This window comes from Sulfitobacter sediminis, from assembly GCF_040811725.1.
GTDB lineage: Bacteria > Pseudomonadota > Alphaproteobacteria > Rhodobacterales > Rhodobacteraceae > Sulfitobacter > Sulfitobacter sediminis.
This window is the reverse complement of record NZ_JBFNXX010000012.1, coordinates 53,045-107,997: the sequence shown is the minus strand read 5'-3', so window position 1 is coordinate 107,997 and position 54,953 is coordinate 53,045. Positions and strand designations below refer to the sequence as shown.

59 protein-coding genes (1 of these 59 cut by a window edge) are annotated in these 54,953 nt (G+C 63.9%); 34 read left to right on the top strand and 25 right to left on the bottom strand.

Translation table 11 applies throughout. The features are described 5' to 3' along the window. Positions 1 to 72 precede the first annotated feature (72 nt). The 5 genes from AB2B41_RS15815 to AB2B41_RS15795 are packed head-to-tail and all read left to right on the top strand — an operon-like array spanning position 73 to position 5,888. The gene (locus tag AB2B41_RS15815) at positions 73 to 1,080 is read left to right on the top strand and encodes a BMP family protein (protein ID WP_367878781.1); all 1,008 of its coding nucleotides are present in this window, start codon (positions 73 to 75) and stop codon (positions 1,078 to 1,080) included. Further along, positions 1,081 to 2,625: an ABC transporter ATP-binding protein gene (locus AB2B41_RS15810; protein ID WP_367878780.1), complete on the top strand. Its 1,545-nt coding sequence runs from the start codon at positions 1,081 to 1,083 to the stop codon at positions 2,623 to 2,625. Beyond that, a complete protein-coding gene (locus AB2B41_RS15805; protein WP_367878779.1) occupies positions 2,615 to 3,664 on the top strand; it encodes an ABC transporter permease in 1,050 nt (349 codons plus the stop codon). The genes AB2B41_RS15810 and AB2B41_RS15805 overlap by 11 nt, the downstream gene beginning before the upstream one ends. Then, positions 3,664 to 4,608, top strand: a complete 945-nt coding sequence (locus tag AB2B41_RS15800) for an ABC transporter permease (protein ID WP_367878778.1) — start codon at positions 3,664 to 3,666, stop codon at positions 4,606 to 4,608. Before AB2B41_RS15805 ends, AB2B41_RS15800 begins: the two co-directional genes overlap by 1 nt. Next, on the top strand, positions 4,608 to 5,888 hold the full coding sequence (locus AB2B41_RS15795) for an amidohydrolase family protein (protein ID WP_367878777.1): 1,281 nt from the start codon (positions 4,608 to 4,610) through the stop codon (positions 5,886 to 5,888). Before AB2B41_RS15800 ends, AB2B41_RS15795 begins: the two co-directional genes overlap by 1 nt. On the opposite strand, the gene nagA is transcribed toward AB2B41_RS15795, so the two are convergent. The 3 genes from nagA to AB2B41_RS15780 all read right to left on the bottom strand — a co-directional run bounded on the left by nagA (position 5,883) and on the right by AB2B41_RS15780 (position 8,490). Then, complete coding sequence (nagA, locus tag AB2B41_RS15790) at positions 5,883 to 7,016, bottom strand: N-acetylglucosamine-6-phosphate deacetylase (protein ID WP_367878776.1); 1,134 nt, start codon at positions 7,014 to 7,016, stop codon at positions 5,883 to 5,885. The genes AB2B41_RS15795 and nagA overlap by 6 nt on opposite strands. Continuing rightward, complete coding sequence (locus AB2B41_RS15785; protein WP_367878775.1) at positions 7,013 to 7,897, bottom strand: glucosamine kinase nucleotide-binding domain-containing protein; 885 nt, start codon at positions 7,895 to 7,897, stop codon at positions 7,013 to 7,015. The genes nagA and AB2B41_RS15785 overlap by 4 nt, the downstream gene beginning before the upstream one ends. Positions 7,898 to 7,962: 65 nt before the next feature. Then, the gene (locus tag AB2B41_RS15780; RefSeq protein WP_367878774.1) at positions 7,963 to 8,490 is read right to left on the bottom strand and encodes a winged helix DNA-binding protein; all 528 of its coding nucleotides are present in this window, start codon (positions 8,488 to 8,490) and stop codon (positions 7,963 to 7,965) included. A 253-nt stretch (positions 8,491 to 8,743) separates the two neighbouring features. Between AB2B41_RS15780 and AB2B41_RS15775 the strand changes: the two genes are divergently transcribed. After that, positions 8,744 to 9,820 (top strand): Hint domain-containing protein, encoded by a 1,077-nt coding sequence (locus AB2B41_RS15775; RefSeq protein WP_367878773.1) that lies wholly within the window; start codon positions 8,744 to 8,746, stop codon positions 9,818 to 9,820. Positions 9,821 to 9,884: 64 nt separating this feature from the next. On the opposite strand, the gene AB2B41_RS15770 is transcribed toward AB2B41_RS15775, so the two are convergent. Then, positions 9,885 to 10,454: a TlpA disulfide reductase family protein gene (locus AB2B41_RS15770; protein ID WP_367878772.1), complete on the bottom strand. Its 570-nt coding sequence runs from the start codon at positions 10,452 to 10,454 to the stop codon at positions 9,885 to 9,887. A 23-nt stretch (positions 10,455 to 10,477) separates the two neighbouring features. Here AB2B41_RS15770 and argH point away from each other — a divergent pair, with 23 nt between their 5' ends. The 6 genes from argH to AB2B41_RS15740 are packed head-to-tail and all read left to right on the top strand — an operon-like array spanning position 10,478 to position 16,472. Beyond that, positions 10,478 to 11,869 carry an argininosuccinate lyase gene (gene argH / locus AB2B41_RS15765; protein ID WP_367878771.1) on the top strand — a complete coding sequence of 464 codons (1,392 nt, stop codon included), beginning with the start codon at positions 10,478 to 10,480 and terminating at the stop codon, positions 11,867 to 11,869. Further along, positions 11,866 to 12,045, top strand: a complete 180-nt coding sequence (locus tag AB2B41_RS15760; protein WP_367878770.1) for a hypothetical protein — start codon at positions 11,866 to 11,868, stop codon at positions 12,043 to 12,045. Before argH ends, AB2B41_RS15760 begins: the two co-directional genes overlap by 4 nt. Continuing rightward, on the top strand, positions 12,042 to 12,212 hold the full coding sequence (locus AB2B41_RS15755; protein ID WP_367878769.1) for a hypothetical protein: 171 nt from the start codon (positions 12,042 to 12,044) through the stop codon (positions 12,210 to 12,212). Before AB2B41_RS15760 ends, AB2B41_RS15755 begins: the two co-directional genes overlap by 4 nt. A 1-nt stretch (position 12,213) precedes the next feature. Next, entirely contained in the window at positions 12,214 to 12,531 is a 318-nt protein-coding gene (locus AB2B41_RS15750; RefSeq protein ID WP_367878768.1) for a DUF2834 domain-containing protein, read from the top strand. Between the two features lie 32 nt (positions 12,532 to 12,563). Then, entirely contained in the window at positions 12,564 to 13,829 is a 1,266-nt protein-coding gene (gene lysA / locus AB2B41_RS15745; protein ID WP_367878767.1) for a diaminopimelate decarboxylase, read from the top strand. 36 nt (positions 13,830 to 13,865) lie between these two features. Continuing rightward, entirely contained in the window at positions 13,866 to 16,472 is a 2,607-nt protein-coding gene (locus AB2B41_RS15740; protein WP_367878766.1) for a TIGR02302 family protein, read from the top strand. Positions 16,473 to 16,545: 73 nt separating this feature from the next. Here the strand turns inward: AB2B41_RS15740 and AB2B41_RS15735 are convergent, their stop codons facing one another. Then, positions 16,546 to 17,385, bottom strand: a complete 840-nt coding sequence (locus AB2B41_RS15735) for a zinc-ribbon domain-containing protein (RefSeq protein ID WP_367878765.1) — start codon at positions 17,383 to 17,385, stop codon at positions 16,546 to 16,548. 165 nt (positions 17,386 to 17,550) lie between these two features. Here AB2B41_RS15735 and AB2B41_RS15730 point away from each other — a divergent pair, with 165 nt between their 5' ends. From AB2B41_RS15730 to AB2B41_RS15715, 4 genes are read left to right on the top strand one after another with little or no spacing between them, the layout of a single operon-like run. Then, the gene (locus tag AB2B41_RS15730; RefSeq protein WP_367878764.1) at positions 17,551 to 18,228 is read left to right on the top strand and encodes a cell division ATP-binding protein FtsE; all 678 of its coding nucleotides are present in this window, start codon (positions 17,551 to 17,553) and stop codon (positions 18,226 to 18,228) included. Between the two features lie 8 nt (positions 18,229 to 18,236). Continuing rightward, positions 18,237 to 19,130 carry a cell division protein FtsX gene (locus AB2B41_RS15725; protein ID WP_367878763.1) on the top strand — a complete coding sequence of 298 codons (894 nt, stop codon included), beginning with the start codon at positions 18,237 to 18,239 and terminating at the stop codon, positions 19,128 to 19,130. Beyond that, on the top strand, positions 19,130 to 19,855 hold the full coding sequence (locus tag AB2B41_RS15720; protein WP_367878830.1) for a lysophospholipid acyltransferase family protein: 726 nt from the start codon (positions 19,130 to 19,132) through the stop codon (positions 19,853 to 19,855). The genes AB2B41_RS15725 and AB2B41_RS15720 overlap by 1 nt, the downstream gene beginning before the upstream one ends. Continuing rightward, entirely contained in the window at positions 19,848 to 20,453 is a 606-nt protein-coding gene (locus AB2B41_RS15715; RefSeq protein ID WP_367878762.1) for a pyridoxamine 5'-phosphate oxidase family protein, read from the top strand. The genes AB2B41_RS15720 and AB2B41_RS15715 overlap by 8 nt, the downstream gene beginning before the upstream one ends. 166 nt (positions 20,454 to 20,619) lie before the next feature. Here the strand turns inward: AB2B41_RS15715 and lpdA are convergent, their stop codons facing one another. From lpdA to AB2B41_RS15645, 14 genes are all read right to left on the bottom strand, one after another. Continuing rightward, on the bottom strand, positions 20,620 to 22,008 hold the full coding sequence (gene lpdA / locus AB2B41_RS15710; RefSeq protein ID WP_367878761.1) for a dihydrolipoyl dehydrogenase: 1,389 nt from the start codon (positions 22,006 to 22,008) through the stop codon (positions 20,620 to 20,622). Between the two features lie 103 nt (positions 22,009 to 22,111). Continuing rightward, positions 22,112 to 22,507: an MAPEG family protein gene (locus tag AB2B41_RS15705; protein WP_367878760.1), complete on the bottom strand. Its 396-nt coding sequence runs from the start codon at positions 22,505 to 22,507 to the stop codon at positions 22,112 to 22,114. Between the two features lie 3 nt (positions 22,508 to 22,510). Then, positions 22,511 to 22,897: an MAPEG family protein gene (locus tag AB2B41_RS15700; RefSeq protein ID WP_367878759.1), complete on the bottom strand. Its 387-nt coding sequence runs from the start codon at positions 22,895 to 22,897 to the stop codon at positions 22,511 to 22,513. 23 nt (positions 22,898 to 22,920) lie between these two features. Beyond that, the gene (locus AB2B41_RS15695) at positions 22,921 to 23,304 is read right to left on the bottom strand and encodes an MAPEG family protein (RefSeq protein WP_367878758.1); all 384 of its coding nucleotides are present in this window, start codon (positions 23,302 to 23,304) and stop codon (positions 22,921 to 22,923) included. A 91-nt stretch (positions 23,305 to 23,395) separates the two neighbouring features. Beyond that, on the bottom strand, positions 23,396 to 24,958 hold the full coding sequence (gene odhB / locus AB2B41_RS15690) for a 2-oxoglutarate dehydrogenase complex dihydrolipoyllysine-residue succinyltransferase (protein WP_367878757.1): 1,563 nt from the start codon (positions 24,956 to 24,958) through the stop codon (positions 23,396 to 23,398). After that, a complete protein-coding gene (locus AB2B41_RS15685; protein ID WP_367878756.1) occupies positions 24,958 to 27,924 on the bottom strand; it encodes a 2-oxoglutarate dehydrogenase E1 component in 2,967 nt (988 codons plus the stop codon). Before AB2B41_RS15685 ends, odhB begins: the two co-directional genes overlap by 1 nt. Before the next feature lie 31 nt (positions 27,925 to 27,955). After that, on the bottom strand, positions 27,956 to 28,417 hold the full coding sequence (locus AB2B41_RS15680; protein WP_367878755.1) for a DUF805 domain-containing protein: 462 nt from the start codon (positions 28,415 to 28,417) through the stop codon (positions 27,956 to 27,958). 56 nt (positions 28,418 to 28,473) lie between these two features. Further along, positions 28,474 to 29,361: a succinate--CoA ligase subunit alpha gene (sucD, locus tag AB2B41_RS15675; protein WP_367878754.1), complete on the bottom strand. Its 888-nt coding sequence runs from the start codon at positions 29,359 to 29,361 to the stop codon at positions 28,474 to 28,476. A gap of 9 nt (positions 29,362 to 29,370) precedes the next feature. Further along, on the bottom strand, positions 29,371 to 29,847 hold the full coding sequence (locus tag AB2B41_RS15670; protein ID WP_367878753.1) for a succinyl-CoA synthetase subunit beta: 477 nt from the start codon (positions 29,845 to 29,847) through the stop codon (positions 29,371 to 29,373). Positions 29,848 to 29,917: 70 nt separating this feature from the next. Further along, positions 29,918 to 31,111 (bottom strand): ADP-forming succinate--CoA ligase subunit beta, encoded by a 1,194-nt coding sequence (gene sucC / locus AB2B41_RS15665; protein WP_367878752.1) that lies wholly within the window; start codon positions 31,109 to 31,111, stop codon positions 29,918 to 29,920. A 258-nt stretch (positions 31,112 to 31,369) separates the two neighbouring features. Next, positions 31,370 to 32,401 (bottom strand): MaoC family dehydratase, encoded by a 1,032-nt coding sequence (locus AB2B41_RS15660; RefSeq protein WP_367878751.1) that lies wholly within the window; start codon positions 32,399 to 32,401, stop codon positions 31,370 to 31,372. Beyond that, positions 32,401 to 32,604 carry a DUF1737 domain-containing protein gene (locus tag AB2B41_RS15655; RefSeq protein ID WP_367878750.1) on the bottom strand — a complete coding sequence of 68 codons (204 nt, stop codon included), beginning with the start codon at positions 32,602 to 32,604 and terminating at the stop codon, positions 32,401 to 32,403. The genes AB2B41_RS15660 and AB2B41_RS15655 overlap by 1 nt, the downstream gene beginning before the upstream one ends. A 10-nt stretch (positions 32,605 to 32,614) precedes the next feature. Next, positions 32,615 to 33,172 (bottom strand): NnrU family protein, encoded by a 558-nt coding sequence (locus AB2B41_RS15650; protein WP_367878749.1) that lies wholly within the window; start codon positions 33,170 to 33,172, stop codon positions 32,615 to 32,617. A gap of 4 nt (positions 33,173 to 33,176) precedes the next feature. Further along, entirely contained in the window at positions 33,177 to 34,034 is an 858-nt protein-coding gene (locus AB2B41_RS15645; protein ID WP_367878748.1) for an HpcH/HpaI aldolase/citrate lyase family protein, read from the bottom strand. 335 nt (positions 34,035 to 34,369) lie between these two features. On the opposite strand from AB2B41_RS15645, the gene AB2B41_RS15640 reads away from it, so the two are divergent. Continuing rightward, entirely contained in the window at positions 34,370 to 34,699 is a 330-nt protein-coding gene (locus AB2B41_RS15640) for a hypothetical protein (protein WP_367878747.1), read from the top strand. A gap of 59 nt (positions 34,700 to 34,758) precedes the next feature. Here the strand turns inward: AB2B41_RS15640 and AB2B41_RS15635 are convergent, their stop codons facing one another. Continuing rightward, a complete protein-coding gene (locus AB2B41_RS15635) occupies positions 34,759 to 35,514 on the bottom strand; it encodes a sulfite exporter TauE/SafE family protein (RefSeq protein ID WP_367878829.1) in 756 nt (251 codons plus the stop codon). 188 nt (positions 35,515 to 35,702) lie between these two features. Between AB2B41_RS15635 and mdh the strand changes: the two genes are divergently transcribed. After that, positions 35,703 to 36,665: a malate dehydrogenase gene (gene mdh / locus AB2B41_RS15630; RefSeq protein WP_367878746.1), complete on the top strand. Its 963-nt coding sequence runs from the start codon at positions 35,703 to 35,705 to the stop codon at positions 36,663 to 36,665. Between the two features lie 90 nt (positions 36,666 to 36,755). Here the strand turns inward: mdh and AB2B41_RS15625 are convergent, their stop codons facing one another. Continuing rightward, positions 36,756 to 38,135, bottom strand: a complete 1,380-nt coding sequence (locus tag AB2B41_RS15625; RefSeq protein WP_367878745.1) for a Tad domain-containing protein — start codon at positions 38,133 to 38,135, stop codon at positions 36,756 to 36,758. Between the two features lie 4 nt (positions 38,136 to 38,139). Further along, positions 38,140 to 38,577, bottom strand: a complete 438-nt coding sequence (locus tag AB2B41_RS15620; RefSeq protein WP_367878744.1) for a TadE/TadG family type IV pilus assembly protein — start codon at positions 38,575 to 38,577, stop codon at positions 38,140 to 38,142. A 38-nt stretch (positions 38,578 to 38,615) separates the two neighbouring features. On the opposite strand from AB2B41_RS15620, the gene AB2B41_RS15615 reads away from it, so the two are divergent. The 12 genes from AB2B41_RS15615 to AB2B41_RS15560 all read left to right on the top strand — a co-directional run bounded on the left by AB2B41_RS15615 (position 38,616) and on the right by AB2B41_RS15560 (position 48,069). Next, a complete protein-coding gene (locus tag AB2B41_RS15615) occupies positions 38,616 to 38,774 on the top strand; it encodes a hypothetical protein (RefSeq protein ID WP_367878743.1) in 159 nt (52 codons plus the stop codon). A 545-nt stretch (positions 38,775 to 39,319) separates the two neighbouring features. After that, the gene (locus AB2B41_RS15610) at positions 39,320 to 40,138 is read left to right on the top strand and encodes a DUF1194 domain-containing protein (RefSeq protein ID WP_367878742.1); all 819 of its coding nucleotides are present in this window, start codon (positions 39,320 to 39,322) and stop codon (positions 40,136 to 40,138) included. 49 nt (positions 40,139 to 40,187) lie between these two features. Continuing rightward, positions 40,188 to 40,574 (top strand): succinate dehydrogenase, cytochrome b556 subunit, encoded by a 387-nt coding sequence (gene sdhC / locus AB2B41_RS15605; RefSeq protein ID WP_367878741.1) that lies wholly within the window; start codon positions 40,188 to 40,190, stop codon positions 40,572 to 40,574. 11 nt (positions 40,575 to 40,585) lie between these two features. Next, entirely contained in the window at positions 40,586 to 40,957 is a 372-nt protein-coding gene (sdhD, locus tag AB2B41_RS15600) for a succinate dehydrogenase, hydrophobic membrane anchor protein (RefSeq protein ID WP_367878740.1), read from the top strand. Positions 40,958 to 40,981: 24 nt separating this feature from the next. Then, positions 40,982 to 42,787, top strand: a complete 1,806-nt coding sequence (sdhA, locus tag AB2B41_RS15595; RefSeq protein WP_367878739.1) for a succinate dehydrogenase flavoprotein subunit — start codon at positions 40,982 to 40,984, stop codon at positions 42,785 to 42,787. Continuing rightward, the gene (locus AB2B41_RS15590) at positions 42,787 to 43,236 is read left to right on the top strand and encodes a hypothetical protein (RefSeq protein ID WP_367878738.1); all 450 of its coding nucleotides are present in this window, start codon (positions 42,787 to 42,789) and stop codon (positions 43,234 to 43,236) included. The genes sdhA and AB2B41_RS15590 overlap by 1 nt, the downstream gene beginning before the upstream one ends. 16 nt (positions 43,237 to 43,252) lie before the next feature. Further along, complete coding sequence (locus tag AB2B41_RS15585) at positions 43,253 to 43,582, top strand: hypothetical protein (RefSeq protein WP_367878737.1); 330 nt, start codon at positions 43,253 to 43,255, stop codon at positions 43,580 to 43,582. A gap of 5 nt (positions 43,583 to 43,587) precedes the next feature. Further along, positions 43,588 to 44,382, top strand: a complete 795-nt coding sequence (locus AB2B41_RS15580; RefSeq protein ID WP_367878736.1) for an FkbM family methyltransferase — start codon at positions 43,588 to 43,590, stop codon at positions 44,380 to 44,382. 49 nt (positions 44,383 to 44,431) lie between these two features. Then, positions 44,432 to 45,211, top strand: coding sequence for a succinate dehydrogenase iron-sulfur subunit (locus AB2B41_RS15575; protein ID WP_367878735.1), 780 nt, complete (start codon positions 44,432 to 44,434; stop codon positions 45,209 to 45,211). 74 nt (positions 45,212 to 45,285) lie between these two features. Then, positions 45,286 to 45,516 carry a hypothetical protein gene (locus tag AB2B41_RS15570; RefSeq protein ID WP_367878734.1) on the top strand — a complete coding sequence of 77 codons (231 nt, stop codon included), beginning with the start codon at positions 45,286 to 45,288 and terminating at the stop codon, positions 45,514 to 45,516. A 64-nt stretch (positions 45,517 to 45,580) separates the two neighbouring features. Next, positions 45,581 to 47,227, top strand: coding sequence for an FAD-binding dehydrogenase (locus tag AB2B41_RS15565; RefSeq protein WP_367878733.1), 1,647 nt, complete (start codon positions 45,581 to 45,583; stop codon positions 47,225 to 47,227). Then, complete coding sequence (locus AB2B41_RS15560) at positions 47,224 to 48,069, top strand: urea carboxylase-associated family protein (protein ID WP_367878732.1); 846 nt, start codon at positions 47,224 to 47,226, stop codon at positions 48,067 to 48,069. Before AB2B41_RS15565 ends, AB2B41_RS15560 begins: the two co-directional genes overlap by 4 nt. A gap of 71 nt (positions 48,070 to 48,140) precedes the next feature. Here AB2B41_RS15560 and deoD read toward each other — a convergent pair whose 3' ends face one another. The 3 genes from deoD to AB2B41_RS15545 all read right to left on the bottom strand — a co-directional run bounded on the left by deoD (position 48,141) and on the right by AB2B41_RS15545 (position 51,460). Next, positions 48,141 to 48,845, bottom strand: a complete 705-nt coding sequence (gene deoD / locus AB2B41_RS15555; protein ID WP_367878731.1) for a purine-nucleoside phosphorylase — start codon at positions 48,843 to 48,845, stop codon at positions 48,141 to 48,143. Between the two features lie 219 nt (positions 48,846 to 49,064). Next, positions 49,065 to 49,409: an H-NS histone family protein gene (locus tag AB2B41_RS15550; protein WP_367878730.1), complete on the bottom strand. Its 345-nt coding sequence runs from the start codon at positions 49,407 to 49,409 to the stop codon at positions 49,065 to 49,067. A gap of 83 nt (positions 49,410 to 49,492) precedes the next feature. Beyond that, positions 49,493 to 51,460, bottom strand: a complete 1,968-nt coding sequence (locus AB2B41_RS15545; protein WP_367878729.1) for a methylmalonyl-CoA mutase family protein — start codon at positions 51,458 to 51,460, stop codon at positions 49,493 to 49,495. A gap of 209 nt (positions 51,461 to 51,669) precedes the next feature. On the opposite strand from AB2B41_RS15545, the gene AB2B41_RS15540 reads away from it, so the two are divergent. The 4 genes from AB2B41_RS15540 to AB2B41_RS15525 form a co-directional block, all read left to right on the top strand. Continuing rightward, positions 51,670 to 53,040 carry a 1-acyl-sn-glycerol-3-phosphate acyltransferase gene (locus AB2B41_RS15540; RefSeq protein WP_367878728.1) on the top strand — a complete coding sequence of 457 codons (1,371 nt, stop codon included), beginning with the start codon at positions 51,670 to 51,672 and terminating at the stop codon, positions 53,038 to 53,040. A gap of 143 nt (positions 53,041 to 53,183) precedes the next feature. Then, on the top strand, positions 53,184 to 54,464 hold the full coding sequence (ccrA, locus tag AB2B41_RS15535) for a crotonyl-CoA carboxylase/reductase (RefSeq protein WP_367878727.1): 1,281 nt from the start codon (positions 53,184 to 53,186) through the stop codon (positions 54,462 to 54,464). Positions 54,465 to 54,698: 234 nt separating this feature from the next. Then, on the top strand, positions 54,699 to 54,887 hold the full coding sequence (locus AB2B41_RS15530) for a hypothetical protein (protein WP_367878726.1): 189 nt from the start codon (positions 54,699 to 54,701) through the stop codon (positions 54,885 to 54,887). Beyond that, on the top strand, positions 54,835 to 54,953 hold the start of the coding sequence (locus tag AB2B41_RS15525) for a helix-turn-helix transcriptional regulator (RefSeq protein ID WP_367878725.1). The gene runs 601 nt beyond the window's last position; 119 of the gene's 720 nt are visible here — the first part of the coding sequence; it begins with the start codon at positions 54,835 to 54,837; its stop codon lies off the right edge, out of view. Before AB2B41_RS15530 ends, AB2B41_RS15525 begins: the two co-directional genes overlap by 53 nt.

Below are 54,953 nucleotides of genomic sequence, written 5' to 3'. Positions count from 1 at the left end.
CGCCATCTCCTCCCTTGACCTCCGCGCCGATTGCGCAAACGGTTGCACGATCAAACAACAAGGGGGTTTTACATGACACGTCTCACACTCACCCGCCGCCGCCTGCTCGGCAGCGCCGCCACGCTGGGCCTTGCTGCCGCCCTGCCCAAGCTCGCGCTGGCCGCCGATCCGATCAAGACCGCCGGCATCTACACCGTGCCCGTCGAACAGCAGTGGGTCAGCCGCATCCACAAGGCCGCCGAGGCCGCACAGGCACGCGGCGACATCGAATACACCTTCACCGAAAACGTCGCCAACACCGACTACGCCCGTGTCATGCGCGAATACGCCGAGGCCGGGAACAAGCTGATCATCGGCGAGGTCTTCGGCGCCGAGCAGGAAGCCCGCGAAGTCGCCGCCGACTACCCCGATGTGGCATTCCTCATGGGCTCCAGCTTCAAGGAAGACGCCGCACTGCCGAACTTCGCCGTCTTCGACAACTACATCCAAGACGCCGCCTATCTCTCCGGCATCATCGCCGGTTCGATGACGGAAAGCGCCAACATCGGCATGGTCGGCGGCTTCCCCATCCCCGAAGTCAACCGCCTGATGCACGCCTTCATGGACGGCGCGCGCGAGATGAACCCCGACATCACCTTCCAGGTCTCCTTCATTGGCTCATGGTTCGATCCGCCCAAGGCCAAGGAAACCGCCTTCGCCATGATCGAGAACGGCGCAGACGTGCTCTATGCCGAACGCTTCGGCGTCTCGGACGCGGCACAGGAGAAGGGCATCCTCGCCATCGGCAACGTGATCGACACGCAGGCCGATTATCCCGAAACCGTCGTCGCCTCCGCCATCTGGCATTTTGAGCCGACGCTCGATGCCGCCATCGCCGCCGTTCAGGCGGGCAATTTCACGGCCAAGGACTACGGTGTCTATTCCTTCATGAAGGAAGGCGGCTCCTCCCTCGCCCCCCTGGGCACCTTCGAGGGCAAAGTCCCGCAAGAGGCGCTCGATCTGGTGGAACGACGCACCAAGGAGATCATGGACGGCACTTTCGTCACCAACATCAACGACGAAGAACCGAAGTCCTCCTAAATGCCTGACAAGACCGAGGCGCAGGTTGTCCTGCGCCTCGACACCATCACCAAACGCTTCGGCAAACTGACTGCCAACGACGCGATCTCCTTCGATCTGCGCGAAGGGGAGGTGATTGCGCTCCTGGGCGAAAACGGCGCGGGCAAGACCACGCTGATGAACATCCTCTTCGGCCATTACACCGCCGACGAGGGCAGGGTAGAGGTTTTCGGCGAAACCCTGCCTCCCGGCAACCCCAAGGCAGCACTCGCCGCCGGCGTCGGCATGGTCCACCAGCATTTCACGCTGGCCGACAACCTCACCGTCTTCGAAAACATCGTCCTCGGCACCGCGCCCCTCTGGCAACTCGGCTTTGGCCGCACGGCGGCCCGCAAGCGCATCGAAACCCTGATGCAGGACTACGGCCTCCGCGTCGATCCCGCCGCCACCGTCGGCAGCCTCACCGTCGGCGAACGCCAGCGCGTGGAAATCCTCAAGGCCCTCTACCGCGACGCCCGCATCCTGATCCTCGACGAACCCACCGCCGTCCTCACCCCGCAGGAGACCGAAGACCTCTTCGCCACCATGCGCAAGGCCGTGGTTCTCGGCCTTTCGGTGATCTTCATCAGCCACAAGCTCCACGAGGTCACCGCCATCTCCTCCCGCGTCGTCGTCCTGCGCCACGGCAAACTGGTGGCCGAGGCGCGCACGCAGGACGTCGATAAGCACCAGCTCGCGCAAATGATGGTCGGCGCCGAAGTCCCACCCCCCGAAGTGCGCGACTGCACACCCGGCGACACGCATGTCTCTCTCTGCAACGTCTCCACCCCCGACCGTGGCGCGGCCCCCGGCCTGAAATCCGTGAACATGGACCTGCGCGGCGGCCAGATCATCGGTCTCGCAGGTGTCTCCGGCAACGGGCAGGCGGCGCTGGCCGACCTCATCGGCGGCCTGATCGCCCCTGCATCGGGCGACCTGCACATCACCGGAAACCAACCGAAAAACTGGTCCCCCCGCGCAGCCCTCGCCGCAGGCATCGCCCGCATCCCCGAGGACCGGCACAAGACGGGCACCATCGCCGATTTCGACCTCACCGAAAACGCCGTCCTCGAACTCTACGCCAAGCCCCCCTTCAGTCGGAAAGGCTGGATGGACTGGACCGCCGCCCGTGCCTTCACCGATACCGTTATCAAAGGCTACGACGTCCGCTGCCCCGGCCCCGACACCCGCATCCGCCTCCTCTCCGGCGGCAACATGCAGAAACTGATCCTCGGCCGCGTCCTCGAAACCGAACCGCAGGTGATCCTCGCCAACCAGCCCGTGCGAGGCCTCGACATCGGCGCGCTCACCTACGTGCACGAACAACTCCTCGCTGCCCGCGACCGGGGTGCGGCGGTGCTGCTGATCTCCGAGGACCTCGACGAGATCACGGCCCTTTCGGACTTCATCCACGTCATCTCCGAAGGCCGCCTGTCCCCGCCCTTCGCGCGCGGCGAACTGACAACCGCCGAACTCGGCGTCTGGATGGCAGGCCACGGCTTCCAGGGGGCGACCCATGCGGCTTGAACCCATCGCCAACCCCACGTTGACGCGCACCGTGGGCCTTCCGGCCCTCGCGCTCCTCACCACCGTCATCGCCGCCTCGCTGCTGGCCATGATCGCGGGCGCACAGCCCTTCTCCGTCCTTGGCCTGATTATCAAGGGCGCCTTCGGCTCCAAGTTCGCCGCCCTCGAAACCCTCAACCGCGCAACCCCCCTCATCTTCACCGGCCTCGCCGTCGCCGTCGCCTTCCGCGCCCAGCTCTGGAACATCGGGGCCGAGGCGCAGCTCTACATCGGCGCCGTCGTCACCGTCGTCCTCGGCACCGGCGCGCTCGCCTGGCCCGCCGCCACGCTGATCCCCACCATCGCCCTCTGCGCCATGCTGGGCGGCGCGCTGATCCTCCTCGTCCCGACCTTCCTCAAGACCCGCTTCGGCGTGGACGAGGTCGTGACCACGCTACTACTCAACTTCGTCGTCCTCCTCTGGGTCTCCATGCTCCTCGAAGGCCCGCTCAAGGACCCCATGGGCCTCGGCTGGCCCAAATCCGCCCGCGTCATCGAAGAGGCCCGCCTGCCACGCATCGCCGAAGGCCTGCGCCTCCACTGGGGGTTCGGCCTCGCGCTGATCTCCGCCGTCGTCGTCTGGGTCATCCAGCGCCGCACCACCCTGGGCTACGAAATGCGCGCCGTCGGCCTCAACAAGGAAGCCGCCAAATTCGCAGGGATCCCCGTCAACACGGTCCTCATCAAGACTGCCCTCCTCTCCGGCGGCCTCGCCGCGCTTGCGGGCTTCTCCGAGGTCGCGGGGCTGAAGGGCAGCCTCACGCTCGATATCTCGCCGGGCTTCGGCTACACCGGCATCATCGTCGCGATGCTGGCCCTCCTGAACCCGCTGGGCGTCGTGGTCGCGGCACTTTTCGTCGCGGGCATCTTCGTCGGCGCCGACAGCATGAGCCGCGCGGCGGGCGTGCCCACCTACCTCGCCGACATCATGCTCGCGGTCGCGTTCCTGATGATGGTCCTCGCCATCATGCTCACGAAATTCCGGGTGAGGCGCGACTGATGGACCTCCTCGACATCCTCCTCTCCGCCAGCTTCTGGACCGCCGCGATCCGCATCGCCTCGCCCCTGATCTTCGCCGCTTTGGGCGAGCTCATTTGCGAGCGGGCAGGGGTCCTCAACCTCGGCATCGAGGGCATCATGGTCGTCGGCGCCTTCGCCGGCTGGATGGCCGTCTACCTCGGCGCGGGCCTCTGGGTCGGCGTCGCCGTCGCCATGGCCTCCGGCATGCTCTTCGGCCTCCTCCACGGCACGCTCACCGTCCCCTTCGGCCTCAGCCAGCATGTCGTGGGTCTGGGCATCACGCTCCTTGCCACCTCGCTCACCTACTACTGCTACCGCCTCGCCCTGCCGGAAGTGACCTCGCCCCCAAAGATCGAGGCCTTCCAACCGTTCGAAATTCCGCTCCTCTCCGACATCCCCCTCATCGGCCCCGCGCTGTTTGCCCAAACCCCGCTCACCTACCTCGCCTACGTCCTCGTCATCGTGGTCAGCGTCATCCTCTACCGCACGCCCCTCGGCCTCGCCTTGCGGGCCGCCGGGGAAAACCCCGCAGCCGTCGAAGCGCAGGGCCTTTCCGTGACCGCCATCCGCATGGGCGCGGTCATCGTCGGCAGCGGCCTCATGGCCGTGGGCGGGGCGTTCCTCACCATGTCCGCCTTCAATTCCTTCTTCTTCGAAATGGTGAACGGACGCGGGTGGATCTGCATCGCACTCGTTGTCTTCGGCTCGTGGAAACCGGGCAAGACGCTGCTGGGGGCCGTTCTCTTCGCCGCCTTCGACGCCCTGCAAATCCGCGTCCAGCAAACCCCTCTCGGCGCCGATATCCCCTACCAGTACTTCCTGATGATGCCCTATATCCTCTCTATCCTCGCCCTCGTCATCATGTCCCGCCGCGCGCAGGTGCCTGCGGCGCTGATGGTCCCCTTCAACAAAGGAGAACGCTGATGTTCGACCTCATCGTCAAAGGCGGCACACTGCCCGACGGCACGAAAACCGACATCGGCATCGCGGGCGGCAAGATCACCGCGATGGACGACCTCTCCACCGCCGAGGCAGGCGAGACCATCGACGCCACCGGCGACCTCGTCTCCCCGCCCTTCGTCGATCCGCATTTCCACATGGACGCCACCCTCAGCTACGGCATCCCCCGCATCAACGCCTCGGGCACGCTGCTCGAAGGCATCGGCCTCTGGGGTAAACTCAAGCAGGTGATGCAGCCCGAAGAGGTCAAATCCCGCGCGCTCGCCTACTGCGACTGGGCCGCCTCCATGGGCCTCCTCGCCATCCGCTCCCACGTCGATACCTGCGACGACCGCCTCATGGGCGTCGAGGCGCTGCTCGAAGTCCGCAAGGAAGTCTCCGATTACATCGACCTCCAACTCGTCGCCTTCCCGCAGGACGGCCTCTACCGCGACCCGACCGCCTACCAGAACACCGTCAAGGCCCTCGACATGGGCGTCGATGTCGTCGGCGGCATCCCCCATTTCGAACGCACCATGGCCGACGGCGCCCGCTCCGTCACCGCCCTCTGCGAGATCGCCGCCCAACGCGGCCTCATGGTCGACATGCACTGTGATGAGACCGACGACCCCCATTCCCGCCACATCGAAACCCTCGCCTACGAGACCCAGCGCCTCGGCCTGCAGGGCAGGGTGGCCGGATCGCACCTGACCTCCATGCATTCGATGGACAACTACTACGTCTCGAAACTGCTCCCCCTCATGGCCGAAGCGCAGGTCGCCGCCATCCCGAACCCGCTGATCAACATCATGCTGCAAGGCCGCCACGACACCTTCCCCAAGCGCCGTGGCCTCACCCGCGTCAAGGAAATGCAGGCGCATGGCATCACCGTCGGCTGGGGTCAGGACTGTGTCATGGACCCGTGGTATTCCATGGGCACCGCCGACATGCTCGACGTGGCCTTCATGGGCCTGCACGTCGCGCAGATGAGCAGCCCCGACGAGATGCGCCGCTGCTTCGACATGGTCACCAACGTCAACCCGCAGATCATGGGACTTGAGGACTACGGCCTGCGCGTCGGTGCCACCGCCTCCCTCGTGGTTCTCGACGCAGGCAACCCCATCGAAGCCCTGCGCCTCCGCCCCGACCGCCTCTGCGTCATCGCCAAGGGCAAGGTGATCTCGCGCCAGCAGCGCAACGACGCGACGCTCAGCCTGCCCGGCCGCCCCGCGAGCATCCGCAGACGGCACAGCGCCCACTCATAGCAAATCAGAGGCAGCTGTGACGCTGTAATCCGCCCGCAGGTGGATCAGCCCGCCGATGTCTTCCGGCCACCGCCCCGCACCGCGTGCATCCCGCAAAACTCCAGCCGGGATCGACGTCGCCCGCGCCAAGGCCTTCGCCGGCGCCTCGCCCACATTTTCGATCATCACCTGCAGCGCCCGCGCCATGCTCAGGTCCGCCCCGGCCAGCGTGCCGTCGGCCAGTTGCAACCGCCCGTCAGCGCGCTCAATCCGCCGACCGTTCAAGGTGAACGCGGCAATCTCCGACCCCGCACAGGCCATCGCATCCGTCACAAGGAAAATCTGCCCCGGCCCCTGCTTCGCCCCCAGGGCCGCCCGGATCGACGCCGGATGCACGTGTATTCCGTCCGCAATCAGCCCCGCATGCGCCGCGCCACAGTCCAAAGCCGCGCCCACCAGCCCCGGCGTGCGGCTCCCCATCTGGCTCATCGCGTTGAAAAGATGCGTCGCACATCGCGCGCCGGCCCCGAACGCCGCCATGGCGCTCTCGTATTCCGTATCGCTGTGCCCCAGTGACACGATCACCCCCGCCGCAGCCAGCGTCGAGATCTGCGCGTCCGTCACGGCCTCTGGTGCAACCGTCACCATCAGGTTCGGCAACAGCGCCGCCGCCGCAACCAGCTCCTCAAGGTCAGCATCCTGCATTGGCCGGATCAACGCCCCTTCATGCGCGCCTTTCCGCGCCACGCTCAGATGCGGCCCCTCCAGATGCAGCCCGACAACGCCCGGAACGCCGCATGCGATGGCCTCTGCAACGGTGTCGATCGCAGCACGGACAATCGCAGGTGTATCGGTAATCAAAGTCGGCAGGAAAGCGCGGGTCCCCAGCCCCCGATGCGCCTCGGACATGATCCGAAGCGTCTCCACCGAAGGGTTATCGTTGAACATCACCCCGCCGCCGCCATTCACCTGAAGATCGACAAAACCGGGCATCAGCGTGCCGCCCTCCAGCGCGATCCGCTGGCAATAGCGCGGCAGCCCGACCTCGGGGATCACCCGTGGCGCGCCGTCACCGATCAGCACCGCGTGGTGCGCCAACAGGCGTGCTCCGTCGAAAATACCGGCACCGACAAGGGCGCGCATGCTCATCTGGCAGCGTCCCGCGCCGCCGCACAGGCCATGGCAAAGGCACCGTCCAGCGCGGTGCCCTTCGGCTGCACCAGATTGCGGGTCATATGCGCCGGCAAATAGGCCGCGTAATGCGGCCCTACGCCCCCCGCCAGCGCCAGCCGGTCGCCCGGCTGAAAGCCAAGGGTCGTAAGCCCCGTCTCGATATAGGCGGCACCTTCCCGCATCAGGCCCTGGGCGATCTCGTCCCCGTCTTTCGCCGCCTCGATCACGGGCCGCGCGAGCGGCGCGTAATCGCCCGGTGTCGCGGTCGCGCTGAAATGCACGGTGGCGATCAACCCGCCCTTGTCCTCCAGCGCCCGCCGCGTCAGGTCCGTGTGCGCCTGCAACCCGTCCTCGGCCAGCACCGCCTCGCGCAACAGGCGGTGTCCCAGCCATGCACCCGAAGCCTGATCGGACAGGTCGAACCCCCAGCCGCCGACGGTGCGCATCTCCAGCGCATGCTGACGCGCAACAATGGTGCCGGTGCCCAGCGCCACGACATAGCCGTCCGCCTCGCCCAGCACCCCGCGCACCGAGGTCGCCCGGTCGCCGGTGACGCTGACCCGACCGTAGGGCAGGCCGGCGACAACCTGCGCCATCTCGACCTCGGAATGGGCGCCTGCCACGCCCAGATGCGCCGTGATCCGGTCAAGCGGTGTCTCCTCAAGCCCCGCCTTGGCAAGGGCCGCCGCTATGGCCCCGGTCAGGTTGGCGATGGCTGCATCGAAATCGCTGTGCACATTGCCCGGCCCGCCGCGCGCCTCGCCCAACACGCCCTGCGACAGCGTCCCGGCAGCGGCGCGGCAGCCGGTGCCGCCGCCGTCCGCGGCCACGATAACGGTGTCATTGCGCGTGTTCATGGGCTCTCTATAGGACAGGGAGAAAGGCGATGCACGGTCTCAAAACGGGTTTTCCACCAACGCGTCTAAAGCGATGCCGCCGCCCGGCTCGCCTGATCGTACTGCCCCGACATCGCCCGCAGACCCGCGGCGATCTCGCGCAGATCGTCCCCGTTGGAGTCCATCCGCGTCAGCCCGTCGAGAAAGCAGGATTTGCGCACCGCGCGGTATGCCTCGCACAGCGCCGCGCCCTCCTTGGAGGTGCGATAGAAGACCTCCTTGCCGCGCTTCTCGGCATCGACAAGGTTCGACTTGAGCAGCTTGCGCAGCGCGTAGTTGACCGTATGGGTGTCCTCGATGTTGAGCAGGAAACAGATGTCCGTCAGCCGCTTTTCGCGGTTGCGATGGTTGGTGTTATGCAGCACCAGGATTTCCAGCGGCGTCAGGTCCGCGTTCCCCGCCGCCGCCATGCAGCGCGACATCCATCGGGTAAAGGCGTTGTAGGCGATGATCAGCCCGTATTCGAGCTCGGAGGCTTCCCAGCCCTCGCCTTCCGCCAGGTGCCGCGAGGATACGATCCGCCGTTCCGGCAGGGATTTCGCGCGGGTCGACATGTCAAATACTCCCTTGTATCACGCAAGAAACGCTAACAATTTGCACGCGATTTGCAAGCTTGCTTGCTTTGAAAACCGGTCCAGCCGCCCGTCGCCAGCCAGATATGCAAGCCCGTTTCTCCCGCATTACTAGAAAATTTTTGCGAATTTGTGTGCATCTACCTGTAATTATTGCCGAAAACGCTCTTCCCTGATCCCGGTGATTTTGTTAACCTTTCAGGCAATAAAAAAACTAGGGCAGGCAGAACGAGCAATGAGAACGGGCTTTCGCGGCACGTTTGTCATCAGCTGGTCGCAGACCGAAATCGACAGCCTCGATGCTGCGCCCGTGCAGAACCTCAAGGTGGGGGCGGCATGGGCCTGGCGCGGGGACGCCATCCGGGTGGATGGCCCGAATGACGTGTTGCGGCTGGACCAGGCGGACGGCGCAGAGGAACTGCGCAAACGTGCGGCGCGCATGGTGCACCGCCTTGTGGGCGCGGCGCTTGAAAGAAATCCTGCGACCCTTCCCCGCGAGGATCAGGAAGCGCTGGACGATATTCCCCTGATGGATAACAGCTTTGTCGTCACCGACGGCGGCAAGAGCTATACGATCACGCTGATCGAGGTCGGCGGCGGGCGCCAGCCGCTCCTGATGTTTCTCAACGAAATCCCGCCGCGCAACTGCGATCTCTGGATCGTGCACCACACAATTGGCTCGGCCCCGCCGGAGGCGCGGGCAACGGGCGAGGGGGGCGTGATCTGCTTTACCCCCGGCACCCGCATCAGCACGCCCCAGGGTCTGATGGCAATCGAGGAACTGCGCGAGGGCGATCTGGTGCTGACCAAGGACAACGGCGCGCAGCCGATCCACTGGATCGGCTGCCGCCGCATGACGGGTGCGCGGCTCTTTGCCATGCCAAAGTTGCGCCCGATCCGGATCAACGCGGGCTTCTTCCGCGAAAACCGCCCGGACCGTGATCTGATCGTCTCGCCCGAACACCGCATCCTGATCAAGGGTCCCGTGGCGCGGGACCTCTTCAACACGCCCGAAGTGCTGGTCGCCGCGCGGGATCTCATCAACGGCAAGACCGTCACGGTCGATCTGAAGCTGCGCGAGGTGACCTACGTGCATCTGCTGCTGGACCGCCACCAGGTGATCTGGGCCAACGGGGTCGAGACGGAAAGCTTCCACCCCGCTTCCGCCGCGCTCAGCTCACTGGACAAGGCCGACCGCGCGCGGCTCCTCGCGGCGCACCCCGAGCTGGAGTTCGATCCCCACACCTACGGCAGCTACGCCCGCCGCAACCTTTCCTCATCCGAGGCCGCGATCCTGCAGCACGCCGCCTGACCCAATTTCCTTGCAAGGAAATTGCCAAGACTGTTTCAACAGTCTTGCGCGCCCTGTCCGACGTTCAGCTCTCCGTCCGGCTGTCGACCAGCGCCTTGACGATGGCTTTGGCACTTTCGCTGTCCCACTTCGCGTCCCCCCGCAGCCGCGCAATCTCGCGCCCTTCCGGGTCGATCAGCACGGTGATCGGCAGGCCGAAAATGGCCATCTGGCTGGCCAGCTGCTGCTGCGGGTCCTGGTGGCGGGGCAGGTTCTCGACCCCCGCTTCCTCGAAGAACTTGATGATCCCTTGCGGCGAATTGCGTCCCGTGGCGATGGTCACCACCTCGAAATGCTCCCCGCCGAATTCCTTCTGCAGGGTCTCAAGCTGCGGCATTTCCTTGCGGCAGGGCGCGCACCATGTCGCCCAGAAGTTCAGCAGCACGTATTTGCCCCGGTAATCCGCCAGCGTTCCCGTGCCCGCATCATCGGCCAGTTGGAAGGGCGCGTCCGACACCGCCTGCGGTGCGTCGTGCACAATGAGCTTCTTCATGTCCCCCTCGCGCAGGGACAGGATGTCGGGCCCCGCTGCCAAGGCAGCGTTTGCACCTGCCAGAAGGGCCGTATACATCAGGCCCAGCACGAATTTTCTCATCCTATCCCTCCGAGGGTTCTTTTATGACCGATCAAACGTCCAACAAGATGTGGGGCGGCCGCTTTGCCGCCGGTCCGGATGCCATCATGGAGGCAATTAACGCCTCCATCGGCTTTGACAAGCGGATGGCGGCGCAGGACATCGCGGGCAGCCGCGCGCACGCCGCGATGTTGGCCGCGACGGGCATCATCAGTGATAAGGACGCGCAAGCCATCCGGGAAGGCCTTCTCACGATCTTGTCAGAGATCGAGGCCGGGGAGTTCACCTTTTCCACCACCCTCGAAGACATCCACATGAACGTCGAGGCGCGTCTGAAAGAGGTGATCGGCGAACCTGCTGGCCGCCTGCACACCGGCCGCTCGCGCAACGACCAGGTCGCCACCGACTTCAAACTCTGGGTCCGCGACCAGCTTGACGCCTTTGAAGCAGGCCTCCTCGCGCTCATTCGAGCCCTCCTCGGCCAGGCCGAGGCCGGGGCCGACTGGGTCATGCCCGGCTTCACGCATCTGCAAACCGCGCAGCCCGTCACCTGGGGCCATCACATGATGGCCTATGTCGAGATGTTCGGACGCGACCTCTCCCGCGTTCGCGACGCCCGCGCGCGCATGAACGAAAGCCCGCTGGGGGCCGCCGCCCTCGCCGGCACGTCCTTTCCCATCGACCGCGATATGACGGCCCAGGCGCTCGGTTTCGACCGTCCCGCCGCCAACTCGCTCGACGCCGTCAGCGACCGCGACTTCGCCCTCGAATTCCTCTCCTGCGCCTCGATCTGCGCCATGCACCTGTCGCGCTTTGCCGAGGAACTGGTGATCTGGTCCTCCGCGCAATTCCGTTTCGTGGCGCTCTCGGATCGTTTCTCGACCGGTTCCTCGATCATGCCGCAGAAAAAGAACCCCGACGCTGCCGAACTGATCCGCGCCAAGGTGGGTCGCATCTTTGGCGCCAACACCGCGCTGATGATGGTGATGAAGGGCCTGCCGCTCGCCTATTCGAAGGACATGCAGGAGGACAAGGAACAGGTCTTCGACGCCGCCGATAACCTGATGCTGGCGCTTGCCGCCATGGAAGGCATGGTCCGCGACATGACCGGCAACCGCGACAATCTTGCCGCCGCCGCCGGTTCGGGCTTCTCCACTGCCACGGACCTCGCCGACTGGCTCGTACGCGTGCTGGGCCTGCCCTTCCGCGACGCTCACCACATCACCGGGTCACTGGTCGCCATGGCCGAGAAACAGGGCTGCGACCTGCCGGACCTCACGCTGGAGCAAATGCAATCCGTCCATGCAGAGATCACGAATGATGTTTTCGGCGTCCTCGGCGTGGAAAATTCCGTGAACTCGCGTATGTCTTACGGGGGGACCGCACCCGCGCAGGTGCGCGCCCAGATCGCGCGATGGAAGGAACGCCTGGGATGAGATGGGCTTTGGCACTGGTAACTCTGACGCTCCTTGCCGCCTGCGGCGCGGACGGCGAACCTGTGCCGCCCACCCGCGACGCGACGATCACGATCTCCGATCACGGGGTGTCGGCCCAGACGCGCTGGGGCTTCAACCGCGGCCCCGTATCGTTCTCCCTGGGGCTGGGCCTGTGAGGGGCGCGCTTCTGATCGCGGCGCTTCTGGCGCTCTCCGCCTGCGAGCGGCCCCACCATGGCGACGGCCCGCACATGGGCTCGGACACCCATCAGCAACCCAGCAATTACACGCCCGGCATCCACATGTCGGGCCATGCCAACGTCGGCGTCTACAGGAGGTTCTGAGGTGTCCCGCTTTCGCTATGTCTTCCTCGCCCTCGCCATCTGGGGCGCAATCCACCCGATGTATTACTTCATCACCTGGTTCAACGAGAACGGCTACGACATCTGGGCCATGGTCGACGCCTGGCACGTCAACGCCGCGACGAGCGGGCTGGTCTGGGACCTCACCGTCGCCGCCGTCACGCTCACCATCTGGATCCTCGCCGAGGTCGCGGTGCGGCGGAACTGGATTGCGCTCATTGCCATTCCGGCGGCGTTCTGTATTGGGGTGTCCTGTGGCCTGCCGCTCTATCTGTTCCTGCGGTCGGCGCCTGTCCGATAGGGCGAGGTTGAGTTGTAGTGGAAAGATGAAGCATGGACCATTTCCTCTATCGTGACGGGGCGCTTTTTGCCGAGGATGTGCCGGTTGCCGAGATCGCGGCCGCCGTGGGCACGCCGTTCTACGTCTATTCCACCGCCACCCTGCTGCGGCATTTCCGCCTGTTCGACGAGGCGCTCGAGGGGATGGATCACCTCGTCTGCTACGCGATGAAGGCCAATTCCAATCAGGCGGTGCTGCGGACGTTGGCGCAGGCGGGCGCGGGGATGGACGTGGTGTCGGGGGGCGAATACCGCCGCGCGCGGGCGGCGGGGGTGCCGGGGGAGAGGATCGTCTTTTCCGGCGTGGGCAAGACGCGCGAGGAGATCAGGACCGCGCTGGAAGGCGGTATCCGGCAGTTCAACGTGGAGAGCGAGCCGGAGATGGCGCTGCTCGATTCGGTGGCGCAGGAACTGGGGGTGAAGGCCCCGATCACCGTGCGCGTGAACCCGGACGTCGATGCCAAGACTCATGCCAAGATCGCCACGGGCAAATCCGAGAACAAGTTCGGCATCCCCATCGCGCGGGCGCGCGAGGTCTATGCCATGGCGGCGCGCATGCCGGGGCTGGAGGTGATCGGTATCGACGTGCATATCGGCTCTCAGCTGACCCAGCTGGAACCTTATGAATTGGCGTACAAAAAAGTGGCCGAGCTGACCGAGATGCTGCGCGCGGACGGCCATACCATCACTCGCCTTGACCTCGGCGGTGGCCTTGGCATCCCCTACACCCGCACCAACGAAGATCCGCCCCTGCCATCGGATTACGGCGCGCTGGTCAGGCGCACGCTCGGCCATCTTGGCTGCGAGATCGAGATCGAGCCGGGCCGCCTGATCGCGGGCAACGCGGGGCTGCTGGTGAGCGAAGTGATCTACGTGAAATCGGGCGAGGGGCGCGATTTCCTGATCCTCGATTCCGCCATGAACGACCTCATTCGCCCCGCCATGTACGACGCCCATCACGACATCATCCCGGTCATCGAACCCGCGCCGGGGGTCGAGATGCAGCCCTTCGACATTGTGGGTCCCGTCTGCGAATCCGGCGACACTTTCGCCAAGCAGCGCCTGATGCCGCCGCTGCAGGCGGGCGACCTTGTGGCCTTCAGGTCCGCTGGCGCATATGGCGCGGTAATGAGCAGCGAGTATAATTCGCGACCACTTGTGCCCGAGGTGCTGGTGAAAGACGATCAATTCGCGGTTATCCGCCCAAGGCCGACCTTTGACGAAATGATTAATCGCGATACCATTCCTGAATGGTTGTGAGGCTATTCTGCCCCGCACACCGAGGGAGCAGACGATATGAGCACATTCACCCCCAATGACCTGCGAAAGGGGCTGGCCGCTTTGCGCTGGCCTTTGCGGCTGACATGGGCGGGGATGCTGGCCGAGACGGTGGTGCAATCGTTCTGGCCGTTGATGACTGTCGTGCTTCTGACATTGGCCGCGCTGATGCTTGGGCTGCAGGATTCGGTGATGGTCGAGGTCGTCTGGAGCGTGGCAGTGGTCGCCGCGCTGGCGGGCCTGTGGTCGATCTATTACGCGGTGCGGCGTTTCCGCATTCCGTCCCGCGCCGATGCCATGGCGCGGCTCGATGCCAGCCTGCCGGGTCGGCCCATTCAGGCCTTGCTGGACGACGCGGCGATCGGCTCGGGCGATGAGGCCTCCATGGCCGTCTGGCGTGCCCACAAGGCGCGCATGGCGGCGCGTGCGGCGGCGGCCAAGCCTGTGCCCGCCGATCTGCGCGTCGCGAAACGCGACCCTTACGCGCTGCGGTTCGTGGCGGTGCTGGCCTTTGCCGTGGCGCTGCTTTTCGGTTCCATCTGGCGGGTCGGCTCCGTGGCCGACATGGCGCCCGGTGCGGGTGGCCTTGCCACCGGCCCCGTCTGGGAAGGTTGGGCCGAGCCTCCGCGCTATACGGGGCGTCCGACGCTTTATCTCAACGATTTGCCCGCAGGCGCGCTGGAATTGCCCAAGGGCACGCTGATCACCCTGCGCTTTTACGGTGACGTCGGCGCGCTGACGCTGGCCGAGACGGTTTCGGGCCGTCCGGCCGAGGGTACGGATGCATCCGCACCCGCGCAGGATTTCACTGTCTTGCAGGAAGGCATCATCGCCGTCGAAGGTCCGAATGGCCGGGAATGGGCGGTTGCCGTGCGGCCCGATGCCGCGCCCGAGGTCGAGATCGTGGGCGAGCCGGAAGTCGCCGCCCTTGGCGAGATGCGCCTGCCTTTCGCGGCGCGTGACGATTATGGCGTCGAGGCGGGCGAGGCGCGCATCTCGCTCGATCTCGTGTCCGTCGACCGCCGCTATGGTCTGACCATCGACCCGGAGCCGCGCCCCGAGATCGTGGTGCCGCTGTCGATGCCGATCTCCGGCAACCGGGCCGAGTTCGAGGAAAACCTGATCGACGATTTCTCCAAGCACCCTTGGGCGAACCTGCCGGTCACACTGCGCCTGAGCGTTCTGGATGCTGCTGAACAGCAGGGCGAAAGCGAGGCGATGGAGTTGTCGCTGCCCGGTCGGCGCTTCTTTGACCCTGCAGCGGCGGCGGTGATCGAGATGCGCCGGGACCTTTTGTGGTCGCGCGCCAATGCGCCGCGCATGGCGCAGGTGCTGCGCACCGTGGCCTACCGGGGTGAGGACGTGCTGCGCACCGAGACCACCGCGCTGCGGCTGCAGCGGCTGATCGAACGGCTGGAACTGCGCGCCCGCTACGGCATCGACGACGAGGTGCAGGAGGACATCGCCGAGGACCTCTGGGGGCTGGCCATCGAGCTGGAAGAGGGCGTCCTGGCCGATGCGCTGGAGCGGTTGCGCCGCGCGCAGGAGCGGCTGGAAGCAGCGATGCGCAACGGCGCCTCGGACGAGGAAATCGCCGAGCTGATGGACGAGCTGCGCCGCGCAACTGAGGAATACCTGCGCCAGTTGCAGCGCCAGCAGGCCCAGCAGCAGCAACAGCAGGGTCAGGACGGCCAGCAGCAACAGCAGCAGGGCGACAGCATGCAGATGACGCAGGACGACCTGCAGCGCATGATGGACCGTATTCAGGAGCTGATGGAACAGGGCCGCATGGCCGAGGCCATGGAGGCGCTGCGCCAGTTGCAGGAAATGATGGAGAACATGCGCGTCACACAGGGCCAGCAGGGCCAGGGACAGCAGTCTCCGGGCCAGCAAGCGATGGAGGGGCTGGCCGATACGCTGCGCCAGCAGCAGGGGCTGAGCGATCAGGCCTTCCGCGACCTGCAGGAGCAGTTCAACCCCGGTGCCAACGCAGGTGAGAGCCAGGGCAACGAAGGCCGCAATGGCGGCGAGGGCCGTGGGCAAAGCCACGAGGGCCAGCAGGGTCAGGGTCAGGGCGAAGGCCAGCGACAGGGTCAGGGCCAGCAGGGCCAGGGGGCCGAGCCGGGATCGGCCGAAGACCTGGCCGACCGCCAGCGTGCGCTGCGCAACGAATTGCGCCGTCAGGAGGGCCGCCTGCCCGGACAGGGCACACCCGAGGGCGATGCCGCCCGTGACGCGCTTGGTCGTGCTGGCCGCGCGATGGACGGGGCCGAGGACGCGCTCCGGCAGGGCGATCTGGCCGAGGCCATCGACAACCAGTCACAGGCCATGGAAGCGCTGCGCGAGGGGATGCGCGCGCTGGGCGAGGCGATGGCGCAGGAACAGCAGAACCAGCAGCCGGGGCAGGGCACTGCCGAGAGCGACCGCCGCGCCGACAATCGCGATCCGCTGGGCCGCGAGCAGGGCAACAACGGTGCGGACAGCTCGGACGGGCCGCTGGCCATGGGGCCGGGCGGCGCGGGCCGTGCGCGCGAGTTGCTGGACGAAATCCGCCGCCGCTCGGGCGAGACGGAGCGCCCGGAGGTCGAGCGCGACTATCTCAACCGTCTGCTCGACCGGTTCTGAGGGTATCGAAAATGCAACGCCCCGGATTGGTCCGCGGCGACTTGTGACGGTCTGTGAGTTCTCAGGTGGATCGTCAGGAGGTCTCTGACGCCACGGCGTTCAGCCAGCCCATCAGCGCGTCGATCTGGCCGTTCAGCGCCAGACGCATCTGGTCGACCCAGACGACGTAGCTGTTGATCAAGGGATCGATCGCCGGAACGGTCTGGGAAATCTGCGGGGCGAAGGCGTAGACCAGCCCCAGAACCAGCGCCAGCAACACGACGGTACGGAAGCCCGCGCGGAAGCCGCGCTTTTGCTTCTGCTCGCCTCCGGCACCCAGCCCCTCGCGCGCTTCGGCGTCAACGCCGCTGGGCGCGGTATCGCTGCGCAGGGTCGAGTTGATTTCCTCGATATCCGGCAGAAGCTCGCGGCGGGAGGAAATCGCCGCCGCGGCTGCCGCCGCCTCGGCTTTGCCTTCGGGCTCTCCGCGCATTCGGGCCATGCGCCGCTTGGCCTCCGCTGCGCGGCGTTCGGAAACGTCCTCGTCCTCGGCAGGCCGTGCGGGGGGCTCCGTTCCCTCTTCCAGCCCCAGTTCCGGCTGGCTTTCCAATGTCTCCGACTGTCGGCGCTTGCGCGCCTCGAATTCGGCCTCGGCCTCCTGCCGCAGGATGTCGGCGACGGCGGGGTCAAGCTGCCGCCGCTCGGGTTCCTTGGCGGGAGGCGGCGCAGGCGGGGGCGGCGGGGCGATCTCTTCGTCCTCGTCCGGGGCATCGGCCCGCAGGACGATTTCCTCTTCTTCTTCCGGGGCGTGATCGGGGTGGTGCTGGAACCAGGTCTGCCCGCAGTTGGAGCATTGCACGTCGCGGCCCGAGGTCGGTATGACCTCGTCCGGCACCTCGTACTGGGCGTCACAGTTCGGGCAGGTCAGCCTCATCTGGTGTCTCGTCGCTCACTTGTCACTACATTTGCGCACCTGCTGACAGCATAGGATCAAGACCTGCGCAGGAAAAGCGATAACTCGCCCCGCGCGAAAGAACTGCTGCATTGAATCCCCAACGGTGCTGAGGCACAACAGACCCGAGCAGTCAGGGGGCGGTTGGTGATCGAGCTGGAAAATGTGGCCTACAGCTATGGCGGGGGCGAGCTTTTGTCCGACATCTCGCTCAAGCTGGCACCGGGGTCGTTCCATTTCCTGACCGGGCCGTCCGGGGCGGGCAAGACCACGCTGATGAAGTTGTGCTATGGCGCGCTGCTGCCCACGGCAGGGCACGTCCGGCTGTTTGGGGCGGATGTGCGCGGGCTGGACCGGGATGACATCGCGGTCGTGCGCAGGCGCGTGGGTGTGGTGCATCAGGACGTGCAGTTTCTCGACCACCTGAACGTGACGGACAACATCGCGCTGCCGCTGATGGTCTCGGGCAGGGGTACTGGCGCGGACAATGCCGATCTGGCCGAATTGATGACGTGGGTGGGTCTTACGAACCGGGCCGAGGCGCTGCCGCCGGAACTGTCGGGAGGCGAGCGCCAGCGCGCGGCGCTGGCGCGGGCGGTGATCATGTCGCCGGACGTGGTCCTGGCGGATGAGCCCACGGGCAACATCGACTGGGAGATGTCGCAGCGGCTGCTGACGCTGCTCATTGAGTTGAACAAGATGGGCAAGACGGTGCTGATCGCGACCCATGACCTCAGCCTCATCCGCGCCACCAAGGCGCATGTGCAGGCGCGCGTTCTGCGGATCGCGAACCGGCGGCTGCAACTGGCGGGGGCGGATCTGTGACGAGCCGCATGGCCAATCTGCGCGCGCTTTTCGCGGGCGACCGGCAGGCGGACCGGGTGGTGCCGCCCTCGGGCTTCACCGCGCAGCTGACGCTCTTTGCCGCCGCCGCCATGGCGTTTCTAGCAGTCTTTGCGCTGGCCTTGTCCTTGGCGGCAGGGCGTCTGGCCGACCGTTGGGGAGAGGAGTTGGCGCGCTCGGCGACGATCCGCATCGTGGCACCGCTGGACCAGCGGGCGGCGCAGACCGAGGCGGCGTTGCGCATCCTTGAGACCACGCGAGGGGTGGCGGAGGCGCGGGCGCTGACGGATGAGGAGCAGCAGGCGCTGCTAGCGCCGTGGTTCGGGTCGGAACTGGCGCTCGACAGCCTGCCGGTGCCGCGTCTGATCGAAGTGATCGAGACGGGCGAGGGGCTTGATGCCAGCGGGTTGCGGCTGCGGCTGGCGGCGGAGGTGCCGGGGGCGGTGCTGGACGACCACAGCCGCTGGCGCGCGCCGCTGGTCAAGGCCGCCTCGCGGCTGCGGCTGCTGGGCTGGGCGTCGATCCTGCTGATCGGGGCGGCCGTGGCGGCGATGGTGACGCTGGCGGCGAATGCAGCGCTTGCCGCGAATGCGCAGGTGATCGCGGTGCTGCGGCTGGTGGGGGCGCGGGACGATTACATCGCGCAGGCCTTTATCCGCCGGTTCACCCTGCGCGCGCTGGGTGGCGCGGCGGTGGGGACCGTGCTGGGGCTGCTGGCTGTGTTCCTGCTGCCCGATGCTTCGGAGGCGGGGAGTTTCCTGACCGGGCTTGGCTTTCAGGGGCTGCACTGGCTGTGGCCGCTGCTGATCCCGCTCTTGGCCGGGGCGGTGGCGTTTCTGGCGACGGGGGCTGCGGCCCGGCGCACGTTGAAAGGGCTGACATGATGCTGCAATGGGTCCGATCGATCCTCTATATCGTTACGGCGACTGTCTCGATGCCAATCATCGGCCTTGCCTTCGCGCCCTGGGCGATGTTCTCGAAAACCGGGGCCTATACCGCCTGCAAGACCTATGCGGGCTGGTGCATGTGGGTGGCCACATGGATGATCGGGCTGCGCTGCGAGGTGCGGGGCAAGGTGCCGGAGGGCGAGGTGCTGGTGGCGGCGAAGCATCAGTCTTTCCTCGATATCATGATCATCTTTCACGCCCTGCCGCGGGCTAAGTTCATCATGAAGAAAGAGATCCTCTGGACGCCGGTGATCGGGCAATACACCAAGCGGATGCAGATGATCGCCGTAGACCGGGGCAAGCGCGGTAAGGCCATTCAAAAGATGATGGAGGATGTGCACGCGGGGCGGATCGAGCCGGGGCAGATCGTGATTTATAGCCAGGGCACGCGCGTGGCACCGGGCAAGAAGGTACCTTACAAGGTGGGCACGGCGGTGCTCTACGATCAGCTTGGGCAACCCTGCATCCCGGTGGCGACGAATGCCGGCTATTTCTGGCCCCGCCGGGGGCTTTACCGCAGGCCGGGGCTGGCGGTGGTGGAGTTTCTTGATCCCATTGAGCCAGGCTTGAAGAAAGAGGAATTCATGGCGTTGCTGGAAGGGACCGTTGAGACGGACTCTGACCGGTTGTTGGCCGAAGCGGGGTGGCGCGAGGGTGCGTAGGATTGCGGATATCGAAAGGCTGGAGGCGCTTTACGGGACGCCCGCTGCGCCGTCGCTCAGGAAGGTGGCGCGGCGGATGACGCCGATGTATCGGCGCTGGATCATGGCCTCGAAGCTCTGTGTGCTGAGCACGGTGGGGCCGGAGGGGACCGATGGCAGCCCGAGGGGTGACGATGGGCCAGTGGTGGTGGAGCTTGATCCGGGCACGCTGGCGATGCCGGACTGGCGGGGGAACAACCGGCTCGATTCCCTGCGCAATATCGTGGCGGACGGGCGCGTGTCGCTGATGTTCATGGTGCCGGGGTCGAACAACGTGGTGCGGGTGAATGGGCAGGCGTATCTGACGGACGATGCCGATCTGCGCGCGCGGTTCGAGAAGAAGGGGCGGCAACCCGCGACGGTGATTGTGATCGAGATTGGCGAGATTTACACGCAATGCGCCCGGGCGCTGATGCGGGCGGGGACGTGGTCCGGTGTGGATGAGAGCGGCGGTTTGCCGTCGGTGGGCGATATCCTTGCCGAGATGACCGAGGGCGAGGAAGGCGGTGCCGCCTATGACGAGGCCTGGGGTGCGCGGGCGGCGGATACGATGTGGTGAGCCGGGGTGGACGGGGCGTCCACCTTACGTGATCCGGCGGTAAGGTGGGCGTATCGCCCACCCGTGTTGTCTTGCCCGTCAGGGGAAATGTTTCGCGCGCGAAACATTTGTTTACTACCAATGTGTTAAGTCTGTCCAGATGCCGGGGCTCAGCGCCCCGGCACTGCTACATATGGATCGGGCCGTCGCCGCAGGCGAGTGCCGCTTCGCGTACCGCTTCGGAATAGGTCGGATGCGCGTGGCAGGTCATGGCGAGGTCTTGCGCCGAGGCACCGAATTCCATCGCGACGCAGACCTCGTGGATAAGGTCGCCTGCGCCGGGGCCGATGATGTGGCAGCCGAGGATGCGGTCGGTTTCCTTGTCCGCGAGGATTTTGACAAAGCCGTCGCCCGCGAAATTCGCCTTGGCCCGCGCGTTGCCCATGAAGGAGAACTTGCCCACCTTGTAGGCGCGGCCCGCGTCCTTGAGGGTCTGTTCGGTCTCGCCGACTGAAGCCACTTCGGGGTGCGTGTAGATCACGCCGGGGATGACGCCGTAGTTCACGTGGCCATGTTTGCCAGCGATCACCTCGGCCACGGCCATGCCTTCGTCCTCGGCCTTGTGGGCGAGCATCGGGCCTTCGGTCACGTCGCCGATGGCGTAGATGCCTTTGACGTCCGTCTGCCAGTCCTTGGTGATGGCGATCTGGCCGCGCTTGGTGAGGCGGATGCCGAGTTTTTCGAGGTCGAGGCCGTCGTGGTAGGGTTTGCGGCCCGTGGCGACGAGCACGACATCGGCGTCGAGCGTGTGTTCACTGTCGTCCTTGCGCAGCTTGTAATGCACCTTGGCCTTGGTCTTGGTGGCCTCGGTCTTTTGCACCGCCGCGCCCATGACGAAGTTCAGGCCCTGTTTCTTGAGCATCCGCTGGAAGGTCTTTTGCACCTCGGGGTCCATGCCGGGGGTGATGGCGTCTAGGAATTCGACGACCGTCACTTCGGCGCCGAGGCGGGCGTAGACAGAGCCCAGCTCAAGCCCGATGACGCCCGCGCCGATGACGACCATCTTCTTCGGGACCTTGGAGAGCTCCAGCGCGCCAGTGGACGTGACGACAACCTTTTCGTCGACCTCGACGCCCGGCAGGCTACTGGCTTCGGAACCGGTGGCGATCACGATGTGCTTGGACTCGTGCACCTCGTCGCCGACCTTGACCTTGCCCGGTTCGGGGATCGAACCCCAGCCCATGAGCCAGTCGATCTTGTTCTTCTTGAAGAGGAACTCGATGCCTTTGGTGTTGGTCTCGATGGTGGAAGATTTGTAGGCGAGCATCTGCTTCCAGTCGACCGAGGGGCTTTTGCCCTTCAGGCCCATTTCGGCGAAGTTGTGCTCGGCCTCGTGCAGCATGTGGGAGGCGTGCAGGAGCGCCTTCGACGGGATGCAGCCGACGTTCAGGCAGGTGCCGCCCAGCGTCTCGCGCCCCTCGACGCAGGCGGTCTTGAGGCCGAGCTGCGCGCAGCGGATGGCGCAGACGTAGCCGCCGGGGCCGGAGCCGATCACGATGACGTCGTAGCTGGACATGGGGTGTCTCCTTGGAACTGTGTTTTCGAGTTGCAGCGAGGGTAGGGGGGCCAGCCCCCCGGCGCAAGCGCCTCCCCCCGGAGGTGTAGTTGGAAAGATGAAGTTACATGAGGGCGGCGCCGAGCATGGCGACAGAGGCGAGGAAGCCCACCGCCCAGATGAGGGAGCGCCAGGGGACAAGGCCCATGGCATAGGCGGGAACGTAGGCCACGCGGGCGGCGAGGTAGGCCCAGGCGCAGGCGGCGGTGAAGGTGCTGTTCTGGGCGCTGAGTTCGGTGATCAGCACGGCGATGGCGAAGAGAGGGAGCCATTGGACGTGGTTCTCGAAGGCGCGGCCGAGGCGGGCGGTGGTACGGGACATCTCGCGGTTGGGTTCGCGGTCGCGGGGGGACAGGGTGTAGCCAGGGCCAAGGTCGCGGTTGGCCAGCGTGGCATAGGCCACGAATTGCACGGCAAGCCAGAGGGCAGCGAGCGTGAGGGCGGTGAGTTCGGGGGACATGCCTTAGAAGAACGGGAGCATCATCATGATGAGGCCGGCAATCGAGGCAAACCATGCCACGGAGCGGACCATGGGGATGCCCGAGGCATAGGCCGGGATGTAGGCGACGCGGGCCCAGAACCAGATGGCGGCACCGAGGGCGGAGGTGGCCGTGCCGCTTTCGGTGACCTTGAGCAGAAGGGCAAGGGCGATGAAGGCGGGCAGGGTTTCGAGGTAGTTCCTGAGTGCCCGCTGGATGCGGCCCGCGACGGCGTTCTGGTCGCGCGCTTCGTCCTGCGGGCCGAGCGCCCAGCCGAGACCCTTGGAGAGGTCCGAGAAGGTGGCCTGCGCCACGATATGCACGATGAGCAGGATCACGGCCCAGAGAAGGTAGGTCAGTTCGGGGGTCATGGCGGTTTCCTTTCCGGGGCCCGTCAGAGCGCGAGGAAATAGAGCACGGCGGTGGCGGCGAAGCCGGCGAGCCAGGCGAGGGTGCGGATCGCGGGCACGCCGAGGGCGTAGACGGGCAGGTAAATGATGCGCGCGATCAGGAAGACCTGGGCGGCCAGCAATGTGGCATCGGTCGTCCGGTCCTGCACCTCGAGCAGCAGCACGGCTGGGGCAAAGAGCGCCATGGCGGTAACCGAGTTGTCGAGCGCGCGGCGGATGCGGGCGGTCATGCGGCCCACCTCGCGCGGCTCGTCCCGGGCGGACATCAGGTAGCCCATGGAGAGGGTCTGCATGGAGCCGAGGACCTGAAGCAGGATCGTCAGGAGGACGAGGAGGCCGTAGGCGGCGAGGATCTGGAGTTCGGTCATTTTAACGGTCCCTGTTTGCTTCCTACGCAATGTGGAAGATGGGTGCAGAGCACCCATCCTACGTAGGATGTGTGGTTTCACCCATCCTGGTTTACAAATCCATCAGCAACCGCCGGGGGTCTTCCATCATTTCCTTCACTCGCACCAGGAAGGTCACCGCGCCCTTGCCGTCGATCAGGCGGTGATCGTAGCTGAGGGAGATGTACATCATTGGCCGGATCACGACCTCACCGTTGAGGGCGACGGGTCGGTCCTGGATTTTCGCAAGGCCAAGGATGCCCGACTGCGGCGGGTTCAAGATGGGCGCTGTCATCAGCGAACCGTAGACGCCGCCGTTGGAGATGGTGAAGGTGCCGCCGGTCATGTCGCTCATGGTGAGCTTGCCATCGCGGGCTTTCTTGCCGAGGCGGCTGACCTCTTTTTCGATGTCAGCGAAGGACAGGCTGTCCGCGTTCTTGATCACCGGGACAACGAGGCCCGTGGGCGTGCCTGCGGCCATGCCCATGTGGACGTAGTTCTTGTAGATCACGTCAGTGCCGTCGATTTCGGCGTTGACCTCGGGGATCTCCTTCAACGCATGGCAGGCGGCCTTGGTGAAGAAGGACATGAAGCCCATGCGCACGCCGTGCTTCTTCTCGAAGGCATCCTTGTACTCGTTGCGGATCGCCATGACCTCGGTCATGTCGACCTCGTTGAAGGTCGTGAGGATCGCGGCGGTGTCCTGCGCTTCCTTCAGACGGCGGGCCATGGTCTGCTTGAGGCGGGTCATGCGGACGCGCTCTTCGCGGGCTTCGTCGTCGGGGGCGGAGGGCGCGCGGGGGGCTTCCTTGCCCTGCGGGGCGGCGGCGGCGGAGGTGCCTGCGGCGAGCGCCTTGGCGACGTCCTCTTTCATGACGCGGCCGTCGCGGCCGGAGCCCGTGACCTGATCGCGGCTGAGGCCTGCTTCGGCCATGGCTTTCTTGGCGGAAGGTGCGTCTTCGACGTCCTTGCCGGAAGCGGGGCTGGCGGCGGCGGGTGCGGGGGCGCTTTCCTGCGCGGGGGCGGAGGCCGCGGCACCTGCACCGGCGGTGACCACGGCGAGCTTGCCCTTGGCCTCGACAGTGCTGCCTTCGGCTGCGAGGATTTCGGAGAGCGTGCCTGCGGCGGGGGCGGGGACCTCGACCGAGACCTTGTCGGTTTCAAGCTCGCAGAGCATTTCGTCCTGCGCGACGGTGTCGCCCACTTTCTTGAACCAGGTGGAGACGGTCGCTTCGGTTACGGATTCGCCCAGGGTGGGGACCATGACGTCGACCTTCTCGCCGCTGCCGCCGGAGGAGGAGGCACCGGTATCGCCATCGGCGGCTTCGCGGGCGGCCTGGCTGGCGGCGGCTTCATCCTTGGCGCTTTCGCGGCCCTTGGGCGCGGCCTTGGAGCCGCCGTCGCCTTCGGAGATATTGGCGAGCAGCGCGTCGACGCCGACGGTTTCGCCTTCGGCTGCGACGATTTCTTCCAGTTTACCGGCCACGGGGCTCGGCACTTCGACCGTCACCTTGTCAGTTTCCAGCTCGCAGAGCATTTCGTCCACGGCGACGACATCACCGGGTTTCTTGAACCATGTCGCTACGGTCGCCTCGGTCACGGATTCGCCCAAGGTGGGGACACGTACTTCTGTCATTACTTCGATCCTTTGAGTGTCAGCGCCTCGTCCACGAGGGCGGCTTGTTGTGCTTTGTGCTGGCTGGCAAGGCCCGTGGCGGGCGAGGCTGCCGTCGTCCGGCCCACGTAGACGGGGCGGGTGTGCTTGGCCTTGATGCGGCCCAGCACCCATTCGATGTTGGGCTCGATAAAGGCCCAGGCGCCCTGGTTCTTGGGCTCTTCCTGGCACCAGACCATTTCGGCGTTCTTGAAGCGCTCCAGCTCCTTGACCGCGGATTGCGCGGGGAAGGGATAGAACTGCTCGAACCGCAAGAGGTAGATGTCGTCGATGCCACGGGCGTCGCGTTCTTCGAGCAGGTCGTAGTAGACCTTGCCGGAACACATGACGACGCGCTTTATCTGATCGTCCGGCACCAGTGTCGTATCGGAATTGCCATGCTGCGCGTCGTCCCAGAGGACGCGGTGGAAGCTTGAGCCGGTGGTGAATTCATCCGCCGTGGAGACCGCAAGCTTGTGACGCAGAAGCGACTTGGGCGTCATCAGGATCAGCGGCTTGCGGTAGCTGCGGTGCAGCTGGCGGCGCAGGATGTGGAAATAGTTGGCCGGTGTGGTGCAGTTGGCCACGATCCAGTTGTCGCCGCCGCACATGGTGAGGAAGCGTTCGAGGCGGGCCGAGGAGTGCTCGGGGCCCTGGCCCTCGTAGCCGTGGGGCAGCAGGCAGACGAGACCCGACATGCGGAGCCATTTCGATTCACCGGAACTGATGAACTGGTCGAACATGATTTGCGCGCCGTTTGCGAAGTCGCCGAACTGTGCCTCCCAGAGGGTGAGCGCGTTTGGTTCGGCGAGAGAGTAGCCGTACTCGAACCCCAGCACCGCGTATTCGGAGAGCGCCGAGTCGATCACTTCGTACTCGGCCTGCCCCTCGCGGATGTGGTTGAGCGGATAGTAGCGCTCCTCGCTCTCCTGGTTGATGAAGGCCGAATGGCGCTGGGAGAAGGTGCCGCGGGTGGAATCCTGCCCCGCGAGGCGGACCTTGTACCCTTCGGTCAGCAGGGAGCCGAATGCGACCGCCTCAGCGGTGGCCCAGTCGAAGCCCTTGCCGCTTTCGAACATCCCGGACTTTGCGTCGAGCAGGCGGCCGACGGTCTTGTGCAGCGGGAAGCCGTCGGGCACCGTTGTCAGCGCCTTGCCGATTTCCTGCAGGGTCTCTTGCTTGATCGCGGTCTTGCCGCGCTGGTATTTTTTCTTTTTCTGTGTGTCGAGGTGGGACCATTTGCCGTCCAGCCAGTCGGCCTTGTTCGGGCGGTAGTCCTTGCCTGCCTCGAACTCGTCGTTCATCAGCTTCTGGAAGTCTTCCTTCATATCCTCAATCTCGCCCGCCGGGACGAGGCCGTCGTTGACGAGGCGGTCGGAGTAGAGGCTGAGCGTGGTCTTGTGGCCCTTGATCCGCTTGTACATCACCGGGTTGGTGAACATCGGCTCGTCGCCTTCGTTGTGACCGAAGCGGCGGTAGCAGATGATGTCGATGACCACGTCCTTGTGGAACTTCTGGCGGAATTCCGTGGCAACGCGGGCGGCGTGAACCACGGCCTCGGGGTCGTCGCCGTTGACGTGGAAGATCGGCGCCTCGACCACCAGCGCGTTGTCGGTGGGATAGGGGGAGGAGCGCGAGAAGTGGGGCGCGGTTGTGAAACCGATCTGGTTGTTTACAACGATGTGCATGGTGCCGCCGGTCTTGTGGCCGCGCAGGCCCGACAGGGCAAAGCATTCGGCCACGACGCCCTGACCAGCGAAGGCCGCGTCACCGTGGAGCAGCAGCGGCATGACGGCGGTGCGGTCCTTGTCGTTCAACTGGTCCTGCTTGGCGCGGGCCTTGCCCAGTACCACGGGGTTCACAGCCTCGAGGTGCGACGGGTTGGCGGTGAGGCTGAGGTGCACCTCGTTGCCGTCGAATTCGCGGTCATGTGAGGCGCCGAGGTGGTATTTCACGTCGCCCGAGCCATCCACGTCCTCGGGCTTGAAGCTGCCGCCCTGGAATTCGTTGAAGATCGCCTTGTAGGGCTTCTGCATCACGTTGGCGAGGACGCTGAGGCGGCCCCGGTGGGGCATTCCGATGACGATTTCCTTGAGGCCCAGCTGGCCGCCGCGCTTGATGATCTGCTCCATCGCCGGAACGAGGCTTTCGCCACCATCAAGGCCGAAACGCTTGGTGCCCATGTACTTGACGTGCAGGAATTTTTCGAAGCCTTCCGCCTCGACCAGCTTTTGCAGGATCGCGCGGCGGCCGTTCTTGGTGAAAGAGATTTCCTTGTCGTAGCCTTCGATGCGTTCCTTGAGCCAGCCCGCCTGTTCGGGATCGGAGATGTGCATGTACTGGAGCGCGAAGGTGCCGCAGTAGGTGCGTTTTACGATGCCGACGATCTGGCGCATCGTCGCGACCTCAAGCCCCAGCACGTTGTCGATGAAGATCGGGCGGTCCATGTCGGCGTCGGTGAAACCGTAGGCCTTGGGGTCAAGCTCGGGGTGGTCGCCCGCGTCGCGCATGCCCAGCGGGTCAAGATCGGCGGCGAGGTGGCCGCGGATACGGTAGGCGCGGATCAGCATCAGCGCTCGGATGGAATCGAGCACGGCCTGTTTGACCTGCTTGTCGGTGATTTCGACGCCCTTCTCGGCGGCCTTGGCCTTGATCTTGTCGCCTGCGGCCTTGGCCTCGACCGGTTCGGGCCAGATGCCGTTCAAGGCACCTTCGAGATCGCCAGCCGGGGTCGGGGGCCAGTCACGGCGGGCCCATGAGGGGCCCTGTGCCTCGGCCTCGACCGCCTTGCGGTCATCGCCCATGGCCCTGAAGAAGCTGTGCCATGCCTCGTCCACCGACGAGGGGTCGGCGGCGTAGCGTGCGTAGAGCTGTTCGAGGTATTCCGCGTTCTCGCCTTCCATGAAGGAGGAGGCGTGGAAATGGTCGTTGGCGGGTTGTTCGGTCATGGCGTCACCTTATGGCTGGGCTGGACTTGGATCAGGCGGCGGGCGCGGGTGGGGGCCCGTACTGATTGGTTTCGGGCTGGCTGGGTCGGGTGAGGAACCACAGAAAAACGAGGCTGACGATCAGGCCGATGATCCCGAGGATGCCGGAGACGAGCACCGAGCCGGTGTCGGGGAATTCGCCTGCGGCGATGGCGGCCTCGTCGGGCATGTCCGGGGCCAGCAGCGTGTTCAGCAGGCTGAGGACGGCGGGGATCACGATCCACCAGCCGGGGCGGCCGGTGTCCTGCAGGCGGCGGAAACCCACGGCCAGCATCGGGACGATGATGGCGAGGGTGAAGATGAAGGAGAGCGGGCCGAGGAACATCGCCACGATGGAGCCGAGGACCACGAAGAGGAAGAACCACCAGTATTCGGAACGCGAGGCGCGGCCTTCGAACTTGGCGTATTTCTGCGTCAGGCAGGTTTTGACGGCGGTCATGAAGTCCATGGTCATTGGTCGTCCTCCCGTGGGTTGCGGGTGGGTCGGACAAGAATGTCCGACCCACGGGGTTAGCCTTTTTCGATTGCTTCCTTGACGGCCTCGCCCAGTGTCGCGGGGCTGTCGGCCACGACGATGCCAGCGGAGCGCATGGCTTCGATCTTGTCCTCGGCGCCGCCCTTGCCGCCGGCGACGATGGCGCCTGCGTGGCCCATGCGGCGGCCCGGAGGGGCGGTGCGGCCGGCGATGAAGCCTGCGGTGGGCTTCCAGCGGCCTTTCTTTTTCTCGTCGGCGAGGAACTGGGCGGCGTCCTCTTCGGCAGAGCCGCCGATTTCGCCGATCATGATGATGGATTCCGTTTCGGGGTCGGCGAGGAACATCTCGAGCACGTCGATATGTTCGGTGCCCTTGATCGGGTCGCCGCCGATGCCCACGGCGGAGGACTGGCCGTAGCCGAGGTCGGTCGTTTGCTTCACCGCCTCATAAGTGAGTGTGCCGGAGCGGGAGACCACGCCGCAGGAGCCGCGCTTGTGGATGTGGCCGGGCATGATGCCGATCTTGCAGGCGTCGGGCGTGATGACACCGGGACAGTTGGGCCCGATGAGGCGCGACTTGGAACCTTCGAGCGCGCGCTGGACGCGCATCATGTCGAGGACCGGGATGCCTTCGGTGATGCAGACGATCAGGGGCATTTCGGCGTCGATGGCTTCGAGGATCGAGTCGGCCGCGAAGGGCGGGGGCACGTAGATGACGGAGGCGTTGGCCTCGGTCTTGTGCTTCGCCTCGTGGACGGAGTTGAAGACCGGCAGGCCGATGTGTTCCTGTCCGCCTTTGCCGGGAGTGACGCCGCCGACCATCTTGGTGCCATAGGCGATGGCCTGTTCGGTGTGGAATGTCCCCTGTGAGCCGGTGAGGCCCTGGCAGATAACGCGTGTGTTTTCGTCGACGAGTACGGCCATGTCTGTTCCTTAGTTTTGGTCGTCGGTGGGCAGAAGGCGCTCCACCAGCATGAAGGTTTCGGTGCCCTGGGGCCCCTTGCGGGTGCCCACGTGGACGATGGCGGTGCGGCGCGGGTTGAGCTTTCGCGCAGCGAGAAGGGTGGTGGTGTCGGTTTCGGTGTAGGAGGCGGGCAGGGGGGTGGGGGTGATGATGCCCTCTTTGTTCAGTGCCTCGACAGCGGTTGTCGCGGCCTTGTCGGCATGGTTGCCGGGGAAGGCGATTTCGCAGCGGCGGTCGGTGCCGGGGGTTACCGGGCGGCCTGTGGCAGGGGAGGGATCGGCGATGGAGAAGGGGTCGAGGTCGTAGAAGTCGTAAGTGGTGCCGGAGAGGGCGAAGGCCTTGCGGGCCTTCTCGGCGGTGTGGAAGGGGGAGAAGCAGTGGTCGGCGAAGAGGTCCATGGCGGCGCGGGCGGTGGCCTGTGGGCCGCCTGCTTGCACATCGCTCAAAAGCACTGAGCTCAGACCAAGGCCTGCGCACAGTGCGATGAGTTGATGTGAGCGCGCGCCTCGCATCGGTTCAGCCTTTGACGGCTTTCACGATCTTCTGCGCCCCATCCTTGAGGTCATCCGCCGCGATCACATCCACGTCGGAGTTGTTGATGATGTCCTTGCCTTGCTGCACGTTCGTGCCTTCAAGGCGCACGACCAGCGGGACCTTGAGGCCCACCTCTTTCACGGCGGCGACCACGCCCTCGGCAATGACGTCACAGCGCATGATGCCGCCGAAGATATTGACGAGGATGCCTTTGACGTTGGGATCGGAGGTTATGATCTTGAAGGCTTCGGTCACCTTTTCCTTGGTGGCACCGCCGCCCACGTCGAGGAAGTTGGCAGGTTCGGCGCCGTAGAGCTTGATGATGTCCATGGTCGCCATGGCAAGGCCCGCGCCGTTGACCATGCAGCCGATTTCGCCGTCCAGAGCGATGTAGTTGAGGTCGTACTTGGAGGCTTCCAGTTCCTTGGGGTCTTCCTCGGTCGTGTCGCGCAATTCGGCGATGTCGGCGTGGCGGTAGATGGCGTTGCCGTCGAAGGAGACCTTGGCGTCGAGCACCTTGAGATCGCCGCCGTCGGTGACGATCAGCGGGTTGATCTCGAGCATCTCCATGTCCTTGTCGAGGAACGCCTTGTAGAGCAGGCCCATCAGCGAAACGCATTGCTTGACCTGCTTGCCTTGCAAACCCAGCGCGAAGGCGATGCGGCGGCCATGGAAGGGCTGGTAGCCGGTGGCGGGGTCGACGGAGAAGTTGAGGATTTTTTCGGGGGTCGCTGCGGCGACTTCCTCGATGTCCATGCCGCCCTCGGTCGAGCAGACGAAGGAGACGCGGGAGGTCTGGCGGTCGACGAGCAGGGCGAGGTAGAGTTCCGTCTCGATGCCGGAACCGTCCTCGATGTAGATGCGGTTGACCTGTTTGCCGACGGGGCCGGTCTGGTGGGTGACCAGCGTGCGGCCCAGCATTTTCTTGGCCTGCTCGGCGGCTTCTTCCACGGATTTCGCCAGACGCACACCGCCGCCGTCGCCGGCGTCGGCCTCCTTGAACTTGCCCTTGCCGCGGCCGCCCGCGTGGATCTGCGCCTTGACGACCCAGAGCGGTCCGTCAAGCTCGCCTGCGGCGTTCTTGGCATCTTCGGCCTTGAGCACGACGCGGCCATCGGAGACGGGCGCGCCAAAGCTGCGCAGGAGGGCTTTCGCCTGGTATTCGTGGATGTTCATGGAAAACGGTCCCGTTCTGGTTCAAGTTGCGGGCTGGCGGGCCCGCAGTCTTATGGTTCGGGGAAAGCTTTTCCGAGAATTCGGGCGATTGCCAGAGTAAAGCGACATTTGTGATCACAGCGAAAAATAGTGTGATCACAAATATGGCGCGGTTGACGGTTTCTTCAGGCTGTTCCACCGGCGGTTGGCGGCGGATTGCGGGAGAAAGCGGCGGGAAACCTGCGTGTTACAGGTGATTCCTTCGTTAATCCACAGGCTTCAGAGGGGCATGAGCGCCCAGTAATCGAGGTCGAGCAGCACCTCGGGGAGGTATTTGCCATCCTCGCCGCGCAGGGCGAAGGGCGCGCCGCCGCTGGTGGCGACGAGGCGCAGGCGGATCGCGCCGACGCCGGGAGCATCGGTCTCGGCCTTGTCGAGCACTTCGGACCACGCGCGCACCGTGGTGCCCGCGAGGCAGGGGTTGGCGTGCGCGCCGCCGTTGAGGCCGACGATCATCTGGGCATTGGCAAGCCCATTGAAGCTGAGCGCGCGGGCCATGGAGATGACGTGGCCGCCGTAGATCAGGCGGGTGCCGTCAGGGCGGGCAGAGGTATCGAAATGCACCTTGGCGGTGTTCTGCCAGAGGCGCGTGGCCATCATGTGCTCGGCTTCCTCGATAGTGACGCCATCGACGTGGTCGATGGTTTCGCCGATGGCGTACTCGGACCAGCGGTGCGGTTCCCCGGCAAGGGTGAAGTCGTAGTTCGTGAAGTCGAGGCCTTTGGGGACCACAAGCTGGTCGGCGGTCAGCGCCTTGGGCAGGTCCGGGACCACCGTTTCGGGTGCGGGGGCATCGATGTCGCGTTTGCGGACCATCACCCAGCGGATGTATTCCATCACCGTTTCGTCATGCTGGTTCAGTCCGGTGGTACGGACATAGACGACGCCGGTCTTGCCGTTGGAGTTTTCCTTGAGGCCGATGACTTCCGATTGGCTGCGGAGTGTGTCCCCGGGCCAGACCGGCGTGACCCATCGTCCTTGCGCGTAGCCAAGGTTTGCCACGGCATTCAAAGACACGTCCGGCACGGTTTTGCCGAAGACGATGTGAAAGGCGATGAGGTCATCCAGCGGACTGAAGGGCAAACCGCAGGTCTGGGCGAATTGGTCCGAGGAATGGAGCGCATGGCGCGCCGGATAGAGCATGTGATAGAGGGCGCGTTCGCCCATCTTCACCGTGCGGGGCACCGCGTGGTGGATCGTCTCACCCAGCGTGTAGTCCTCGAAGAAACGGCCTGCGTTGGTTTTGGACATCAGTGGTCCCCCAGCTTGGTGTCGGGGGTGTAGGTGCCTTCGACCTCTTTCACCACGGCCTGTCCGCAGCGCATCACGCCTGCGGCGTCATCCCAGGTCTGGGTCGGCGAACCGTAGAGCTCCCAGCCCTTGTTCAGGGCGTCGGTGACCTTGTGGCAAAAGGCGGACGTGTCCTCTTCTGAGAGGAAGCGGTAGAGTTTCATGGGGTATTCCTTATGACGGGAAGGGCCAGACGCCGAGCCATGTGTGGATCGCGGCGACGAGGGCGACCAGCACGACGGTGATCACGGCGAGGCGGATGTAGGTTTTGGCCCCTGCGGGGGGCGGCGGGGTCCAGTCGGGTTCCGCGCGGTTGATCATGATCACCTCGGTCACGGCCCAGGCGAGCAGACCACCGAAGAGGATGATCGACGCCAGATCGCCGTTCACGATGAGGTGGGCAAAGGCCCATGTCTTGAAGCCTATGAGCTGGGGGTGGCGGGTTTTGTAGGCGGGCCATGCCTTGGCGCCCTTGGCGGCGGAGGAGCCGTAGATCCAGAAGGCGAGGATCATCAGCAGGTTGTTCAGGTGGATCGTCCAACTGGGCGGGTACCAGACCGGGATGAAATCGGCACCGCGGTAGCCAAGGATCATCAGGATCACGCCCGCGACGATCAGGACGGCGACAATGCCTTTGCCCGGATCTCCGAGTTTGACGCGGGCGTCGGGGGCGAGGCGTTTGAACCAGTGGGCAAACGTCCAGAGGGCAAGGCCGAGGATCAGGAGGGTCATGGCGTCATCCTTCGTTGAGGGCGGCAATCGCCTCGAGTTTTGCCAGTGTTTCGCGGGCGGTGGCAACATGCAGGTTTTCTACGATCTTGCCGTCGACGACGGCGACGCCCTGGCCGGAGGCCTCGGTTTCCTCGAAGGCGGCGATCTGGCGGCGGGCGAGGTCGGCTTCTGCCTCCGAAGGCGAGAAGGCGGCGTTGGCGACGTCAAGCTGCGCGGGGTGGATCAGTGTCTTGCCGTCCATGCCCATGTCGCGCCCCTGATCGCATTCGACCTTGAGACCTTCGTCGTCCTTGAAGGCGTTGTAGACGCCGTCGATGATGGCGATCTGGTGGGCCTTGGCGGCGAGGACGCAGAGGCCGAGGCCGGTCATCAGCGGCAGGCGGTCGGGGCGGAAGCGGGTCTGCAGGTCCTTGGCGAGGTCGTTGGTGCCCATGACCATTGCTTCCAACTGGCGGTGTGCGGCGATGGCGGGGGCGTTGAGCATGGCACCCGGCGTTTCCATCATGGCCCAGAGGGATTTGTCACCGACGATTTCGGCAAGTGCTTCGAGGTCGGCGGGGGAGCCCACCTTGGGCAGCAGGATTGCGTCAGCGTCCATGGCGGCGGCGGCCTTGGCATCGTCGGCGCCCCATTCGGTGTCGAGGCCGTTGATACGGATCACGCGGTAGCGCTTGCCGTAGCCGCCTTCCTTGAGCGCTCCGGCGAGTGTTTCCCGGGCGGCGACCTTTTCATCGGGCGTCACCGCGTCTTCTAGATCGAAGATGATCGCATCGCAGGGCAGGCCACGGGCCTTGTCGAGGGCGCGGGGCTTGGAGCCGGGGATGTAGAGGACGGAGCGGAAAGGGCGGGCGATCTTGGGCATGGGCTGCTTTCGGGCTGGGGCGGCGAGGTCGCCGGGTCAGAATGTTGCGCGCAAGGGGGCATTATTTATCGAAAAGTTCAACCCTATTTATGCCGCAGTGCAGCAAAATTCAAATTGAGAGGGCAAGCGGACGCAGCGTTAACCATTACTTCAAGCCTGATCCGCAGAGTGTCCCCAGTTGCATCCCACGGGGAGAGCCGTTTCGGCAAGGCCGCCGAAGAGTGCGGACGGGAGTGGCAGCGACACGTACAAACCTGGGCCACCCAGGTCCCGCCGGGAAAACCCGGGGATGGTCCGAGGACCGGGGTGCGGCCTTTCGAACGAAGGCACTTAGGATGAACAGAACCATGAAAATGCTCAATCTGGGCGCGCTGATGGCGGCGGCGGTGCTCTATCTTGTCTCGACAACGGATGTGGCCGCGCAGGGCCGCAACTGTGCCCCGCGCGATGCGGTGGTCGAACGGCTGGCGTCGGGTTATGGCGAGACGCGGCAGTCCGTTGGGCTGGGCGCGAACAACGCGGTGGTGGAGGTCTTTGCCTCGACCGAGACGGGAAGCTGGACGATCACCGTGACGGTGCCCGGCGGGCTGACCTGTCTCGTGGCCTCGGGCCAGTCTTTCGAGCGGGTGGCCGAGGCGCTGCCGAGTGCCGATAACGACGCCTGAAGAAGGCGGGACTGGTCGGTTGACATGGGCGGGCTGGTGAGGCCCGCCTTTTCACATGTTCAGGTGAGGCCATCCCACATCAGCTTGGTCCCGGTGATCATCAGCAACGTGTAGGTGAGGCCAAAGAACAGCCGTTCGGAGACAAGGTTATGCGCCTTGACCCCGAGCCAGGTGCCGATGAGTGCGAAGGGCGCAAGCACGAGGTTGGCCATGAAGGTCTGCGCGGTGAACATGCCGAGGGCGGCGTAGGGAACGAACTTCACGATGTTCAGGAGCCAGAACAGCAGGACCGTCGAGGCCTGGTATTGCGTCTTGCTCAGGCCCCGGGTGAGCAGGAAGATGGCGGCGGGTGGGCCGCCCGCGTGGCTGATGAAGGTCGTGAAACCCACGGCCACGCCCCAAGCGACGCCAGCCCAGTCGGGCATCCGTTGACGGGCGAGCGTCAGCAGGCCCGAGGCCAGGAGCAGCCGCCACAGCACGAAACCCACAGAGACGCCGCCGATCAGCAGGCGGAAGAGATCGGGGGAGGCGACGCGGTAGAGGAGCGCGCCGAGGACGATCCCCGGCAACCCGCCAAGGACCAGCAGGGCCACATCGGGCGTGCTCCATTTCCGCCAGTAGGGTTTGAGGGAACTGACGTCGATCAGCATCAGCATCGGCAGCATGACCCCGAGCGCGAGGCCCGGTTCCACGACCAGCGCGAGGATCGTGGCCGAGGCAAAGGCGGCACCCGAACCGAAACCGGCCTTCGATATGCCGGCGAACATCACCGCCGGGCCCGCAACGAGGAAGAAGAAGAGATCGAGGGTCAGCATCGCGGGGCGTGGTCCAGTCTGGAAATACGGCACAACTGACAACACTGGCGCGATGCTGTCCACCGACAAGGAACAGAAGCGGTTTCGCAAAGGGCCCGACAAATGTTGCAGCGCAGCGACCTTCGCTTGCAGGATGAGACGCATTTCGCTATCCCCGCCTGAAAGCAACCCATCTCGGAGATTTCACCATGGCCAGACCCAAGATCGCGCTTATTGGCGCGGGGCAAATCGGCGGCACGCTCGCGCATCTCGCAGCCCTGAAGGAGCTCGGCGACGTCGTTCTGTTCGACATCGCGGAGGGCATTCCCGAAGGCAAGGCGCTCGACATCGCGGAATCGGGTCCGGCAGGCAAGTTCGACGCGGCGCTCTCGGGCACGCAGGATTATGCGGATATCGCGGGCGCGGACGTGTGCATCGTGACAGCCGGCGTGCCGCGCAAGCCGGGCATGAGCCGGGACGACCTGCTGGGTATCAACCTCAAGGTCATGAAGTCCGTGGGCGAAGGCATTGCGCAGCATGCGCCGAATGCTTTCGTGATCTGCATCACCAACCCGCTGGATGCGATGGTCTGGGCGCTGCGCGAATTCTCGGGCCTGCCGCATGAGAAGGTCTGCGGCATGGCGGGGGTTCTCGACTCGGCGCGGTTCCGTCATTTCCTTGCGACCGAGTTCGATGTGTCGATGAAGGACGTGACCGCCTTTGTGCTGGGCGGACATGGCGACACGATGGTGCCGCTGGTGCGCTATTCGACCGTGGCCGGTATCCCGCTGCCGGATCTGGTCAAGATGGGATGGACCACGCAGGAAAGGCTCGATGCGATCGTGCAGCGGACCCGTGACGGCGGGGCGGAGATCGTGGGTCTGTTGAAGACCGGTTCGGCGTTTTATGCGCCTGCGACCAGTGCCATCGAGATGGCGGAAAGCTATCTGAAGGACCAGAAGCGCGTACTGCCCTGCGCGGCCTACGTGGACGGGGCCTACGGGCTGAAAGGTTTCTACGTCGGCGTGCCGACTGTGATCGGCGCGGGCGGCGTGGAGCGCGTTGTCGAGATTTCCATGAACAAGGACGAGCAGGCGATGTTCGACAATTCCGTCAACGCGGTGAAGGGCCTTGTCGAGGCCTGCAAGGGCATTGACGAGAGCCTGGCCTGATCGGACCAGACGAAATTGCAGAAAGGGGCGCTCCGGTTGGCGCGCCCCTTTCTCGTTCGCCGGGGAGATCGTGTCAGGGGACCGCTGGTGTTATTTCACCATACGGAAGTACGGGGCACGGAAAGCATTTTCCATGCCGCGGTTTTTGCAATAGCCCATGCTCATGTTGCTGGTGCCGTCTATCCGCCCATTGGAGACAAAGGACGCGCCCACGACACCGTCGGCTTTGGCGGCGAATTCAATGTCTTTCATGGCGAGGATCTGCGCGTTGAAGGCGCTGAGCGAGGCTGCCGCCTTGAACCCGCCCAGCGTCATCAACGTCACGCCGCCGCCCTCGGCACAATTGTCATCGCGGCCCAGTTGCAGACCTTGGCCTGAATAGAAAGAACTGATGTCTTCCGATGTTGTGGCGATCACCACGTCCTCCAGCACGACACCGTTGGCAAAGTTCACCTTGCAATCGGTGATCAGCAAGAAAGAGCTGTAGAGTCCTGCCTCCAGGGTGATGGAGCTCTTGCCGAAGCAGTACTTCCTGTTTACCGCGTTGGGCGCAAAATGATACGGTATAACGGACATGGTATATTTCTTTTTTGGTGGTTCCTCGTTCAAAGGCAGCCCCGGAAACTGGTCGAATTCGATGTTGTAAGCATAACCATGGTCGACGTAGGGCGGCAGATGATCTTGCTCTGCGCCCCAGAAGCTGTCGATGATGCCCGGGAGTTTGCTCAGCAGCCGCATGCGGTATTTCCCCTCGCGCAGGGCGGTCCCGAGCCCTTCGTTTAGCTTGAAACCCGATTCAGGGATATCAAGGTCGTTGATGTTGGGCATAGACACCACGGTGCCCGGTTCAAAATAGTTGTTCTGGTTCAGGCTTACGTAGGTGTTGGAGTGAATACAGAACCCGTCGGTGAAGCTGTTATTTGACTGTATGTCAACGATTTGTTCGGAAACGAAGCCTTCGGTGAAGCAGCCGGGGTAGTAAGTAGTATAAATTGAATCGACGCCGATATTGAAGGTGTCGAAGCCAATCATGCGCAGCAGGATGTTGCGCGAGGCGTTGTTGCGATCTTCCACCATCTGCGCACTGACTTTGACTGCCGATCGGGAGCCCTCGTTCGCCGTGAAAGTTTGCGTCTCGGGGTCCCATTTGCCGAAGATGATGTCCGCGCTGGTCAGCGCGCTGCGACCGAACTTATTCTCGGGCAGCATGCTTGCAACGGTGTCGAGCGCGACCTGGCGGGCTTCGCCCGTGGTTTTGGTTTCGCGGGTGTAGAGCGCGGCGTGAGCGGCGGCATCGGCGGCAACCTGAAGCCGGGTGCGTTCCGACATCGCCTTGTTGAAGTCGATGGCAATACCCCCCATCACAAGGCAGATCAGCAGGAAGAAGAGAGACAGGATGGTGGCAGACCCGTCTTCGTCGGTTGTCCAGTGGGGCCGGTCCTGGTGCTTGTGGGAAGTATTCAGCATCATCGGATCAGAACTCTACAATTTGCTGGGCGCTGACATTAATCGTGATCCCGTTGAACGCGCTGTTCATGAAATTGAGCGGCATCAGGTCACCCGCCGGAGCTTTGAGGCTGGTCATCACGAAGCCGTCCGAGATGTTGGTCGAGATGTCGAGATTGGCTTCGAGATAGCTTAGCCGCGTAAGGATATAGTTCTGAACTTCCTGCGCATCTGCTAGGCGGCCCAGGGAAAACGCGCGATTGCCGTCCTGCACAACGCGCAGCATCTGGGATTCAGTGAAGAACACGATCGAGACATTCATGATGAATGCGAGGAGGATCGCGAAGATCGGAAACCAGATGATGGATTCGATTGTCGCGTTGCCAGCCTCGTCGCGCCAGAAACGTTTCAGGCGTGCCACAGGTGCCAGTTGGCTTTCGGATGCGGTTTTTTGCACTCGTACCATGATGAGCTTCCCGGTGTTGATTTGTTGTCGGGACAAGAATGGCAATCGAATTTGGTGATTTTCTGGCACGCAAACAGGCTTCTCCGGTGGTTTTTACTCAAATCCCAGTCGGCGGCGCCAGGGCCGATTCCGTGAGCAATTCCCGCTATGAAGGAATGATGTACTTTGCCTGTGATTGGTGTGAAGGCAGCGCATGAGTGAGTCTGCGGCTGCGATGATTGAGACTGGGCTGGCCGACTGCATGCACGGATCGTCTATTTTGAGCGTAATTGTTATATAAAACAGTAGCTTGTCTGAATTTTCGGAGCGCAGAAAATGAGACAATCACATCAGTCGGGCTGTTCGTCATTATGGCTCAATCCGGACATCTTATGGACTGATGGCTTGCGTTGCGAGTGGTGGTGACCTGTGGTGATTGAGTGCAAAAAACCACGCGTCGCAGGGCGCGCAAATCCCGCGGTGCACAGAAACTTTTGGCCGAGAAAAAGGCGGCATTCTCCATATTCTCGGCCAAGTCCGGCGTATCCAACGGTGCCGGGTCAGAACGGAAATGAACGGACGCGCAGGGTGATTCTGCAATCGAAATGGCAGCGGCGCGAAATTTCTGCGGAATTCCGCCCATCGGGATTACCCGAATCGGTGGATAAGTGCCGAGGTGGAGATTTTGTGGCCGACCGGTGGCGATTTGAAGAGAGTTCATTTCAGCGTGCGTGGCCGCCTGCGCTGAGGTAGCCTTGGAGCCATGCGGTGCATCGCGGTTTTCCTCAGTTTCTTTCTCTTGCGGCCGGCGCTGGCCTGCGAACTTGCGCTGGTATTGGCGGTCGATGTGTCGGGATCCGTCGATGGCCGCGAATATCGCATCCAGATGCAGGGGCTCGCCGCCGCGCTGAACGACGGGATCGTGCAGGATGCGCTGGTCGATGCCCAGGCGCAGGTGACCCTGGTGCAATGGACGGGTGCCAGCCGACAGCGGCAGACCATTGGCTGGACGGCGATCACCTCGGTGGAGGATGTCAGCGCCCTGGCCGTCCGCATAGTGGACGACCTGCGGCGTTGGCGCAATTTCTCGACCGCGATTGGAGAGGCGATCGACGTGTCGGCTGAGCTGTTCGATCAGGTGCCGGCGTGCAAGCGCCGGGTGATCGATGTGTCCGGCGACGGCGTGTCGAACGAGGGCGTGGAGCCGCGCGAGAAGCTGGCAGAGATGAAAGCGCGGGGGATTACCATCAATGCGCTGGCTATCGAAACGGAAGAGACAGACCTGACGGCCTACTTTTTCGAGAATCTCATCGTGGGGGAGGGGGCATTTGTGATCACCGCGAACGGGTTCGAGGATTATCCGGCGCAAATCAGACGCAAACTGCAGCGCGAGACGACCAAGCAACTGAGTCGTCTGCCGATTGACACGGCGGGCTGTGATCACGCGCATATCACGTGTGATCACAAAATACGCTTACTTGGGCGCTTACACGGTGATGAAGTTGAAACGGCGAGAAAATCTGCGTCAAAGCCTGCGTCAAATGTGCCGGACCCCGTGACACTGCGGCAAATTCCGCTATGAATCGATGCAGTCAACTTGAATACACAGCCAGCTTCGAAGGACCCGTGCCATGGCCGATGTAAACCGGGGCAACCGTCCCCTGTCGCCCCATCTGACGATCTACCGCCCGCAACTGACCTCGATGACCTCGATCCTGACGCGGATCGCCGGCAACGCGCTTCTGATCGCGGCGCTGATGATCGTTTGGTGGTTTCTCGCCGCGGCGACGTCGGAGGAATATTTCAACACCGCGAATGCCTTCGTCACCAGCTGGTTCGGCGATCTGGTCATGTTCTTTTCGGTGCTGGGCCTTTGGTACCACACGCTGGCCGGTATCCGGCACCTGATCTGGGATAACGGCTATGGGCTGGATATTCCCACGGCGGAAAAGCTGGGCTGGGCCTGTCTGGGCGGGTCGGTTCTGCTGACGCTGATCACTGTCGCAGTGCTTTGGTAAGGAGATAGACGATGGCTTATCTGACAGACCGCAAGCGCGCGATGGGGCTGGGTTCGGCCAAGTCGGGCACGGAGCATTTCTGGTCGATGAAGGTCAGCTCGGTGGCGTTGCTGATCCTCGTGCCTCTGTTTGTCTTTACCTTCGGCGCGGCGCTGGGCGGGACTTACGAGGAAATCCTCGCCTACTACAGACGTCCGACGCCCGCGATCATAGCGGCGCTGACGCTGGCGGTGGGGTTCAAGCATTTCAACGACGGCTGTCAGACGCTGATCGAAGACTATGTGCACGGAACCGCGCAGAAGATCACGATCATCCTGATGACCTGTCTGAGCTACGGCGCGGCGGCGGTGGGCATTTTTGCCATCGCCAAGCTGGCGCTTTGATTTCATTCCCGAGGGGAGAACGATATGGCCGCATATGATTATGAAACCCACGAATACGATGTGGTTGTCGTGGGCGCCGGCGGGGCCGGGCTGCGCGCGACACTGGGCATGGCGGAGCAGGGGCTGCGCACGGCCTGTATTTCCAAGGTTTTCCCGACCCGCTCGCACACGGTGGCGGCACAGGGTGGCATCGCCGCATCCCTGAGCAACATGGGGCCCGACAATTGGCAATGGCATATGTATGACACGGTCAAGGGCTCGGACTGGCTGGGTGATACGGACGCGATGGAGTACTTGGCGCGTGAGGCGCCGAAGGCGGTCTATGAGCTGGAGCATTACGGTGTGCCGTTCAGCCGGACCGAGGACGGGAAGATTTACCAGCGTCCGTTTGGCGGGCACACCACGGAATTCGGGGAAGGCCCGCCGGTGCAGCGGACCTGTGCCGCCGCGGACCGGACCGGGCACGCGATCCTGCACACGCTTTATGGACAGTCGCTGAAAAACAACGCGGAGTTCTACATCGAGTATTTCGCGATCGACCTGATCATGTCGGATGACGGCGTGTGTCAGGGTGTGCTCTGCTGGAAGCTGGACGATGGCACGATGCACCTATTTGCCGCAAAGATGGTTGTTCTGGCGACGGGTGGCTATGGCCGGGCCTATTTCTCGGCGACCTCTGCGCATACCTGCACTGGCGACGGTGGCGGGATGACCGCGCGGGCGGGTCTGCCGCTGCAGGACATGGAGTTCGTGCAGTTCCACCCGACGGGCATCTACGGTGCCGGGTGCCTGATCACCGAAGGGGCACGCGGCGAGGGCGGGTACCTCACCAACTCCGAGGGCGAGCGGTTCATGGAGCGCTATGCGCCGACCTACAAGGACCTCGCGTCGCGTGACGTGGTTTCGCGCTGCATGACGATGGAAATCCGCGAAGGGCGTGGTGTGGGTGAGAACAAGGACCACATCCATCTGCACCTGAACCACCTGCCGCCCGAGACGCTGGAACTCCGTCTGCCGGGGATTTCGGAAAGCGCGCGTATCTTTGCGGGCGTGGACGTGACGAAAGAGCCGATCCCGGTGCTGCCGACGGTGCACTATAACATGGGCGGTATTCCGACGAACTACTGGGGCGAGGTGCTGGCACCGACCAAGGACAACCCGGACAATGTGTCGCCCGGCCTGATGGCCGTGGGTGAAGCGGGTTGTGCATCGGTGCATGGGGCGAACCGGTTGGGGTCGAATTCGCTGATCGACCTTGTGGTGTTCGGGCGCGCGGCTGCGATCCGGGCCAAGGAAGTGGTGGATGCCGAGGCGCCCGTGCCGACGCCGAACAAGCGGTCGGTCGAGGCGGCTTTCTCGCGCTTTGACGGGTTGCGCTATGCCAACGGGCATGTGCCCACGGCCGAGTTGCGGCTGGAGATGCAGAAGACGATGCAGGCGGATGCCGCCGTTTTCCGCACCGACAAGACGCTGGCCGAGGGTGAGGAGAAAATGAAGAACGTCGCGGGCAAGCTCGATGATCTGCATGTGACGGACAAGAGCCTCGTCTGGAACTCGGACCTGATGGAGACGCTGGAGCTGACCAACCTGATGCCAAATGCGGTGGCGACGATCACGGCGGCGGCGGCGCGTAAAGAATCGCGCGGTGCGCATGCGCATGAGGATTATCCGGACCGCGACGACGAGAACTGGCGCAAGCATTCGCTGATCTGGTTCAAGGGGAACGAGGCGTCGCTGGGTTTCCGGGGCGTGCATCTGAAGCCGCTCACGAGCCACAACGAGGGTGGGATCGACCTCAAGAAGATCGCACCGAAGGCGAGGGTTTACTGATGCGCATTCTTGCTGCCGCTCTTACCGCACTGCTGATGGCTTCCGCGCCGCTTGTTGTCAGCGCACAGACCTCGGCCGACCCTGCGTCACAGCGTCAGGCGATCCTCGCCTGCAAGCGGGAGCTTGGCATCGGCGGGCTGGCGCAGATGCGGACGACCTGGCAATCGAGAACGCTGTTCGGCGGGACATCGGTGGTTCGGATCGAGCCTTATGACCAGGTGACCCCGGAAGCGGCCGCACGGATCAACGAATGTGCGGCACGTGCCACGGGCGTGGCAGCGGCCGAGCCCGTCGCGGTTAGCGCGCCTGTTGTGCCCGCGCCGACCTATGATCCGGATGCGGCATTCCAGGCAGAGGTTGATTTCTGGCGTACGCTGACCTGCCCGCCGGGGTATTCCGGTTTTTTCCGGGGCACGCTTTACTGTGGCAACGGGCGGTTGATGCGCTGAGGGTTTCTGCGATCAGATGAGGCTTCTTGCGGTTGCGATACTGGTTTTCGTCTCGGCCTGCACGCAGGTGCAGCAGGCCGTTGACGATACCGCGCGGCAGGGGGCCATGGGCGTCGTGACCGAGACGCTGGCGACGCGGTTCCCGCAGGTGCCGAAGGAGCTGATCACGCCCTTTACCGATTGCATTATCGACAATGCCACGGCGTTGGAAATCCGCGAGTTTGCCCGTGCCGCTGTCGTCGGCGTCAACGATAACACGGTGGCGACGGCACGCGCGGTGCTGTCGCGGCCCGAGACGACGCAGTGCATTCAGAGCCGTGCTGTGGGCAACGGGATACTGGGGTGATGGGGATGATGGATCACCCTCATGCCGATCCGGGGATGAGTGCGGCATTGCGCGCGGCGTTTCGCAATTCCGACAAGAAGATGCGGCAGACGCTGGTGCCGATCCTGCCGCCGGAGGTGGTGTCTTTCGCGGGTGTCCGGATGTACGTGGACCCGCGTGACAATTACACCGACCGGATGATCTGGCGCGATGGCCAGCCGCCGGAGATGCAGTGCCTGACGGCGCTCACCGAGATGGTCGAGGGGCGCAATGCCTTCGTGCTGGATATCGGGGCGAATTCAGGGGCCTATGCGGTGCCTTTGGGCGTGGCGGCGGGCGCCGGGAGCCGCGTGATCGCTTTTGAGCCTGCGCCCGCGATGATCGGGCGGCTGGGGTACAACATCCGCCTGAACGGTCTGGGCGAAGTGGTGCGGATCGAGGGATGTGCGCTGGGCGCTGAGCGCGGTGAGGCGGTGCTGAACTACCGCTCGCGGAATTTCGGGCAGGCGTCGCTGATGCCGATCCGGCCGGGGGTGCGGGATGGCGGGACGCTGGTGCCGGTGCGGCCTTTGAGCGACTTTATTGGCGAGGCCGAGGGCCACGATATTTCGGTCCTCAAGATCGACGTCGAAGGTGCCGAGGTGGCAGTGCTGCAGCCGCTGCTGGACGCGGGCGGCTGGCTGCCCGACGCGATGCTGGTCGAGACGGACCATGCGGACACCTGGGAGGTGGACCTGGTGGCACGCATCAAGGATTTGGGTTTCGAGATCACGCTCGAAGCCGAACAGAATACGCTTTTCGTCCGCAAGGGCGGGGCATGAGAATGGACATCAAACAGGCAGGTCTCTGCCCACGACAAGGAGAAGCGACATGGTTCAGCTGACACTCCCCAAGAATTCCCGCATCACGCGGGGCAAGACATGGCCACGTCCGGAAGGGGCCAAGAACGTCAAGGAGTTCCAGATTTACCGCTGGTCCCCGGATGATGACAAAAACCCGGCGATCGACACCTATTTCGTCGATATGGACAATTGCGGACCGATGATCCTGGACGCGCTGATCAAGATCAAGAACGAGATCGACCCGACGCTGACCTTCCGCCGCTCCTGCCGCGAAGGGATTTGCGGGTCCTGCGCGATGAACATCGACGGGATCAACACGCTGGCCTGCACCTATGGCGTGGACGAGGTGAAAGGTGCGGTGAAGATCTATCCGCTGCCGCATATGCCTGTGGTCAAGGACCTGATCCCGGATCTGACGCATTTCTACGCCCAGCATGCGAGTATCAAGCCCTGGCTGGAAACCGAGACACCGGCGCCCGCGAAGGAGTGGAAGCAGTCCATCGAGGACCGCGAAAAGCTGGACGGGCTTTACGAGTGCATCATGTGTGCCTGCTGTTCGACCTCTTGCCCGTCCTACTGGTGGAACGGCGACCGGTACCTGGGGCCGGCGGCGCTGCTGCATGCTTATCGCTGGATCATCGACAGCCGGGACGAGGGCACGGGCGAGCGGCTGGATGACCTTGAGGACCCGTTCAAGCTTTATCGCTGCCACACGATCATGAACTGCGCCAAGACCTGCCCCAAGGGCCTGAACCCGGCGGCGGCGATTGCGAAGATCAAGAAGCTGATGGTGGAGCGGACGGTCTGAGGCCGCTCTTTCCAAATTTTTCGGTGGACAATCGTTCGAGCGGTGATCGCCGACAGGAGACGTGAGGCTTGGCAATGGAGACCGAACAGGCGGTTCTTCTGCTGGGCGGACTTTTTGCCTTCATCATCATCATACTTCTTGGGCGGCGTCCGCGCCGCGCAAAGCGCTGCAGGTGGCGCAAAAGCATGACTGGCAGCCGAGGCAGTCTGATCAAGTACACCTGCGCAACCTGCGGCAGTGAAGCCTATCGAAGCAACGGTAAGCCGGACAGCTGCCTGGCGAAGTTGAAGACACCGGGGTTGTGACCCCGCGTATTTCTCGACAAGCCGCGCGAGCGCGCGCTAACGTTTCCCCAACCGGGGGGACATAATGACGGATTTCAAGGCAGATATCATCATCGTGGGTGCCGGGCTTGCCGGTATGGTCGCAGCCCATGAGGCCGTGCGGCGCGGGCGCACGGTGCTGATGGTCGACCAGGAGGGGCAGAAGTCCCTCGGCGGGCAGGCGTTCTGGTCGTTGGGCGGGCTCTTCATGGTGAACACGCCAGAGCAGCGGCGGCTGGGGATCAGGGACAGCAAGGATCTGGCGCTGAAGGACTGGATGGGCTCGGCGCAGTTCGACCGGCCCGAAGATGCCAATCCGCGTGCCTATGCGGAGGCCTTCATCGACTGGGCGGGCGGGGGCATGCGTCAGTGGTGCTACGCCCTTGGCATGCGCTGGTTTCCCGTTGTTGGCTGGGCCGAGCGCGGGGGTGAGATGGCCCATGGGCACGGCAATTCGGTGCCGCGGTTTCATATCACCTGGGGGACCGGGACGGGGGTGGTGAAGCCCTTTGCGGAATTGATGGTGAAATATGCCGCTGCAGGGCAGATGAAGCTGCTGTTCCGGCACCGGGTGACGGAACTGGTGACGACCGATGGTGCGGTGACCGGGGTACGCGGCGACGTGCTGGAGCGCACGACGGCGTTACGGGGGCAGAGCACCTCGCGCGAGGTGGTCGGGGATTTCGAGCTGAGCGCGGAGAGCGTGGTGCTGACCACCGGCGGGATCGGCGGCAATCATGATTTGGTGCGCAAGCATTGGCCCGAGGCGCGGCTCGGGAAGGCACCCAAACGCATGGTCGCGGGGGTGCCGGACTACGTCGATGGCAGGATGCACGGGATCGCGGCACAGGCGGGTGCGGGCCTGATCAACGAGGATCGGATGTGGCACTATTGCGAGGGGCTGCAGAACTGGAACCCGATCTGGCCCAACCACGGTATCCGCGTGCTGCCGGGGCCGTCGTCGATTTGGTTCGACGCCAAGGGGGACCGGATGGAGGCGCCTTATCTGCCGGGTTTCGACACGCTGGGGACGCTGCGGCGAATCCTGAAGGCGGGGGAGCATTCGTGGTTCATCCTGACCCAGAAGATCATCGAGAAGGAATTCGCGCTGTCGGGCTCTGAACAGAACGCGGACCTGACCGAGGGCGGCTGGATGGACGTGCTCAAGGCGCGGCTGGGCAAGGGGGCGACACCGGCGGTGGAGGCCTTCAAGCAGAAGGGCGCGGATTTCGTCGTGGCGAATGATCTCGAGACGCTGGTGGCGGAGATGAACAAGATCACGCCGGAGCATCCGCTGGACCTTGCGCATATCCGCGCCCAGATCGAGGCGCGGGATGCGCAGGTCGCGAATCCCTTTTGCAAGGATGCGCAGATCACCGCGATCAACGGGGCGCGGAACTACAAGGGCGACAGGCTGATTCGGACGGCCAAGCCGCATCGTATCCTTGACCGGATGGCGGGGCCGCTGATTGCCGTGCGGCTGAACGTGCTGACTCGCAAGTCGCTGGGCGGCTTGCATACGGATATTGAGGGACGGGTGCTGACGCCGAAGGGGGATGTGCTGCCGGGGCTTTATGCGGCGGGCGAGGTCTGTGGTTTCGGTGGGGGCGGGTATCACGGGTACAACGCGCTGGAGGGAACGTTCCTCGGCGGTTGCCTTTTCTCGGGCCGGATCGCGGGGGAACACGCGTGAGCGGGGCGCCGAGCGATGCGGAGAGGCGGCGAGCGGTCAAGCCGGTCATCTGTTACCCGGTCGAGACGCTGCCGCAGCCTGACATGGCGCTCTACGCCCGTGCGCGGGAGGGGCTGACGAAAACGGGCGAGGTCATCGTGCCACCGCGCGATGCGGCGACCTTCAAGGTGCCGGCGGGGCATTTCTTTCGCATCACCAGCATCGAGGGGCCGCAGGTGGGCGACCTGAACCTGTGGAATGCGCGGGACCTGTCAGAGCGTTTCTATTCCGGCAAGACACGTGCGCTGCACGGCACCCATCTGACCACCGGGGAGCGGATGTGGTCGTCCTTTCCGGGGATGCGGCCGATGGCGACGATCACCCATGATACGCTTGACTGGTACGGTGTCGACGCTTTCGGCGGATCGGTCCATGACGTGATCGGCACGCGGTGCGACCCCTATACGCATAACCTGCTGTCGGGGGGGCAGTATCACCATTGCTGCCATTCGAACCTGACGCGGGCGATGGCGAAACATCTCGGTGTGTCCGTGCACGAGGCCGAGGCGCATGTCCACGATGTACTGAACGTCTTCATGTGCACCGGATTCACGCGGGACACCGGCCAGTACTTCATGAAGGCAAGCCCGGTGCGGCCCGGCGATTTCATCGAATTCTTCGCCGAGATCGACCTCCTCGGCGCGCTGAGCGCCTGTCCGGGCGGCGATTGCTCGGCCGAACATTCATCCGATGCGGCGCGGTGCTATCCGCTGCTGGTCGAGGTGTTTGCGCCCCGGGAAGGCGCATTGGCCGGTTGGTCACCGCCCCCGCTGAACGGCTATGACCGCTGCCACGGAACCTGAGCGCCAACGTCCCGCTTCATCTTTCCAATACAACTCATTCCCGCCCGCGTAACCCGCGAGCGGTTTGAGGTTCAGGCGAAGGCCGCCTCAAGCGCGATTTCGACCATGTCGCCGAAGCTGCGCTCGCGGTCCTCGGACGGCAGCGCCTCGCCTGTCTGGAGATGGTCCGAGACCGTCAGCACCGCCAGCGCGCGGCGCTTGTGGCGGGCGGCGAGGGTATAGAGCTCGGCTGCCTCCATCTCGACCCCGAGGATGCCGTGGCGCACCATCTGTTCGTCAAGATCGGGGCGTTCGGCGTAGAAGACGTCGGAGGAGTAAATGCCGCCGACATGGGTCCTGGTGCCCTTCGCCTCGGCCGCGGCGACGGCGGCGCGGAGCAGGGACCAGTCGGCGCAGGGGGCGAAATTCACCTCACGGAAGATGCCGGAGGAGGGCGAGGTGATGGTGCTCGCGGTCATGGCGATGATGACGTCTCGGATGCCGACATGGGGTTGCATCCCGCCGCAGGAGCCGATGCGGATCAGCGTCTGGGCGTTGTAGCTGGTGATCAGTTCGTTTGCATAGATCGACAGCGACGGCATGCCCATGCCGGAGCCCTGAATGGTGACGCGATTGCCTTTCCAGGTGCCGGTGAAGCCCAGCATGCCACGCACTTCGTTGACCAGTTCCGCGCCGTCCAGGAACGTTTCGGCCGCCCAGCGGGCGCGGTAGGGATCGCCGGGCATCAAAACGGTTTCGGCAATCTGGCCTGGCTTGGCGCCGATATGAACGGTCATCGCTTTTCCCGTTGGTGTTTTGTCCAGAGTGGCGTGAGAGGCGAGAAGGGGCAAGTGGCGGAATTCGCGTTGCATGAATACACGTCAATGCAACGCGAAATAATCCATTACAACCTGAAGATATCGTCAATGCCGAATCAAACTGAAGAAACCTGATCGACGGTCCCCTGTCATTCGACCAACTTGCCGTCCTGCCTCACACTTTCTGGGCGAGCGAGCTTAAATCGCCATGGACTCGGGCGTTTTTCCCTTTTCTATCTGCGCGCGATACCAATTCGGCTGTCGCCCTTTTCCGGTCCAAGTTTGTTTCGGGTTTTCCGGATTGGCGAATTTCGGCTTTGATTTTGGGCCTGCTGCCTTTGCCCTTGTTTTGCGGGGTTTTTTCGGAGCGGCTGCTCCCTCGGACAGGTCACTCAGGGTAAAGCCGAATTCGGCGGCCGCTTTTTCGGCGGCTTTCTTTGCCTCGCGACGATCGCGGGCCTGAACGTTCGCCAGCGCTTTCTTCACATCCTTAAGATGTTTTTCCAGCTGCTTGGCGCTCATTGATTTCAGATCAATTTCCATGGAAATCCCTTTGTTTGCATTCGGATTATGCATCAGGGATTACCAATAATTTAAGAAAGAAAAAGAGATATCTTTTTCGGAGGCTATTCAGCCGCGACGGCGGCGGGGTCGGCCAGTGTCACGATGTCCTGCATGATCATGTTCAATTCGAAGTCTTTCGGCGTATAAACCCGCGCCACGCCCATGGCTTTCAGCCTGGCCGCGTCATCATCGGGAATGATACCGCCAACGATGACGGGGACGTGGCCAAGACCCGCCTCGCGCATCTGTCCCATAAGGTCTTCCACCAGCGGAATATGGGAGCCGGAGAGAATGGACAGGCCAACGACATGGGCGTCGTCCTTTTTCGCGGCGGCGACGATCTCGGCGGGGGTCAGGCGAATGCCTTCGTAGGAAATGTCCATGCCGCAGTCGCGGGCGCGCACGGCGATTTGTTCTGCTCCGTTTGAATGACCGTCGAGGCCGGGCTTGCCGACCAGGAATTTCAGGCGGCGGCCCAGCTTGTCGCTGACCGCGTCGACGGCGGAACGGAGATCGTCGAGACCTTCGGTCTTGTTGGATTGGCCCTTGGCCACACCGGTCGGGCCCCGGTATTCGCCGTGCACGGCGCGCATCTGTGCGGCCCATTCGCCGGTTGTCACGCCTGCCCTGGCGGCCGCGACGGAAGCGGGCATGACATTGCGGCCCTCGGCGGCCGCGGTGCGCAGGTCGGCAAGGGCCTTTTTCACCGATTCGTCGTCACGCTCGGCGCGCCACGCGTTCAGGCGTTCGATCTGGTCGGCTTCGACGGCGGGGTCCACGACCATGATGCCGCCATCGCCGGTCATCAGGGGCGAGGGTTCGCCCTGTTGCCATTTGTTCACGCCGACGACGACAGTTTCGCCTGCCTCGATACGGCCAAGGCGGTCGGAGTTGCTTTCGACGAGGCGTGATTTCATGTAGTCGATGGCGTCGATTGCGCCGCCCATCTTGTCGAGCAGGGCCAATTCGGCGCGGGCGCCTTCTTTCAATTCCTCGACTTTCGCATCGACCGCCGGGTTGCCGTCGAAAAGGTCGTCGAATTCCAGAAGGTCGGTTTCGTAGGCCAGGATTTGCTGCATCCGCATGGACCACTGCTGGTCCCAGGGGCGGGGCAGGCCGAGGGCTTCGTTCCAGGCGGGCAATTGCACGGCGCGGGCGCGGGCCTTTTTCGACAGCGTCACGGCCAGCATTTCGATGAGAATACGGTAGACGTTATTCTCGGGCTGCTGTTCGGTCAGGCCCAGCGAATTGACCTGCACGCCATAGCGGAAACGGCGGTATTTCGGATCGTCCACGCCGTAGCGGGTTTCGCAAATCTCGTCCCAGAGATCGACGAAGGCGCGCATTTTGCACATCTCCGTCACAAAGCGGATGCCGGCGTTCACGAAGAAAGAAATGCGGCCCACGAGCGCGGGGAAATCCACCGGATCGACGCGCGGGCGGAGTTGGTCCAAGACGGCGGTGGCGGTAGCGAGGGCAAAGGCCAGTTCCTGCTCGGGCGTGGCACCGGCCTCTTGCAGGTGGTAGGAACAGACGTTCATCGGGTTCCACTTGGGCACGTTGGTGTAGCAGTACTCGGCCACGTCCGCGATCATCTTGAGCGAGGGCGCGGGCGGGCAGATGTAGGTGCCGCGCGAGAGGTATTCCTTGATCAGGTCGTTCTGCACGGTGCCTTGCAGTTTCGAAACGTCGGCGCCCTGTTCCTCGGCCACGGCGATGTAGAGGGCGAGCAGCCAGGGAGCTGTCGCGTTGATCGTCATGGAGGTGTTCATCTGTTCGAGCGGGATCTGGTCGAAGAGCGTGCGCATGTCGCCAAGGTGGCAGACCGGCACGCCGACCTTGCCCACTTCGCCGCGCGACAGGACGTGGTCGCTGTCATAACCCGTCTGGGTGGGCAGGTCGAAGGCCACGGACAGGCCCGTCTGACCCTTGGCCAGGTTCGAGCGGTAGAGCGCGTTGGAGGCCGCGGCGGTGGAGTGTCCGGCGTAGGTCCGGATCAGCCAGGGGCGGTCTTTGGTGTGTTCGGCCATGGGGCGCTCCTTGAATCGATTGGGCAATATTGTTGCGTCGAGGCTGACATATGCGACATTTTATGACAATGTCAATTCGCTGCGTTGCGGCATTGTGCGGCACGAAACCGGATCACGCAAGAGGCGGGCGGCGCGGTGCGGTCACAGGTCGGACGTGACGTGCGTGGTCTCTATTGTTCTTGGCCCGTCTCGCTGTAAGGGTGGCACGGATGACTCAGACCGTGCAGTTACCTCTTTGGCTCTTCATCCTGATCGTGCTTTTCGCCATGGTCACGGCGCTCAGTCATTTCCTGATCCCCTCGGTGAGGTGGTTTTTTCGCCGGCGTCTGGAGAAGGCGGTCAAACAGCTTAATACCCGTCTGAAGCGCCCCATCGAGCCGTTCAAGCTGGCGCGGCGCTATGACATGATCCAGCGTTTGATTTACGATCCGGAAGTGTCAAAGGAGATCGTGAATTACGCGCGCCAGAATGGCGTGCCCGAAAACGTGGCGTTTGAAAAGGCGCGCGATTACGCGCGCGAGATCGTGCCGAGTTTCTCTGCCTTTACCTATTTCAGCTTTGCCATTCGGGTTGCGCGGCTGCTGGTGAAATCAGTCTACCGGGTCGAGACGGCGGACGGCAATGCGGCGACCTTCGACGCCATTCCCAAGAACGCCACGGTGGTTTTTGTGATGAACCACCGCTCGAACATGGATTACGTGCTGGTCACTTATCTTGCCGCGCGGGACAGTGCGCTGTCCTATGCCGTGGGTGAATGGGCGCGGGTCTGGCCGCTGAGTTGGCTGATCAAATCGCTGGGCGCGTACTTTATCCGTCGCCGGTCGCGGGGGGACCTCTATCGCAAGGTGCTGGCGCGCTATGTGCAGATGGCGACGGCGGGCGGGGTGAACCAGGCGTTTTATCCCGAGGGCGGGCTGAGCCTGAACGGCAGGTTGCAGGCACCGAAGATGGGGCTGATGTCTTACCTGGTCGAAGGGTTCGACCCCGAGGGTGAGCGCGACGTCGTCTTTGTGCCAGTGGCCATCAACTATGACCGCGTGCTGGAGGACCGGGTGCTGATCGCCGCCGATCAGCGCGGGGACAGGCGGTTCGGGGCGCGGATCACCGTGATTGTGGGGTTCATTCTGCACAAGCTCTGGCAGCGGCTGACGCGGCAGGAGACGCGCTTTGGCGCGGCGGCGGTGGCTTTCGGCGCGCCGCTGTCGCTTCGCGAGGACGGTGTGGGGCGTCCGGTCGAGGTGATGCTTGACGAGTTGATGGACCGGATTGCCCGGACGATGCCCGTGCCTGTCGTGCCGCTGCTGTGTCATGTGCTGCTTGAGAGCGGGCCGCTTGACGAGGCGGCGCTGGAGGCGGGGGTTGCCGAGGCGATGGCGCGTGTCCCGAAAGCGAATCTGGTGGTCAAGGCGGAGGCGCTGGAGCGGGAGATCGCGCGCAGGCTTAAGGGGATGAAGGACCGCGAGTTGATCGAGCTTCACGACGGGCGCTGGCAGGTGTCCCGGGGCCAGGAGCCGGTGCTGCGCTTCTACGCCAACTCGATTGCGCATTTCCTTGAAGGCGATGCTGCAACGGCAAAGTAATTTTCTGCGCCCGCAGGGTCATAAAATTTCAAAAATGGCGGTTCTGAGGTTGCATTGTTGCGCAGAGCCTCATATTCCACTCTGGAAGCGATACGATTCTGCATCGCGGCAATTCAGACAGGCTAACCGACAGGAGGCCCCGCATGGCACTCGACCAAACCATCGCGCAATATGATGCGCCCGAAAAGGACCTCTATGAAATGGGTGAGATCCCGCCCATGGGCTACGTGCCGAAACAGATGTACGCCTGGGCGATCCGCCGCGAGCGTCACGGCGAGCCGAATACGGCGATGCTGGAGGAAGTGGTGGACGTGCCGGCGCTCGACAGCCAAGACGTGCTGGTTCTGGTGATGGCCGCAGGTGTGAACTACAACGGTGTCTGGGCGGCGCTTGGCCAGCCGATCAGCCCCTTCGACGGGCATAAGCAGCCCTATCACATCGCAGGTTCCGATGCAGCGGGCATCGTTTGGGCGGTGGGTGACAAGGTCACCCGCTGGAAGGTGGGTGACGAGGTGGTGATCCACTGCAACCAGGATGATGGCGATGACGAGGAATGCAACGGCGGTGATCCGATGTATTCGCCTTCGCAGCGTATCTGGGGGTACGAGACGCCGGACGGGTCATTTTCGCAGTTCACCCGCGTGCAGTCCCAGCAGCTGATGCCGCGCCCCAAGCACCTGACCTGGGAAGAGGCGGCCTGCTACACGCTGACGCTGGCGACGGCCTACCGGATGCTCTTCGGACACGAGCCGCATGATCTGAAGCCGGGCCAGAACGTGCTGGTCTGGGGCGCGTCGGGCGGTCTGGGGTCCTATGCGATCCAGCTGATCAACACCGCAGGCGCAAACGCCATCGGCGTCATCTCGGACGAAAGTAAGCGGCAGTTCGTCATGGACCTTGGTGCCAAGGGCGTACTGAACCGCAAGGACTTCAACTGCTGGGGTCAGCTTCCAAAGGTGAACACGCCGGAATATGCCACGTGGTTTGCCGAGGCGCGCAAGTTCGGCAAGGCGATCTGGGAGATTACCGGCAAGGGCGTGAACGTCGACATGGTGTTCGAGCACCCGGGCGAGAGCACTTTCCCCGTCTCCACCTTCGTCGTGAAGAAGGGCGGCATGGTGGTGATCTGCGCGGGCACCTCCGGTTTCAACTGTACCTTCGACGTCCGCTACATGTGGATGCACCAGAAGCGCCTGCAGGGCAGCCACTTTGCCCACCTCAAGCAGGCGGCATCGGCCAACAAGCTGATGCTGGAGCGGCGGCTTGACCCCTGCATGTCCGAAGTCTTTGCCTGGAAGGACCTGCCCGAGGCGCACATGAAGATGATGCGCAACGAGCATAAGCCGGGCAACATGTCGGTGCTGGTGCAGTCGCCCACGACGGGGCTCAGGACGCTGGAAGACGCGCTGGAGGCGCGCAAGTAACTTCAGGTTGTTCCCAGCCGGAAAAATCGGCCCGCGAATCCAAGGAGCGATTCGCGGGCCTTTTTGTTGAAGTATTCAACCATCTTGCGAAAACAACTGCTTGCCAGTCTGGCTCCTACCAGATCTGGGGAGTGGAAACCAGCGAATTTCCCATAATCTCTGTGCATGCTAAAGTTGTGTTAACTCCCTGTTAACCATTTGGAAGCGACTCTGACAATGCGAAGTGACTGGATTTTGGACGTTCTTGCCGACTTGAAGACATTCGCCTTGTCGATCGATCTGCCGGCCCTGGCCGAGCAACTGGATGACACCGCAATTGTTGCCATGGCCGAGATCGCCGCCCGCGAAGAGAGGATTGAAGCGCAGGGCCATGGGCAGATTTCACCAGATGGACTTCATTCTGGAGAGTTTGGAGCAAGCTGATACGCTTGCCGGGCTCCAGGCCGCGACCGAAGCGCTGCGCGACCACCTCAACGTCGATCACATCGC

Coding starts and splice junctions, on each gene's coding strand:
- AB2B41_RS15635 (WP_367878829.1), bottom strand. CDS start 35,514: ATGCTGACCCTCGATCTCTTCTTCTTCCTCGTTGCGGGCCCGGCGGTG.
- AB2B41_RS15660 (WP_367878751.1), bottom strand. CDS start 32,401: ATGTCCAAAACCAACGCAGGCCGTTTCTTCGAGGACTACACGCTGGGT.
- sucC (WP_367878752.1), bottom strand. CDS start 31,111: ATGAACATCCACGAATACCAGGCGAAAGCCCTCCTGCGCAGCTTTGGC.
- sdhA (WP_367878739.1), top strand. CDS start 40,982: ATGGCCGCATATGATTATGAAACCCACGAATACGATGTGGTTGTCGTG.
- AB2B41_RS15620 (WP_367878744.1), bottom strand. CDS start 38,577: ATGGTACGAGTGCAAAAAACCGCATCCGAAAGCCAACTGGCACCTGTG.
- odhB (WP_367878757.1), bottom strand. CDS start 24,958: ATGACAGAAGTACGTGTCCCCACCTTGGGCGAATCCGTGACCGAGGCG.
- AB2B41_RS15810 (WP_367878780.1), top strand. CDS start 1,081: ATGCCTGACAAGACCGAGGCGCAGGTTGTCCTGCGCCTCGACACCATC.
- AB2B41_RS15645 (WP_367878748.1), bottom strand. CDS start 34,034: ATGCCCAAGATCGCCCGCCCTTTCCGCTCCGTCCTCTACATCCCCGGC.
- AB2B41_RS15615 (WP_367878743.1), top strand. CDS start 38,616: ATGGCAATCGAATTTGGTGATTTTCTGGCACGCAAACAGGCTTCTCCG.
- AB2B41_RS15700 (WP_367878759.1), bottom strand. CDS start 22,897: ATGACCCCCGAACTGACCTACCTTCTCTGGGCCGTGATCCTGCTCATC.
- sucD (WP_367878754.1), bottom strand. CDS start 29,361: ATGGCCGTACTCGTCGACGAAAACACACGCGTTATCTGCCAGGGCCTC.
- AB2B41_RS15685 (WP_367878756.1), bottom strand. CDS start 27,924: ATGACCGAACAACCCGCCAACGACCATTTCCACGCCTCCTCCTTCATG.
- AB2B41_RS15640 (WP_367878747.1), top strand. CDS start 34,370: ATGAACAGAACCATGAAAATGCTCAATCTGGGCGCGCTGATGGCGGCG.
- deoD (WP_367878731.1), bottom strand. CDS start 48,845: ATGACCGTTCATATCGGCGCCAAGCCAGGCCAGATTGCCGAAACCGTT.
- mdh (WP_367878746.1), top strand. CDS start 35,703: ATGGCCAGACCCAAGATCGCGCTTATTGGCGCGGGGCAAATCGGCGGC.
- AB2B41_RS15735 (WP_367878765.1), bottom strand. CDS start 17,385: ATGAGGCTGACCTGCCCGAACTGTGACGCCCAGTACGAGGTGCCGGAC.
- AB2B41_RS15800 (WP_367878778.1), top strand. CDS start 3,664: ATGGACCTCCTCGACATCCTCCTCTCCGCCAGCTTCTGGACCGCCGCG.
- AB2B41_RS15540 (WP_367878728.1), top strand. CDS start 51,670: ATGACTCAGACCGTGCAGTTACCTCTTTGGCTCTTCATCCTGATCGTG.
- ccrA (WP_367878727.1), top strand. CDS start 53,184: ATGGCACTCGACCAAACCATCGCGCAATATGATGCGCCCGAAAAGGAC.
- AB2B41_RS15590 (WP_367878738.1), top strand. CDS start 42,787: ATGCGCATTCTTGCTGCCGCTCTTACCGCACTGCTGATGGCTTCCGCG.
- AB2B41_RS15570 (WP_367878734.1), top strand. CDS start 45,286: ATGGAGACCGAACAGGCGGTTCTTCTGCTGGGCGGACTTTTTGCCTTC.
- AB2B41_RS15725 (WP_367878763.1), top strand. CDS start 18,237: ATGGCCAATCTGCGCGCGCTTTTCGCGGGCGACCGGCAGGCGGACCGG.
- AB2B41_RS15550 (WP_367878730.1), bottom strand. CDS start 49,409: ATGGAAATTGATCTGAAATCAATGAGCGCCAAGCAGCTGGAAAAACAT.
- AB2B41_RS15575 (WP_367878735.1), top strand. CDS start 44,432: ATGGTTCAGCTGACACTCCCCAAGAATTCCCGCATCACGCGGGGCAAG.
- AB2B41_RS15695 (WP_367878758.1), bottom strand. CDS start 23,304: ATGACCGAACTCCAGATCCTCGCCGCCTACGGCCTCCTCGTCCTCCTG.
- AB2B41_RS15815 (WP_367878781.1), top strand. CDS start 73: ATGACACGTCTCACACTCACCCGCCGCCGCCTGCTCGGCAGCGCCGCC.
- argH (WP_367878771.1), top strand. CDS start 10,478: ATGACCGATCAAACGTCCAACAAGATGTGGGGCGGCCGCTTTGCCGCC.
- lysA (WP_367878767.1), top strand. CDS start 12,564: ATGGACCATTTCCTCTATCGTGACGGGGCGCTTTTTGCCGAGGATGTG.
- AB2B41_RS15585 (WP_367878737.1), top strand. CDS start 43,253: ATGAGGCTTCTTGCGGTTGCGATACTGGTTTTCGTCTCGGCCTGCACG.
- AB2B41_RS15705 (WP_367878760.1), bottom strand. CDS start 22,507: ATGTCCCCCGAACTCACCGCCCTCACGCTCGCTGCCCTCTGGCTTGCC.
- AB2B41_RS15785 (WP_367878775.1), bottom strand. CDS start 7,897: ATGAACACGCGCAATGACACCGTTATCGTGGCCGCGGACGGCGGCGGC.
- sdhD (WP_367878740.1), top strand. CDS start 40,586: ATGGCTTATCTGACAGACCGCAAGCGCGCGATGGGGCTGGGTTCGGCC.
- AB2B41_RS15680 (WP_367878755.1), bottom strand. CDS start 28,417: ATGACCATGGACTTCATGACCGCCGTCAAAACCTGCCTGACGCAGAAA.
- AB2B41_RS15610 (WP_367878742.1), top strand. CDS start 39,320: ATGCGGTGCATCGCGGTTTTCCTCAGTTTCTTTCTCTTGCGGCCGGCG.
- AB2B41_RS15795 (WP_367878777.1), top strand. CDS start 4,608: ATGTTCGACCTCATCGTCAAAGGCGGCACACTGCCCGACGGCACGAAA.
- AB2B41_RS15580 (WP_367878736.1), top strand. CDS start 43,588: ATGATGGATCACCCTCATGCCGATCCGGGGATGAGTGCGGCATTGCGC.
- lpdA (WP_367878761.1), bottom strand. CDS start 22,008: ATGTCCAGCTACGACGTCATCGTGATCGGCTCCGGCCCCGGCGGCTAC.
- AB2B41_RS15805 (WP_367878779.1), top strand. CDS start 2,615: ATGCGGCTTGAACCCATCGCCAACCCCACGTTGACGCGCACCGTGGGC.
- AB2B41_RS15625 (WP_367878745.1), bottom strand. CDS start 38,135: ATGATGCTGAATACTTCCCACAAGCACCAGGACCGGCCCCACTGGACA.
- AB2B41_RS15740 (WP_367878766.1), top strand. CDS start 13,866: ATGAGCACATTCACCCCCAATGACCTGCGAAAGGGGCTGGCCGCTTTG.
- AB2B41_RS15565 (WP_367878733.1), top strand. CDS start 45,581: ATGACGGATTTCAAGGCAGATATCATCATCGTGGGTGCCGGGCTTGCC.
- sdhC (WP_367878741.1), top strand. CDS start 40,188: ATGGCCGATGTAAACCGGGGCAACCGTCCCCTGTCGCCCCATCTGACG.
- AB2B41_RS15720 (WP_367878830.1), top strand. CDS start 19,130: ATGCTGCAATGGGTCCGATCGATCCTCTATATCGTTACGGCGACTGTC.
- AB2B41_RS15655 (WP_367878750.1), bottom strand. CDS start 32,604: ATGAAACTCTACCGCTTCCTCTCAGAAGAGGACACGTCCGCCTTTTGC.
- AB2B41_RS15545 (WP_367878729.1), bottom strand. CDS start 51,460: ATGGCCGAACACACCAAAGACCGCCCCTGGCTGATCCGGACCTACGCC.
- AB2B41_RS15770 (WP_367878772.1), bottom strand. CDS start 10,454: ATGAGAAAATTCGTGCTGGGCCTGATGTATACGGCCCTTCTGGCAGGT.
- AB2B41_RS15650 (WP_367878749.1), bottom strand. CDS start 33,172: ATGACCCTCCTGATCCTCGGCCTTGCCCTCTGGACGTTTGCCCACTGG.
- AB2B41_RS15775 (WP_367878773.1), top strand. CDS start 8,744: ATGAGAACGGGCTTTCGCGGCACGTTTGTCATCAGCTGGTCGCAGACC.
- nagA (WP_367878776.1), bottom strand. CDS start 7,016: ATGAGCATGCGCGCCCTTGTCGGTGCCGGTATTTTCGACGGAGCACGC.
- AB2B41_RS15780 (WP_367878774.1), bottom strand. CDS start 8,490: ATGTCGACCCGCGCGAAATCCCTGCCGGAACGGCGGATCGTATCCTCG.
- AB2B41_RS15760 (WP_367878770.1), top strand. CDS start 11,866: ATGAGATGGGCTTTGGCACTGGTAACTCTGACGCTCCTTGCCGCCTGC.